This window comes from Mycobacteroides abscessus ATCC 19977, from assembly GCF_000069185.1.
Lineage (GTDB): Bacteria > Actinomycetota > Actinomycetes > Mycobacteriales > Mycobacteriaceae > Mycobacterium > Mycobacterium abscessus.
The window spans coordinates 3484646-3540528 of the sequence record NC_010397.1; the positions used below are offsets into that span (position 1 = coordinate 3484646).

Annotated in this window: 60 protein-coding genes, 2 tRNA genes and 1 other RNA gene (2 of these 63 running past the window's edge); 30 read left to right on the forward strand and 33 right to left on the reverse strand. The window is 63.2% G+C overall.

What is annotated here, in order from left to right; genetic code table 11:
• A protein-coding gene (locus tag MAB_RS17445) for an SDR family NAD(P)-dependent oxidoreductase (RefSeq protein ID WP_005081156.1) crosses the window boundary here: on the reverse strand, positions 1-338 show its start. Its footprint begins 586 nt before the window's first position; only the first 338 of its 924 coding nucleotides appear in the window; the start codon lies at positions 336-338; its stop codon lies beyond the left edge, outside the window.
• A gap of 171 nt (positions 339-509) precedes the next feature.
• Positions 510-1256 carry an SIR2 family NAD-dependent protein deacylase gene (locus MAB_RS17450; protein WP_005081153.1) on the reverse strand — a complete coding sequence of 249 codons (747 nt, stop codon included), beginning with the start codon at positions 1254-1256 and terminating at the stop codon, positions 510-512.
• Between the two features lie 105 nt (positions 1257-1361).
• On the opposite strand from MAB_RS17450, the gene MAB_RS17455 reads away from it, so the two are divergent.
• Together MAB_RS17455 and MAB_RS17460 are read left to right on the forward strand one after the other, a co-directional pair.
• Positions 1362-1730 (forward strand): SpoIIAA family protein, encoded by a 369-nt coding sequence (locus MAB_RS17455; protein WP_005081152.1) that lies wholly within the window; start codon positions 1362-1364, stop codon positions 1728-1730.
• A gap of 141 nt (positions 1731-1871) precedes the next feature.
• Entirely contained in the window at positions 1872-2396 is a 525-nt protein-coding gene (locus tag MAB_RS17460; RefSeq protein WP_005081150.1) for a hypothetical protein, read from the forward strand.
• A 127-nt stretch (positions 2397-2523) separates the two neighbouring features.
• Here MAB_RS17460 and MAB_RS17465 read toward each other — a convergent pair whose 3' ends face one another.
• The gene (locus tag MAB_RS17465; RefSeq protein WP_005081148.1) at positions 2524-3351 is read right to left on the reverse strand and encodes an N-acetylmuramoyl-L-alanine amidase-like domain-containing protein; all 828 of its coding nucleotides are present in this window, start codon (positions 3349-3351) and stop codon (positions 2524-2526) included.
• A 195-nt stretch (positions 3352-3546) separates the two neighbouring features.
• Positions 3547-3909 carry a DUF1036 domain-containing protein gene (locus MAB_RS17470; RefSeq protein ID WP_005081146.1) on the reverse strand — a complete coding sequence of 121 codons (363 nt, stop codon included), beginning with the start codon at positions 3907-3909 and terminating at the stop codon, positions 3547-3549.
• A gap of 544 nt (positions 3910-4453) precedes the next feature.
• Here MAB_RS17470 and MAB_RS17475 point away from each other — a divergent pair.
• On the forward strand, positions 4454-4756 hold the full coding sequence (locus MAB_RS17475) for a WhiB family transcriptional regulator (RefSeq protein ID WP_005081144.1): 303 nt from the start codon (positions 4454-4456) through the stop codon (positions 4754-4756).
• Positions 4757-4836: 80 nt separating this feature from the next.
• Here MAB_RS17475 and MAB_RS17480 read toward each other — a convergent pair whose 3' ends face one another.
• Positions 4837-5550 (reverse strand): alpha/beta hydrolase family protein, encoded by a 714-nt coding sequence (locus MAB_RS17480; protein WP_005115372.1) that lies wholly within the window; start codon positions 5548-5550, stop codon positions 4837-4839.
• 292 nt (positions 5551-5842) lie between these two features.
• On the opposite strand from MAB_RS17480, the gene MAB_RS17485 reads away from it, so the two are divergent.
• Complete coding sequence (locus tag MAB_RS17485) at positions 5843-6883, forward strand: acyltransferase family protein (protein ID WP_005081140.1); 1041 nt, start codon at positions 5843-5845, stop codon at positions 6881-6883.
• A 305-nt stretch (positions 6884-7188) separates the two neighbouring features.
• Here the strand turns inward: MAB_RS17485 and MAB_RS17490 are convergent.
• The 6 genes from MAB_RS17490 to MAB_RS17515 form a co-directional block, all read right to left on the reverse strand.
• A tRNA-Ala gene (locus tag MAB_RS17490) sits at positions 7189-7264 on the reverse strand.
• A 56-nt stretch (positions 7265-7320) separates the two neighbouring features.
• Complete coding sequence (locus MAB_RS17495; RefSeq protein ID WP_005081138.1) at positions 7321-8595, reverse strand: MFS transporter; 1275 nt, start codon at positions 8593-8595, stop codon at positions 7321-7323.
• Positions 8592-10223 (reverse strand): phosphoglucomutase (alpha-D-glucose-1,6-bisphosphate-dependent), encoded by a 1632-nt coding sequence (gene pgm / locus MAB_RS17500; protein ID WP_005081136.1) that lies wholly within the window; start codon positions 10221-10223, stop codon positions 8592-8594. Before pgm ends, MAB_RS17495 begins: the two co-directional genes overlap by 4 nt.
• Before the next feature lie 49 nt (positions 10224-10272).
• Positions 10273-10596 (reverse strand): YbjQ family protein, encoded by a 324-nt coding sequence (locus MAB_RS17505; RefSeq protein ID WP_005056510.1) that lies wholly within the window; start codon positions 10594-10596, stop codon positions 10273-10275.
• 27 nt (positions 10597-10623) lie between these two features.
• Positions 10624-12129: a carboxylesterase/lipase family protein gene (locus tag MAB_RS17510; protein ID WP_005081131.1), complete on the reverse strand. Its 1506-nt coding sequence runs from the start codon at positions 12127-12129 to the stop codon at positions 10624-10626.
• A gap of 44 nt (positions 12130-12173) precedes the next feature.
• The gene (locus MAB_RS17515; RefSeq protein ID WP_005115999.1) at positions 12174-13694 is read right to left on the reverse strand and encodes a carboxylesterase/lipase family protein; all 1521 of its coding nucleotides are present in this window, start codon (positions 13692-13694) and stop codon (positions 12174-12176) included.
• Positions 13695-13966: 272 nt separating this feature from the next.
• On the opposite strand from MAB_RS17515, the gene MAB_RS17520 reads away from it, so the two are divergent.
• Positions 13967-15433: a DUF4185 domain-containing protein gene (locus MAB_RS17520; protein WP_005111828.1), complete on the forward strand. Its 1467-nt coding sequence runs from the start codon at positions 13967-13969 to the stop codon at positions 15431-15433.
• Positions 15434-15450: 17 nt separating this feature from the next.
• Here MAB_RS17520 and MAB_RS17525 read toward each other — a convergent pair whose 3' ends face one another.
• A complete protein-coding gene (locus tag MAB_RS17525; RefSeq protein ID WP_005081124.1) occupies positions 15451-16644 on the reverse strand; it encodes a thiolase family protein in 1194 nt (397 codons plus the stop codon).
• A gap of 115 nt (positions 16645-16759) precedes the next feature.
• On the opposite strand from MAB_RS17525, the gene MAB_RS17530 reads away from it, so the two are divergent.
• Both MAB_RS17530 and MAB_RS17535 read left to right on the forward strand, forming a co-directional pair.
• A complete protein-coding gene (locus MAB_RS17530; protein WP_005111829.1) occupies positions 16760-17185 on the forward strand; it encodes a winged helix-turn-helix transcriptional regulator in 426 nt (141 codons plus the stop codon).
• Positions 17182-17697: a DUF1990 family protein gene (locus tag MAB_RS17535; protein WP_005081121.1), complete on the forward strand. Its 516-nt coding sequence runs from the start codon at positions 17182-17184 to the stop codon at positions 17695-17697. Before MAB_RS17530 ends, MAB_RS17535 begins: the two co-directional genes overlap by 4 nt.
• Here MAB_RS17535 and MAB_RS17540 read toward each other — a convergent pair.
• Positions 17694-18602 carry a LysR family transcriptional regulator gene (locus tag MAB_RS17540; RefSeq protein WP_005081119.1) on the reverse strand — a complete coding sequence of 303 codons (909 nt, stop codon included), beginning with the start codon at positions 18600-18602 and terminating at the stop codon, positions 17694-17696. The genes MAB_RS17535 and MAB_RS17540 overlap by 4 nt on opposite strands.
• 89 nt (positions 18603-18691) lie before the next feature.
• Between MAB_RS17540 and MAB_RS17545 the strand changes: the two genes are divergently transcribed.
• Complete coding sequence (locus tag MAB_RS17545; RefSeq protein WP_005081117.1) at positions 18692-19168, forward strand: nucleoside deaminase; 477 nt, start codon at positions 18692-18694, stop codon at positions 19166-19168.
• Positions 19169-19180: 12 nt separating this feature from the next.
• Here the strand turns inward: MAB_RS17545 and MAB_RS17550 are convergent, their stop codons facing one another.
• The 3 genes from MAB_RS17550 to MAB_RS17560 form a co-directional block, all read right to left on the reverse strand.
• Positions 19181-20761, reverse strand: coding sequence for an LCP family protein (locus MAB_RS17550; protein WP_005094182.1), 1581 nt, complete (start codon positions 20759-20761; stop codon positions 19181-19183).
• Between the two features lie 118 nt (positions 20762-20879).
• The gene (locus MAB_RS17555; protein ID WP_005081112.1) at positions 20880-21317 is read right to left on the reverse strand and encodes a nitroreductase family deazaflavin-dependent oxidoreductase; all 438 of its coding nucleotides are present in this window, start codon (positions 21315-21317) and stop codon (positions 20880-20882) included.
• 19 nt (positions 21318-21336) lie between these two features.
• Positions 21337-21954: a TetR/AcrR family transcriptional regulator gene (locus tag MAB_RS17560; RefSeq protein WP_005115373.1), complete on the reverse strand. Its 618-nt coding sequence runs from the start codon at positions 21952-21954 to the stop codon at positions 21337-21339.
• Positions 21955-22011: 57 nt separating this feature from the next.
• Here MAB_RS17560 and MAB_RS17565 point away from each other — a divergent pair, with 57 nt between their 5' ends.
• The 3 genes from MAB_RS17565 to MAB_RS17575 all read left to right on the forward strand — a co-directional run bounded on the left by MAB_RS17565 (position 22012) and on the right by MAB_RS17575 (position 23785).
• A complete protein-coding gene (locus tag MAB_RS17565) occupies positions 22012-22656 on the forward strand; it encodes an O-methyltransferase (protein ID WP_005081106.1) in 645 nt (214 codons plus the stop codon).
• A 98-nt stretch (positions 22657-22754) separates the two neighbouring features.
• Complete coding sequence (locus MAB_RS17570) at positions 22755-23111, forward strand: hypothetical protein (protein WP_005056481.1); 357 nt, start codon at positions 22755-22757, stop codon at positions 23109-23111.
• Between the two features lie 212 nt (positions 23112-23323).
• Positions 23324-23785, forward strand: coding sequence for an STAS domain-containing protein (locus tag MAB_RS17575; RefSeq protein WP_005081099.1), 462 nt, complete (start codon positions 23324-23326; stop codon positions 23783-23785).
• 10 nt (positions 23786-23795) lie between these two features.
• Here the strand turns inward: MAB_RS17575 and MAB_RS17580 are convergent, their stop codons facing one another.
• Positions 23796-23945: a hypothetical protein gene (locus tag MAB_RS17580; RefSeq protein ID WP_005056477.1), complete on the reverse strand. Its 150-nt coding sequence runs from the start codon at positions 23943-23945 to the stop codon at positions 23796-23798.
• 294 nt (positions 23946-24239) lie between these two features.
• Positions 24240-24692, reverse strand: coding sequence for an Hsp20/alpha crystallin family protein (locus MAB_RS17585; protein ID WP_005094204.1), 453 nt, complete (start codon positions 24690-24692; stop codon positions 24240-24242).
• 111 nt (positions 24693-24803) lie between these two features.
• On the opposite strand from MAB_RS17585, the gene MAB_RS17590 reads away from it, so the two are divergent.
• Both MAB_RS17590 and MAB_RS17595 read left to right on the forward strand, forming a co-directional pair.
• Positions 24804-25175: a MerR family transcriptional regulator gene (locus tag MAB_RS17590; protein WP_005097123.1), complete on the forward strand. Its 372-nt coding sequence runs from the start codon at positions 24804-24806 to the stop codon at positions 25173-25175.
• 95 nt (positions 25176-25270) lie between these two features.
• Positions 25271-25627, forward strand: a complete 357-nt coding sequence (locus MAB_RS17595) for an NUDIX hydrolase (RefSeq protein WP_225580818.1) — start codon at positions 25271-25273, stop codon at positions 25625-25627.
• Positions 25628-25659: 32 nt separating this feature from the next.
• On the opposite strand, the gene MAB_RS17600 is transcribed toward MAB_RS17595, so the two are convergent.
• Positions 25660-27303 (reverse strand): acetolactate synthase large subunit, encoded by a 1644-nt coding sequence (locus tag MAB_RS17600; protein ID WP_032668525.1) that lies wholly within the window; start codon positions 27301-27303, stop codon positions 25660-25662.
• A gap of 29 nt (positions 27304-27332) precedes the next feature.
• On the opposite strand from MAB_RS17600, the gene MAB_RS17605 reads away from it, so the two are divergent.
• Positions 27333-28706, forward strand: coding sequence for an NADP-dependent succinic semialdehyde dehydrogenase (locus tag MAB_RS17605; protein WP_005081095.1), 1374 nt, complete (start codon positions 27333-27335; stop codon positions 28704-28706).
• Between the two features lie 52 nt (positions 28707-28758).
• Here the strand turns inward: MAB_RS17605 and ssrA are convergent.
• Positions 28759-29127: a transfer-messenger RNA gene (ssrA, locus tag MAB_RS17610) on the reverse strand.
• A 123-nt stretch (positions 29128-29250) separates the two neighbouring features.
• On the opposite strand from ssrA, the gene MAB_RS17615 reads away from it, so the two are divergent.
• Positions 29251-29820 (forward strand): hypothetical protein, encoded by a 570-nt coding sequence (locus MAB_RS17615; protein ID WP_005090499.1) that lies wholly within the window; start codon positions 29251-29253, stop codon positions 29818-29820.
• An 85-nt stretch (positions 29821-29905) separates the two neighbouring features.
• Here MAB_RS17615 and smpB read toward each other — a convergent pair whose 3' ends face one another.
• Genes smpB through ftsE form a run of 3 tightly spaced genes read right to left on the reverse strand, consistent with a single transcriptional unit; the run spans position 29906 to position 31986 of the window.
• Complete coding sequence (gene smpB, locus MAB_RS17620) at positions 29906-30385, reverse strand: SsrA-binding protein SmpB (RefSeq protein ID WP_005056461.1); 480 nt, start codon at positions 30383-30385, stop codon at positions 29906-29908.
• Positions 30382-31284, reverse strand: coding sequence for a permease-like cell division protein FtsX (gene ftsX, locus MAB_RS17625; RefSeq protein ID WP_005056458.1), 903 nt, complete (start codon positions 31282-31284; stop codon positions 30382-30384). The genes smpB and ftsX overlap by 4 nt, the downstream gene beginning before the upstream one ends.
• Before the next feature lie 12 nt (positions 31285-31296).
• Complete coding sequence (ftsE, locus tag MAB_RS17630; RefSeq protein WP_005056454.1) at positions 31297-31986, reverse strand: cell division ATP-binding protein FtsE; 690 nt, start codon at positions 31984-31986, stop codon at positions 31297-31299.
• A 155-nt stretch (positions 31987-32141) separates the two neighbouring features.
• Between ftsE and MAB_RS17635 the strand changes: the two genes are divergently transcribed.
• A complete protein-coding gene (locus MAB_RS17635) occupies positions 32142-32381 on the forward strand; it encodes a hypothetical protein (RefSeq protein ID WP_005081065.1) in 240 nt (79 codons plus the stop codon).
• 124 nt (positions 32382-32505) lie between these two features.
• Here the strand turns inward: MAB_RS17635 and MAB_RS17640 are convergent, their stop codons facing one another.
• Genes MAB_RS17640 through MAB_RS17650 form a run of 3 tightly spaced genes read right to left on the reverse strand, consistent with a single transcriptional unit; the run spans position 32506 to position 35594 of the window.
• Positions 32506-33558, reverse strand: a complete 1053-nt coding sequence (locus MAB_RS17640; protein ID WP_005081063.1) for a mechanosensitive ion channel family protein — start codon at positions 33556-33558, stop codon at positions 32506-32508.
• Positions 33551-34654 (reverse strand): peptide chain release factor 2, encoded by a 1104-nt coding sequence (prfB, locus tag MAB_RS17645; protein WP_005056447.1) that lies wholly within the window; start codon positions 34652-34654, stop codon positions 33551-33553. The genes MAB_RS17640 and prfB overlap by 8 nt, the downstream gene beginning before the upstream one ends.
• Positions 34655-34703: 49 nt before the next feature.
• Positions 34704-35594 carry an IclR family transcriptional regulator gene (locus tag MAB_RS17650; RefSeq protein ID WP_005094214.1) on the reverse strand — a complete coding sequence of 297 codons (891 nt, stop codon included), beginning with the start codon at positions 35592-35594 and terminating at the stop codon, positions 34704-34706.
• Positions 35595-35707: 113 nt separating this feature from the next.
• Between MAB_RS17650 and MAB_RS17655 the strand changes: the two genes are divergently transcribed.
• From MAB_RS17655 to MAB_RS17670, 4 genes are all read left to right on the forward strand, one after another.
• Positions 35708-36373, forward strand: coding sequence for a Rossmann-fold NAD(P)-binding domain-containing protein (locus MAB_RS17655; protein ID WP_005081060.1), 666 nt, complete (start codon positions 35708-35710; stop codon positions 36371-36373).
• An 86-nt stretch (positions 36374-36459) separates the two neighbouring features.
• Positions 36460-38208 carry an acyl-CoA dehydrogenase family protein gene (locus tag MAB_RS17660; protein ID WP_005111838.1) on the forward strand — a complete coding sequence of 583 codons (1749 nt, stop codon included), beginning with the start codon at positions 36460-36462 and terminating at the stop codon, positions 38206-38208.
• Positions 38209-38353: 145 nt separating this feature from the next.
• Positions 38354-39715, forward strand: a complete 1362-nt coding sequence (locus tag MAB_RS17665) for an FAD-dependent oxidoreductase (RefSeq protein ID WP_005111840.1) — start codon at positions 38354-38356, stop codon at positions 39713-39715.
• 69 nt (positions 39716-39784) lie between these two features.
• On the forward strand, positions 39785-41266 hold the full coding sequence (locus MAB_RS17670; RefSeq protein ID WP_005090511.1) for an FAD-dependent monooxygenase: 1482 nt from the start codon (positions 39785-39787) through the stop codon (positions 41264-41266).
• Here MAB_RS17670 and MAB_RS17675 read toward each other — a convergent pair.
• Positions 41245-41745 carry a hypothetical protein gene (locus MAB_RS17675; RefSeq protein WP_005094216.1) on the reverse strand — a complete coding sequence of 167 codons (501 nt, stop codon included), beginning with the start codon at positions 41743-41745 and terminating at the stop codon, positions 41245-41247. The genes MAB_RS17670 and MAB_RS17675 overlap by 22 nt on opposite strands.
• A 23-nt stretch (positions 41746-41768) precedes the next feature.
• On the opposite strand from MAB_RS17675, the gene hisN reads away from it, so the two are divergent.
• From hisN to MAB_RS17700, 5 genes are all read left to right on the forward strand, one after another.
• Positions 41769-42560 (forward strand): histidinol-phosphatase, encoded by a 792-nt coding sequence (gene hisN / locus MAB_RS17680; protein WP_005081049.1) that lies wholly within the window; start codon positions 41769-41771, stop codon positions 42558-42560.
• A gap of 164 nt (positions 42561-42724) precedes the next feature.
• Positions 42725-44137, forward strand: a complete 1413-nt coding sequence (locus tag MAB_RS17685; RefSeq protein WP_005094221.1) for an acyl-CoA dehydrogenase family protein — start codon at positions 42725-42727, stop codon at positions 44135-44137.
• 42 nt (positions 44138-44179) lie between these two features.
• Positions 44180-45391, forward strand: coding sequence for an acyl-CoA dehydrogenase family protein (locus tag MAB_RS17690; RefSeq protein WP_005056417.1), 1212 nt, complete (start codon positions 44180-44182; stop codon positions 45389-45391).
• A gap of 146 nt (positions 45392-45537) precedes the next feature.
• Entirely contained in the window at positions 45538-46047 is a 510-nt protein-coding gene (locus tag MAB_RS17695) for a hypothetical protein (RefSeq protein WP_005094223.1), read from the forward strand.
• Between the two features lie 2 nt (positions 46048-46049).
• On the forward strand, positions 46050-46469 hold the full coding sequence (locus tag MAB_RS17700) for a TIGR03668 family PPOX class F420-dependent oxidoreductase (protein ID WP_005094225.1): 420 nt from the start codon (positions 46050-46052) through the stop codon (positions 46467-46469).
• On the opposite strand, the gene MAB_RS17705 is transcribed toward MAB_RS17700, so the two are convergent.
• Complete coding sequence (locus MAB_RS17705; protein ID WP_005094234.1) at positions 46456-48528, reverse strand: acyl-CoA synthetase; 2073 nt, start codon at positions 48526-48528, stop codon at positions 46456-46458. The two genes, MAB_RS17700 and MAB_RS17705, sit on opposite strands and share 14 nt — an antisense overlap.
• 344 nt (positions 48529-48872) lie before the next feature.
• On the reverse strand, positions 48873-49169 hold the full coding sequence (locus MAB_RS17710; protein WP_005077295.1) for a hypothetical protein: 297 nt from the start codon (positions 49167-49169) through the stop codon (positions 48873-48875).
• A gap of 21 nt (positions 49170-49190) precedes the next feature.
• Here MAB_RS17710 and MAB_RS17715 point away from each other — a divergent pair, with 21 nt between their 5' ends.
• Complete coding sequence (locus MAB_RS17715) at positions 49191-49667, forward strand: Clp protease N-terminal domain-containing protein (RefSeq protein ID WP_005114562.1); 477 nt, start codon at positions 49191-49193, stop codon at positions 49665-49667.
• Here MAB_RS17715 and MAB_RS17720 read toward each other — a convergent pair.
• Complete coding sequence (locus tag MAB_RS17720; protein WP_005116003.1) at positions 49664-50512, reverse strand: hypothetical protein; 849 nt, start codon at positions 50510-50512, stop codon at positions 49664-49666. The genes MAB_RS17715 and MAB_RS17720 overlap by 4 nt on opposite strands.
• A 269-nt stretch (positions 50513-50781) precedes the next feature.
• Between MAB_RS17720 and MAB_RS17725 the strand changes: the two genes are divergently transcribed.
• On the forward strand, positions 50782-51141 hold the full coding sequence (locus MAB_RS17725) for an MmpS family transport accessory protein (protein WP_005090522.1): 360 nt from the start codon (positions 50782-50784) through the stop codon (positions 51139-51141).
• 22 nt (positions 51142-51163) lie between these two features.
• On the opposite strand, the gene MAB_RS17730 is transcribed toward MAB_RS17725, so the two are convergent.
• Positions 51164-51493: a cupin domain-containing protein gene (locus MAB_RS17730; RefSeq protein ID WP_005094241.1), complete on the reverse strand. Its 330-nt coding sequence runs from the start codon at positions 51491-51493 to the stop codon at positions 51164-51166.
• A gap of 171 nt (positions 51494-51664) precedes the next feature.
• On the opposite strand from MAB_RS17730, the gene MAB_RS17735 reads away from it, so the two are divergent.
• From MAB_RS17735 to MAB_RS17745, 3 genes are all read left to right on the forward strand, one after another.
• A complete protein-coding gene (locus MAB_RS17735; protein WP_005056399.1) occupies positions 51665-52018 on the forward strand; it encodes a heme-binding protein in 354 nt (117 codons plus the stop codon).
• A gap of 25 nt (positions 52019-52043) precedes the next feature.
• Complete coding sequence (locus MAB_RS17740; RefSeq protein ID WP_005094242.1) at positions 52044-52340, forward strand: hypothetical protein; 297 nt, start codon at positions 52044-52046, stop codon at positions 52338-52340.
• Between the two features lie 107 nt (positions 52341-52447).
• On the forward strand, positions 52448-53161 hold the full coding sequence (locus MAB_RS17745) for a DUF4241 domain-containing protein (protein ID WP_005094243.1): 714 nt from the start codon (positions 52448-52450) through the stop codon (positions 53159-53161).
• Positions 53162-53353: 192 nt separating this feature from the next.
• On the opposite strand, the gene MAB_RS17750 is transcribed toward MAB_RS17745, so the two are convergent.
• Positions 53354-53427: transfer RNA gene (locus MAB_RS17750), tRNA-Met, on the reverse strand.
• Between the two features lie 132 nt (positions 53428-53559).
• Positions 53560-55883 carry the 3' portion of a UPF0182 family protein gene (locus MAB_RS17755; RefSeq protein ID WP_005111845.1) on the reverse strand. It continues 643 nt past the right edge of the window, so only the last 2324 of its 2967 coding nucleotides appear in the window; its start codon lies off the right edge, out of view; the stop codon is at positions 53560-53562.

The following is a 55883-nucleotide window of genomic DNA, read 5'->3' on the forward strand; positions in this document are numbered from 1 at the left end:
TTGATCGGCCCCACGATTCCCGCATTGTTGATGACGATGTCGACTCTCCCCCAGGCCGACAGCGCGGTGCCGACGATGGCGCGTCCACCTGCCCCGGTAGCGACGGTGTTCGTGTCTGCGATGGCGTCGCCGCCGAGGGCCTGAATCTCGGCAACCACCGAGTTTGCGGGTGCATCGGAGCTACCACCGCCCAGCAGCTCGTCGGACGATCCGATGTCGTTGACCACCACTTTGGCGCCACGGCTTGCCAACAGCAGAGCGTACTCGCGGCCGAGCCCACCGCCCGCTCCGGTGACAATGGCCACTCTTCCGTCGAACCGGACGTCAGTTCCAAACACACACGCCTCCAAGCAAATTCATCTCGACGTCGAGTTGAATCCCACCTCGGCAGATACGTTATCGCAAATAACGGATCAGGCGCAAGGATGGTCACGAGCCGGTGCAGGGAGGCACCTGGTGCCCGGCTATGAGCGACAAGCCCCATCAGCCATGGACCTGTGCGCGCAGGCTCAGAACGGTGCCAGCGCCTGGAGGAGCGCAGGCAGTGCCGTGGCCGCAGTGGATCTCCAAACCAGGTCCGCGCGATCGGACAGGTCGGTCTCCTGCGGGTTGATCTCGACCACGGTCGCGCCACGACTCAGAGCCAATTGCGGGAGCCCTGCCGCCGGATACACGATCCCGGAGGTGCCGATGAGCAACATCAGATCGCAATTCTGCGAATGCGCTACCGCATGACCGAACTCGACCTCGGGAAGCATCTCCCCGAACCACACGATGCTCGGGCGGACCTTTCCCCCGCAACCGCACTCCGGCGGGGCCACGCGCTCCGCTTCGGGGGCGGAAACCGTTGCCTCGAAATCACTGCGGCAGGTGTCGCAGTGCGATTTGAGCAGGCTGCCGTGAACGTGCGTGACATTCGAACTGCCGGCACGTTCGTGAAGATCATCGACGTTCTGGGTGACGATCCGAATGTCGCGATGAGATCCCCACTGCGCCAACGCCCGATGCCCGTCGTTGGGTTGTACCGCCAGCAGCTGGATGCGCCGATTCTGATACCACGCCCACACCAGCCCCGGGTCCTCTTGCCATGATTCCGGGGTGGCAAGGGTCATCGGGTCATACTTCGACCACAGCCCCGTCTGCGCATCGCGGAACGTGGGCAACCCGCTCTCGGCGGACATGCCGGCGCCAGTAAGCACGGTGACGGAACGTGCCTTCGACGCGGCGGCGATCAGCTCGTCGGGAACCTCGGTCATGAGTCTTTCTTACTACGGATTCGACCCGCGTTCGACCGACCTCAAGGCTCGCTCACCCCTCCCTACGATGGAATGAGACGTCAAAACTCCGGGCGAGGAGAAACCATGATCGAAGTACTGCCCGATGCGCCAGAGGGCGTGGTCGGATTCCGGGTGTCCGGCAGGTTGACCGGCAACGAGCTACGCGAGTTCACATCGACCATAAAAGAGGCACTAAACGGCGATGAGCTGCGGATCGTTGAGGTCATCGCAAGCGACTACGAGGGCTTTGGGCCCGGCGGGCTCGCCGAAGACTTGAAGCTGGGCTTGGGGATGCTCTTCCAGCATCATTCAGCCTTCAAGAAGATCGCGGTGGTGACGGACAAGGAGTGGGTGGCGCATACCCTGCATGCGCTCGCATGGATGGTGCCCGGCGAGATTTCGTTGTTCGGCCTTGACGAACTGGACCGGGCGAAAGTATGGGCCGCTAGCTAAGCCTGCGGTCCCAAGTCGGGTAGCACACTACTCGCGCTCACCGTTGCCTCCGGTCCATATCCTCGCACCACCAACGTTCGGCTGAGACCAACGGCCCTGCGCTGGAAGGATATTCATCCAGCCACGAAAGGCGCGTGCACCATGGTCCTCATCCCGAATATCGAGAGTCAATCGCACTTCTTCACCCCGGCCGCATTGGCGGTCAATGAGCAGCCGCCGTCATCAATTGCCGACCAGCGCTTCATCTTTCAGACAAACGGGGTAGCCATCGTCAACATGCCCGGCCAGACCACCGTCGATTGGTCACGCGACCAGGCATTGATCTCCCCCAACATGGGCGACGCCTTCAAAGCGATCACGACGCGACACAACATCCCGATACCCACCGGAACCTTCCCGTGGTTTCAGGTGGACAGTGTTATTCCCTTCGCGACGCTGAGTTCGATCTTCGACCGGCATCAGGCGATCGATGCGGGTTTCGCGGTTGATCGCTGGAGTTTCCGGACGCGGACAGGCACCGGACCACAGCCAGGCCAAACCTTCCGCAGCCTCTTCGACGGACTGCTCGTGGATCTGGCCGTGCGTGACAACGACGCCGTGATACACCGCATCAGTTACCACATCACGGTGCAGGGCAGGGTCCGCTTCGTCACGGGCCTGACGTGATCAACTCCTGGCGACTCCGGCATCCGCGTCAGCAGCCACAAAGGCCTGTTCAAGCAGCGTAAACAGCTCGCACCGCTGCGTCGCGCTCAAGGCAGACAACACTCGGCCCTCCGCGCCCTATGTCGCGTCATCGGATCGGCCGTAGCACGACAATGCCTGGGACCGTGTCGAGGTACTCCCGCAGGGGCGTATCCACGACTTGGTTGTTCGCGCGCAGTGACGAGGCGTTGCGTAGCACTGGCCCAGATGGCGTGTGCAGAAAGATTCCCACATGAGTGACGTCGAGTCCGCTGGCCGTGGCGTAAGCACCGAGGTAGTCGCCGTCGCGAAGGTTTGCGATAACACCATTGGAGACAAGAGCACTCGGTAGATAGAAGACCGTGCGTGAGCGCGGCGGCAGTCCCGGCAGGTAACTGTCGCCAGCATCCTTCAGATTGAGCATCTTGGTCACCTGCTCCGTTGGCGCACCCAGGCTTGCCGTCACATCGGTGGCATTAACGGGCGCATCGGCGGCCCAATCGGTAAAGAAGTGGCGGCGCTGCGTGAAGCTGACATCGCCTCCGCGATAACGAATCTGAGTCAGTTGAGCAAGGAAGCCGGCGCGGTCACTGGACCGCTTCAGCGCTTCGACATAGTCCGCGTACGTGAAGCAGTCCACGCGCGTCAGTTCCACGACCAACTGCTCAGGGACAGAGGCAGACCCGACAAGGGTGTTGGCGCCGTACGGCACATGCAGAAAGAGGGCCGATATTGCGGCGCTCAACTGCGCGGGATTCTGGGCCGCGAGGCGGTTCCGTTCGGCGACCAGCTCTTGGAGACGGCGTTCATTCGCCGGAGTGATCTGCACGGTATCGGCCGAAGCGGCGGGAGGCGCACACAGCACGCAGGCCAGCACAAGCACGGCGAACAGAATGTATCGAGGCCGTGCCGCAGCCCGTCGCGTCGTCGGGTTCATAGCCTGATGCCTTTCGCAGGGCCAGCTCTTACGAACTCGGCTGGTGGACTTCATCTCTGCAGATCGGTACAGGTCACATCCTCACACATATGGCACCGTGTCAGTGCGATACCCAGCCCTCCGACAGTCATGGTCGTGGGTCTTGGAACCGAACTCCTGTCTCGATTCCAAGACCCGACCGCGGCGCGCGCAGATTCAGGGATTCAAGTTCACCGTATGTGTATTGAACAGGAACGAGCCCACACCCACACGTCTCATCTTGACGACATCCCATGTCGACGTGCCGATGAGCAGACATGAATCGAATCGGTAGTAGGGATTGACATATACGCGAGGGCCGTTCACGTCGCCCCACCATGCGCCATTGCTGGCTTTGGCGTAGTAATACGCGGCGTCGTACTTCGTCCATATGGCAGTCTTCGACTCGCCCGGATTCAGATTCCACCAGCCGTGCGTGGCCCAACCGCCGTACTCGCCACCGCAAGCATCCGAGTCCACCTGCATGACTGCGACGGAGACCGGCAGGCTGTAGTTGCTATGAAACGCTAACCAAGGCATCGGACTAGCTCCCTTGCTTGATCAATGGTGCGGGCCGACTCGAGGCTTCACGGAAAGGTGCGGGCACAGCCGCGCCCTCATGCGATGGCGCTTCTGGACTATTGGCCCGATGATCTTCCGTGGTGTGAGATTCGATATCACGTATGGCAGGAGCCTCTGTTGAAGCAACAGGCTTGCCTGAGTGAGCAGTAGTCATGAATTTCACCCTTCTTCCAATGTGGATTCATCATGGAATTGCGGTGATCGCCGTCAAATAGACCCGCATTCGCGATTGTTGGATGACTACAACCACGGACTTGTGGGCCCAATATCTGCGGTCCCCCGCGCCGCAATTGTGGGCCCGGCGGTCGCGGCGATACCTGCGTAGTGGACTACTCGAAATCCGACAAACCGCCCGAATGACCCAAACATCCACTGGGCGAGCAGGCTGCGACTGAAGGTTGATTCCCTTGGCGCAACGCCCATTTCACATCATCGCAATCATCTTGTGTGAGGTTTTGGACAACACCACTCAAAGTGACGGACATCTGCGGGAAGGATATGCGTGGAGGATGCTCGGATAGCCGGGACCACGGCTCTCGTTCAAGATCTCGCATGGCAGCTACGCGGCGCATGCCGCAACGCCAACCATGATCTGTTCTACGCTAACGACGACGAAAGGCCTATCGAGCGAAGGCTCCGGGAACAGCACGCCAGAGACGTGTGCCGAAGCTGCGCGGTAGCAACGCGCTGCCTTGCCTACGCGCTGGAGATCGAAGAACCACATGGGATGTGGGGTGGCATGTCGGAGGCCGAACGCCACCGGATTCGCCTGCGCGTCACCGCTCGAAGCTCAATAGGCCAGTAACCGGCGCACCGGGACTCAGTATTGGCGGCGCAGCGGACTGCTTTCAAAACCTCCAGAAGTGTTGCGGCGCAGCACTACCGTTATATGAGCTGATACCGAATCCACTGCTTGGCCACACGCCATGCGGACGAGGACGGGTCGATCAGATCGAAATGATCCAGATTGGCGAACTCGAAGTAGTCGACAGGGGTACCTGATGCTCTAGCGGCGGACACGTAATGCTGGGAGTGCTCGACCGGGACATTGACATCACGCAAGCCATGTATGAGGACATGCTGCCGCCGGTGCCCGAGATTGCCGATCGGCGATGCCGTCCGAACCTCACGTGGTGAAGACCCCGCGACTCCAAGGAATTCTGCCGCGGCCCCACCGCCGAGGTTCTCCCGCAATGCTCTGTCGACGTCACTGACCGGGGCTAAGGCGACAGCGAAGTCGGCCAATCCCGCCGCGAGGGCCAGAAGTGACAGATGGCCACCGGCGGAGTGTCCAACCGCAAGTGAGCGAACAAGGTCTGGCTCGGCCTGCCGGACAGCTGCTATCGCCGCCTTCACATCTTCGAACGTTTCGGGCCATCCGCCTCCACCACCGACCCTGCGGTACTCGATGTTCGCAACCAGAAAGCCGTCGGTGCACAGGTCACGGGCTATTGGTGCGGTGAGTTCAGCACTCAGGGCTTCACGCCAGAAGCCACCATGGATGACATGGACAAGGGCCGCCGCCGGCTCATCCGGCTCGAGAATGTCGACGTATTGGCTCGGGTGATCCCCATAGGTCAGTCGTCTGTGCTGTGGCATGGCTTCGCCCTCCTGAATCAGGTTCATGCGTATACGCATTAGCCAGAGTATCGGGACCGCCAAGAAGTCAACGGCTCCAAGGAAACTCTGTACTCGACACGGTCGCGTGGGGCCGCCAAGACTACGGCCCTCTCCACCCCTGGTGCGGTGGAATCGCTGATCGCCAGCTAGGCCGAGGGCGCTAAATATTCATGCCAGATATTCATGCCAACTTGCGCCAACGCTCAGACTGTGAAAGGTCTGTAGTGATCTTGTTTAGGTGTGACGTCCGCGACAGGGGTTGGGAGGAGCGGTGCTGGGACGGGTATTTGATCCGCGTAACAACGCACTTAACGCATGGCGGCTCGTCCTGGCTACCTCGGTGATTCTCTGGCACACCTGGCCCCTGACCGGCCACGAGATTCCGCCGAGGCCTATCACTCAATTGCTTTCGCAGGTTGGGGTGGACGGATTCTTCGCCGTATCGGGGTTCCTGATCACTTCGAGTTGGATGCGAAACCCGCAGCCGCGCAGTTACTTCACATCAAGGGCCTTGAGGATCCTCCCGGGATTGTGGGTATGTGTATTCATCACCGCGTTCGTCATCGCTCCACTCGGCGTATTGATTCAACGCGGCTCCGTCAGCGAACTGATGAAGTCCGGGGCGCCCGCCGCGTACGTGTTGAACAACGGGCTGATGAATGTGCTGTTCTATCCCGGCATCGCCGGCACCCCGAAAAACATTCCATGGCCCGGAGTATGGAACGGCTCGTTGTGGACGCTGGCGTTCGAGACGGGCTGCTACATCGTCGTCGCGCTGCTCGGGATTTCGAGTCTACTAAAGCACCGGTGGACCATCCCCACCGCATTTGTGTTAACCCTCACCGCTACAGCAGTTTTCGGCTTCCCGGCTTTCGCAATGTCCACCATTCCCCAGATGATTGCCCGATTCGCAGTCATGTTCGCGGCCGGGGCGTTGATCTATCAATACCAGGACAAGATCCCCGCCAAATGGTCGCTGGTCGCCCTGTCGCTGGGACTGCTATTGCTATCCGGGCTACTGCCCAACTACCGCGTTCTGGGAGCAATCCCCTTGGCATATCTGGTGATTGCCTCCGGCGCGCTATTGAAACGCCTGAACCTGCGCAATGACCTGTCCTACGGGGTGTACATCTACGCCTTTCCCATCCAACAGCTACTCGTCATCATGGGACTCGCAACATTGCGGGTGTTCCCGTTCTTCATCGTGGCGACCCTGGTGACACTGCCCCTGGCAGCAATGAGCTGGTTCGTTGTCGAGAAACGCGCGTTGGCACTCAAGAAACGGCTGCGCGTCAAAGCGGGTGCGGGGTGACCATGCTGCTAGCCGTTGGACGGTCCTCGGATGGCTGTCGTGTCGGCCTGGCGCCGCGTGCGGGCCGCACTCACCGAATTGAACAAATGTGCCTGGCTCCCCGAACCGACAGCCGTAACCGGCAGACCGCTTCAGCGCGAGAAAACCGGCCGATCCAACGCGATCGCCCGCACTTCGGCGGTCCACCGCCGCTGACCGACGCCACCTGCCACGACGGGCCACTTCTGCGTCGCACCGATTGATATCCCCTCAGCCATTCCTGGTCCTCAGAGACAAAAAATCCCAGGTCGTCTGACCTGGGATTATGGTGGAGCTAAGGGGACTCGAACCCCTGACCCCCACACTGCCAGTGTGGTGCGCTACCAGCTGCGCCATAGCCCCATTGTTTAGTTGCGTGCTCGGAAGAAGTTACACCACGGCGACGGGCTCTCAAAATCTCAGCGCTCAGGGCCGCCGACATCCTCTGCTACTTCCTGCATACTCCTTACCTGCGGTGACGCAAGTCTCCCCAGCGTCTCGGGTGCGAACACCCATGCCACGGCCGCTATCAGCGGCATCGCCCCACCCACCACGAACGCCCACCCGTAGGACGTGTGCTCGGCGATCGCCCCGGCGACGACGGGTCCAACCACCAGCCCGATATCGGACGTCATCTGGAAAGTGGCCAGCGCCGTGCCTGCCCTGCCCCTGCTGCCCACCACATCGGCCACCGCGGCCTGCTGCGGGGACGCGTACAAACCTGCTCCGATCCCGCCTATCAGTGAGAGCACGACAAGCACCGGCAGCGATGACACGAACCCCATCGCCACCACGGTGGACCCACACACCACCAGCCCGGCGACCACCAGTGGCTTGCGACCGATGTCATCGGACCACGACCCGGCCAAAAAGGCCGTAGATACGTCGCCGGCGGCGAATGCGGCGAATACCAGCCCGGCCGCGCCAGGACGCTGATGCAGCGCCTCGACCACCAACAGCGGGAGCAGTGCGCCACGAATCCCGAAAATCGCCCATCCGGCACTGAAATTCGACATCAGTGCCGCCAGAAACGTCCGGTGACGCAGCGCCGAGGTCAACCTCACCGGAGTGCCGTGGTGCTCGTCGGCGACATCCAGCAGCGTGGAGCGCCGCAGTCCGAAATAGACCAGCATGACAACGATCACCAGCGCAGCCGCGTAGATGATAAAGGGCGCCGAAAGGCTCAGCCCCACAACAGCACTGCCCAGTGCAGGCCCGGCTACCATCCCCAGCAAGAAACTCGAACCGTACAACCCCTGGGCTCGTCCCCGAATCTCCTCCGGCGCAATGCGCACCAGCAGCGCCGCCGCGGACACGGTGAACATGGTCGAACCGACCCCGCCGACCGAGCGAAACACCAGCAGCTGCCAATAGCTATGCACGAAGGCGCAGATACCGGTAGATGCGGCGACGATCAGCAGTCCGCTCATGTAGACCCAGCGCTCCCCCAGCCGCTGCACCAGTGCGCCGGCCACGGGTGCGAACACCAGCCGGAAGGCCGCGAACGAACTCACCACCGCAGTCGCCGCGGTCACGCTCACCCCGAAGCTGCGGGCGTATTGGGGCAGCGCGGGCGCCACCACGCCGAACCCGAGCGCGATCACCAGGCTTGCGACGACCAGAACCCAGATCTCCCACGGCAGGCGTGGCTTTACCGTCGCGTTGTCTGCGTTTCCTTCGCGACAGCTACTCAACCGATGACCGCCGAGACAACCTCCCTCGCGGCATCTTGTACCTGGTTCAAGTGCTCGGCGCCCAGAAATGATTCTGCATAGATCTTGTATACATCCTCGGTGCCCGACGGCCGGGCCGCGAACCAGGCATTTTCGGTGACAACCTTCAGTCCGCCGATGGGTGCCCCGTTACCGGGCGCATTCGTCAGCTTGGCGACGATGGGTTCACCGGCCAACTCGGTGACGCTCACCTGCTCGGGTGCAAGCTTGCTCAGCACGGCCTTCTGCTCACGGCTCGCCGGTGCGTCGACGCGGGCATACGTTGGGGCGCCATACTTCTCGGTCAGCTGCACGTACCGCTGCGAGGGTGTCACTCCGGTCACCGCCAGGATCTCCGAGGCCAGCAGGGCGGCGATGATGCCGTCCTTGTCGGTGGTCCACACCGAGCCGTCACGGCGCAAGAAGGACGCCCCGGCGCTTTCCTCGCCACCGAAACCGATTGTCCCGTCGATCAACCCGTTCACGAACCATTTGAACCCGACCGGTACCTCGATCAGCGTCCGGCCCAGGCCCGCCACCACCCGATCGATGATCGAGGAACTGACCAACGTCTTACCGACCGCGGTCTGGGCAGCCCAGCCGCCGCGATGACTGAATAGGTAATCGATGGCTACGGCAAGGTAGTGATTGGGATTCATGAGCCCGGCATCGGGAGTCACGATGCCGTGCCGATCCGAGTCCGCATCGTTGCCCGTCGCGATCTGGTACTTATCCCGCGAGGCAACCAGCGAGGCCATCGCATCGGGCGAGGAGCAGTCCATCCGGATCTTGCCGTCGTGGTCCAGGGTCATGAACCGCCAGGTGGCGTCCACCAATGGGTTCACCACGGTCAGCTCCAGTGACCAGCGATCCGCGATCGCGGCCCAATAGTCGACGCTGGCTCCGCCCAGCGGATCGGCGCCGATCCGGATTCCGGCGCCCTTGATCGCGTCGAGATCGACCACGTTGATCAGATCGTCCACATATGCCTGCTGGAAGTCATAGCGCCGCACCGACTTCAGTGCCTGAGCCAGCGGTACCCGCTTCACCGAGCGCCAGCCGTCGCGCAGGATCTCGTTGGCACGTGCCGCAATTGCGCCCGTGGCATCGGTGTCGGCGGGGCCGCCGTGCGGCGGGTTGTATTTGAATCCGCCGTCGCGGGGCGGATTGTGCGACGGGGTGACGACGATCCCGTCCGCGCGGCCGGCCGGATTGCCGCGGTTGTGCCGCAGGATGGCGTGGCTCACCGCAGGGGTCGGCGTGTACCGATCGCGCGAATCAATGGCCACCACAACATTGTTGGCGACCAACACCTCTAGTGCGCTGGTCCATGCCGGCTCGGAGAGAGCATGGGTGTCGCGGCCGATGAACAACGGCCCACTAATACCTTGTGCATTCCGGTATTCGACGATCGCGGCGGTGGTGGCCACGATATGCGCCTCGTTGAAGGCAGCGTCGAGACTCGATCCACGATGTCCCGACGTCCCGAACGCGACCTGCTGGGCCACGTTCGCCGGGTCGGGCTCGATCGCGTAGTACGCGGTCACCACATGGGCGATGTCGATGAGGTCTTCCGGCTGGGCCGGCTGTCCGGCGCGCGCGTTGCTCACGCACCTGATTCTGCCCGCATCAGGTGAACCGTGTCTTACCGAACGGTCGCTATTGGATCGGCTGAATGCCGACGGCGGTGCCGTACGCACACACCTCGACGCCGGTATTGGCGTACTCGGTGGTCTCGAAACGGAACGCGACCACGGCATTGGCGCCACGGGCTTCGGCCTCGGCGGCCAGCCGGGCGAGTGCCTCACGACGGCTCTCGTGCAGCAACTGGGTAATGCCCTTGAGCTCGCCACCGGCGATGGACTTGAAGGAGGCCGCAAGATTGGAGCCGATGTGCCGCGACCGCACGGTGAGTCCGAAGACCTCGCCGAATACCGCGGCGATCTTGTAGCCGGGGATGTCGTTGCTCGTCACGATGATCATGAAGCCCAACGTACCGCCGCGTGTGGGCTAGACGATGGAGGTGACGTCCTGCCATAGCGGGCGGCGGTCCGCGTCGGGATCAGCCTCCAACCGAGACGGGTTGTCGATGATCAGCACCTGACGATCGGGCACCGTGTGGGCGGGCCAACCGTCACCGGGCACTCCGGTGTGCGCGAAAGCCAGCCAGCGCCTTTGCATCTCGTCACTCACGGAACGTGCCACGGCACGGTCTGCGCGCCCGGCGAGGAACGGCCCGGCAACTGTGCGGTACGTGCCGAATACCGCGAGCAGTTCGATGGCGTGGGTGGGGCCCAGCCCATAACGGCGCAGTGCCCGTGTCGTGTAGTCATACCGGTAGAAGTACGTCGGCGCGTACCGGCCGTGCGCCTCGGCCACCCGCCACGCTGCCGAACCAAATGCCAGGTCACCGGCCAGCTGCAGCAGCGCCTGCTGCGACGGATATCCGTCGTAGCCCTCGATGATGCGCCGTACGAAGTCGGGCCCGCCCTTGGACAAGGAATGCTCGAGTGCCTCCGGGGTAATCGGCAGGATCTTGAGCACCTTGGTGAACAGGGTGGCCTCTTCGGCGTTGTATCCGATGATGAGTGGAACACGATGTGACTCACCACGTTCCATAGCCTCGATCGGGTCCTGTGGCAACACATCTCCGTCGATACTCGGCCCGATCCGCAGCGATAGCCCCGGTACATGCTTGGCCGACCCGATAAGCCGGAACAGCGCCTTCACCAGATCCTTCGGCTTGGCCGCCAGCACGGTTGCCGCGGCGTTCGAGTCGCTGGCACCGAGGTACTTCGCGAACTGACGCGCATTCACCGCCGCGTCCTCGGCGCTGACCACCAGCCCACTGGCAGTGCTCTGGCAGATCGCCCGGTGGAACAAGCCCGCAGCCGACGGCACCGCGAGCAGTGTGTTCACCGCGTGCGATCCGGCACTCTCCCCGAAAATCGTCACGTTGTTGGGATCGCCGCCAAAGGCCCCGATGTTGTCGTGCACCCATTGCAGCGCGAGCACCAAATCGCGCAGGTACAGGTTGCTGTCAATGGTGTGCTTGTCATCGGACAACGAGGAAAGGTCAACGCAGCCAAGCCCACCCAGCCGATAGTTGACCGAGACGTACACGCATCCCCGCCGCGCCAGGCTCGCCCCGTCATAGAGCGGGGTGGCCGAGCTGCCCAGGAAGTAGCCACCGCCGTGGATGAAAAACATGACCGGCAAGGGTCCACTGACCGGCCCCTCGGGGGCAACGACATTGAGAGTAAGGCAGTCCTCGCTGAGCTTCTGCGGCTTGCCGGGCAAGATGATTGCGTAGCGATGCTGCTGAATGGACGCCGCTCCCCACGCACGACACGTGCGCACCCCCGTCCACGGCAGGGCCGGCCGGGGCGCACGCAGGCGCAACGGACCCACCGGCGGCTCGGCGTAGGGAATCCCACGGAAGCGGTGCACGCCGCCGCGGGTGAATCCTTCGACAGTGCCGTTGACGGTGTTGATGCGGATGGGCTTCTTTGCCATCGGCATATCCTAGGCAACCAACCAGTTGGGCCACAATGGCGGATTTAGAGAGTGAGACTGAAGCCTTCCCACGCCGCACGCCGAGCGGCTTCCGGGTCTAGTTCCACCCGGGTGGCGTGATCGAACACCATCACCGCACGATCCGGCGGCCCGTAGGTGGGCCATCCGTCACCGGGAACGCCACTGCGCGCGAAGGCAAGCCAACGGCGTTGCACGTCATTACTTACTCGCACGGCATCACGACGGCCCAAGGCTCCCGCCATCACAGTGCCCATGGCGCCGCGGTAACTATCGAACACCGCGAGCAATTCCGTGGCGTGCGTGGCACCCATGCCGGCAATACGCAACGCCCCGGGCGCGTAGTCGTAGCGGTAGAAGTACACCGGCGCATATCGATGGTGCGCCTCCGCCATTTGCCAGGCCGCGGTGGAGAAGTTCATGTCGCCGGCCAGCTTCACGCGGGCCGAACGCTCCGGGTACCCGGGATATGCCGCCACGATGCGGTCACGGTGCCCCGGCCCACCTCGCGCCAGCATTCCCTCCAGCGCCGACTCGGACAGCGGCATCATCTTCAAAACCCTGGTGAACAACTTGGCCTCATCGGCGTTGTGCCCGACGATCAGCGGAACCCGATGTGCCTCACCATGTTCCATAGCCTCGATGGGATGGCGCGGCAAGTAATGGCCGTCGATGCACGGACCGATCGCGAACGAGCCGCCCGGCATGTTGGTCACAATATCGGCGATCAGCATGTTGAGCGCCGCGCCAAGTTCGGCGGGGCTCGACCTGAGCACCGTTTCCGCCGCCGATTGCGTTGTGGCACCGAGAATCTGCGCGAATTTCTGGGCGTACATGGCAGCAGAGTCGGCTGGCACCGCCATCCCACTGGCGGTGCTCTGGCAGATGGCACGGTGGAACAGCCCCGCGGCGGCAGGCGTGGCCATCAGCGTCTCCACGCAATGTGCCCCCGCGCTCTCCCCGAAAATCGTCACATTGCCCGGGTCGCCACCGAATGTCCCGATATTGTCGTGCACCCACTGCAAAGCCAGCACCACATCGCGCAGGAACAGGTTCCCGTCGATGGTGTGATCGCGGTCGGACAGTGACGACAGATCCAGTGCCCCCAATGCCCCGACACGGTAATTCACCGACACATAGACACATCCGCGGCGAGCCAGAGCGGCGCCGTCATACAGGGGTGTGGCCGAGCTGCCCAGTAGATAACCGCCGCCGTAGATGAAGAACATGACCGGCAGCGGCTCATTGGACGGGCGATCGGGGGTCACCACGTTGACCGTCAGACAGTCTTCACTGGCCCGTTGGACGCGTCCCGGCCCCAGCACCCGATAGCGGCGCCGCTGGGGGGCGGCCGCGCCGAACTCCGTGCAGTCGCGCACCCCCTCCCATGGCAATGCGGGCTGCGGCGCACGCAGACGCAGCAATCCGATCGGCGGCCGCGCATAGGGAATAGACCGGAAGCGCCGCACCCCTCCCCGCACGAATCCCTCAACGATCCCGTTGGGGGTGGTTACCCGGACAGTGGGCGTCTTCGACCCTGAAGCCATGGGAGCCAAGATAGCTGTCTTCCACCGGATGACGTCACTCGTGCGCGGAAAATAAGAGGCAACCCGGGTAATTCGCCGCAGATGACCCGGCCAACACAAGATAACTGATCGCGACATCTAGAAATCGGCAGACCGCGCCACGGTCGGTTTCGGCCCGGTCACGGGAACATACCTATCCATGCACCAGTAGCCACATTGGCCCCACCTGCCACTATCGTCACGGGAGTCAATTACTGACGTCGGTGTGACGTCCTGCCCCGGGAAGGTCTGACATGTCGACGCGCCGCCGGATCTCCGTGGTCTTGATGACCTCGGCCGTTATCGGATCAAGCGTTGCGGTCGATGTTGCCCCCGTGGCATATGCCGATCCCTGCGCGGGCCCCGCCGCCGGGCTTCAGCCCCCGACTCCCGTCCCGGATGACGGCATACCCGGGCAGGCTCCACCGATCGGCCGCAGACCCGCCGGCGCCAATGACAAGGCACCCTTGCCGGAACTGGGCAAGCTGCCCCTTGCCATTCTCAAGCAGGTCCTCCCTCAACAATCGGCAAAGAAGAAGCCGGGATGGGCCCAGGAGCTGGCACGGCCGGCCCTACCCAATCCGCCGGAGCCCGGCTCGCCGAACAACCTGCAAGATCAGCAGGCCGCCGCCGTCGCTCCTGCTCCCCCTGCGCCGGCCGTCGGCCCGGCCGCCGACGCCGCCGTCTCCCCGACCACATCGGTTGTCGGCTGGGTAACCGGAGTGGATACCGGGGCCAATACGCTGCAGAAGTTCAGCATCTCCGGAACCGACCTCGGCATCATGTGGGACAACGGCGACAACGCCGGCCGTCAGGTGCTGATGGCCTTTGGCGATACCTATGGATACTGCGGAATGAAAAGTCAGCAGTGGCGCTACAACACCCTGCTGCGCACCCAGGACAAATCACTGTCGCGCGGTCTCGCAGTGGCGGAGGGATCCACGACCAACCCGTATGCCGGTTCGCCGCAGTCCCGTCCGGGTTACTCCAAGCAGATCATCCCGCCCATCAAGTGGGCTGCCCAGGAGCGCGGCATCATCCCCACAGCCGCCATTTCCGTCGGCCGCACCCAGTACATGAACTACATGTCCATCAAGAGCTGGGACAGCGCCGGCGAATGGACCACCAACTATTCGGCCACCGCGGTGTCCAACGACAACGGTCAGAACTGGAAGACGTTCCCGCAGAGCATCCGTCCGGCATCGCCCGACGCCATCAGCCAAGTCCCGTTTACCCCAGGAAACGAGAATTTCCAACAGGCCGCGTACGTCAAGGGCAACGACGGCTACATCTACATCTTCGGAACTCCTTCCGGGCGCAGCGGATCCGGCTTCGTGTCACGCGCGTTGCCCGGAAATCTGCCCGACGCCGCCAAGCACGAGTTCTGGAATACCGATCGCGGCACGTGGGTGCCCGGCGACCCGAACGCCGCCACCCCGATCCTCTCCGGCCCGGTGGGTGAGATGTCCGCGCAGTACAACACGTACCTCAAGAAGTACCTCGTGATGTACGGCGACAAGTCAGGCGATGTCCTGCTCTCGACATCCCCTGCACCCCAGGGACCGTGGAGTCCGCCGCAGATCATCGTCACCGAATCCCAGATGCCGGGCGGCCCCTACGCGCCGTACCTGCATCCGTGGACCACCGGCAAGGAGCTGTACTTCAACCTGTCACTGTGGTCGGCGTACAACGTGATGTTGATGCGCACCACTCTGCCGTAACCCGGCTGACAGCATTCCTAAAGCCGCTCAAGGATGGTGGCATTAGCCAAACCGCCTGCTTCACACATCGTTTGCAGGCCGTACCGTCCACCGCCCTGTTCCAGCACCGATACCAGCGTAGTCATCAGCCGTCCGCCACTGGCGCCGAGCGGGTGGCCGATCGCGGTGGCTCCCCCGTTGACGTTTACCTTGGACAGGTCCGCACCGGTCTCGGCCTGCCAAGCGAGCACCACCGACGCGAAAGCCTCGTTGACCTCGAAGGCATCGATGTCCGCCAACGATAACCCTGCTCTATCGAGTACTTTCGCGGTTGCCGGGATGATGCCGGTCAGCATGTATAACGGATCGTCGCCCACCACCGCCACCGAATGCACGCGAGCGCGCGGCGTCAGGCCGAGACGATGAGCGGTCTCACTGGATGTGATGAGCACAGCAGAGGCGCCATCGTTGATCGGCGACGAGTTGCCCGCGGTCACCTTCCAATCAAGCCCCGGGAAGCGCTGTTGCCAGAGTTCATTACGGAAGGCCGGCTTGAGTCCGGCGAGCACCTCAACCGTGGTCGACGGCCGCACGGACTCGTCGGTGGACACCTCGACCAGGTCACCGTTGACGTCGGGGGCCTTGATGGGCACCACATCGCGGGCAAATCTGCCCTCCGACCACGCTTGTGCAGCACGACGGTGACTCTCTGCGGCAAACGTATCCAGCTGCTCCCGTGACAGGTTCCATTTCGCGGCGATCAGCTCGGCGCTGATGCCCTGCGGGACAAGCCCTTCCGGGTATCGTCGCGCTACTTCGGAACCGAAGAAGTCCTTACCCAAACTTTGACTTCCCATGGGCACTCGGCTCATCGATTCGATACCCGAGGCGATCACGACGTCATAGGCTCCTGCGATTACACCTTGCGCGGCAAAGTGGATGGCCTGCTGACTACTGCCACATTGACGGTCGACGGTCACCGCCGGAACCGTCTCGGGCAGTCCCGCGGCCAGCGCCGCCCAGCGCGCCGTATTGGAGCTCTGCTCACCCACCTGCCCCACCGCGCCGCTGATCACGTCGTCGATTAGTGCCGGATCAATACCGGCGCGTTCAACGAGTTCACGAATCGCATGCGCGTGCAGATCAACCGGATGCACACCCGAGAGCGACCCCCCTGGCTTGCCCTTGCCGACCGGTGTCCGCACCGCGTCGATGATCACCGCATCCCTCATGACCTACCTCCTGGATTCGCCGTTGAACTCCCTCATCTCGGTATACGCCCAGTAAGTTGGAAATCACAACTAACTGTGATCAACCACATAACGTGCTACGTTGGATTTCACGACCATGAGAAATTGTTCGATAAGCAATGCCCTCGACGTCATCGGGGAACGCTGGACCCTGGTGGCCCTGCGCGAGATCATGCTGGGCAACCGCCGCTTCGAGACGATCGTTCGCAACACCGGAGCCAGTCGCGACATTCTGGCGACTCGGCTTCGCAAGCTCGTGGACGCCGGGGTACTGGAGAAGCGCCGGTACGAAGACCGCCCGCCCCGCTACGAGTACCTGTTGACCCAGTCCGGCCAGGCCCTTCGGCCCGTGCTGTTCGCACTGATGGAGTGGGGAGACAAATTCGTCACGAAAGGGCCTCCGCCCAGCATCTGGGAGCACCAATGCGGCTCAGTACTGCATATCCAGCCCACATGCGAAAGTTGCGGCGAGGCAGTGACCTTCGACGATCTCACCCCACGGCGACTCGGACGAGTTCGGTGAACCCCAGGGCGTTGACGTACGAAGCCGCGGGCGCGACATCACCCTGTGAAAGCATCTGGTCCGCTGCGCCAGCGGGGCTACGGCGGTTTGAGCAGACCATCTCGATCGGGCACGGAGCAGACCTCTGGGATGCGGCCGCACACGCCGTGGCCAACTGGGAAGTTAAACAGCGCAGTGGATTTCGCGTCCATCCGCAGAAGACCGTGAGCGAGGGCGCAGAGTTCGTCATCAGCTTCGGCTGGGGACCACTGGCGGTTCACGAACCCGTGCGCATTGTTGCCGTGGTAGACACCGACACTCGCCGCGGATTCGCCTACGGAACGCTACCCGGGCATCCAGTTTCGGGCGAAGAGGCGTTCATCGTGCATCGAGATGCCGACGGCGCCGTCTTTCTCACGTTACGCTCGCTGACACGGCCCGCGCCGTCGGGCCTCTGGCGCCGAATTTTTCCGGTGCTCCTGTTGGCACAGAAGGCCTTCCGCCGTCGATACCTGAGGTCGCTGCTGCCCTAATCAACCAACGCAGCAATATCCACCAATGCCCGCGCCGCCCCCGTCGGCGGGGCCCCCGGCCGCCAAACCGCACGGAACTGGCGGGTGAACACGGTGCCGTCGGCGGGCTTCACCTCGACCAGAGTCCCCGCCGATAGCTCAGGCCCCGCAATGAGTCGACTAAGCACCGCGGGCGCCAATCCGGTTGCCGCAGCGGCCTTGATCGCGGCCGCGGAGCCCAGTTCAGCGGCCGGTGTGGCGGGCTGGCACACCTCGCTCAACACTTCCCACACCGTGTCGCGGGTGCCGGATCCCGGTTCGCGCATGAGCAAGGGTGTGATCGCAAGCTCACGGAGCGTGACCGGCTTGCGTCGATGAGCCCATTTGTGTCCTGGTCCGACCACGATGACCAGTTCGTCAGCGCCCAGCACTTCTCCACCGAGACCGGTCGGCGCATGAGGCCCCTCGATGAATCCGAGCGACGCACCGCCGGCCCGCACCAGCTCACAGACCTGCTGAGTGTTGCCGACCTCCAGCGATACCGCGACGTCTGCGTGTCTGGCCCGAAGCGCAGTGAGCCACAGTGGGATCCGATGGTCGGCGATGGTGCGCGAGGCGGCGACGACCAGGCGCGGCGCTTGATCGGAATGCAAAGCCGCCACCCCCGTGACGAATTCGTGCGCTGCGGCGAGCACCGGACTCGCGTAACCCACGACCGCAAGGCCCGCGTCTGTGAGTCGCGATCCCGTCGGACCGCGTTCCAGTAGCACCAATCGCAGGCGGCGTTCCAGCGCCCGGATACGCATGCTGGCGGCAGGCTGCGAAATACCGTGCTGACGTGCCGCCGCACCAAGGCTGCCCGTCTCAGCGACGGACACCAACAGGTCCAATACGCCGAGATCAGGAGTGCCCGGAGGAAGCGCCATAAGGACAGTTTATGAGTACGCGCTGAAATGCCTGATAGCGGGCTTGCCCACCGGCAACAGCCAACCCCTAAAGCTACGATAGGGCGACGATGGACGACAACGATATCCAACATCTGCGCCGCTGCGTTGAGCTTGCCACCGAGGCACTCGATGCCGGTGACGAGCCCTTCGGCTCGCTGCTCACCGGGCCCGATGGGGCCGTACTGGCCGAGGATCGCAATCGCGTTGGCGCAGGCGACCCGACGCGTCATCCCGAATTCGAACTCGCGCGATGGTCCGTGCGGAATCTGTCGCCCACCGACCGCGCACTGTCGACGGTGTATACCTCCGGAGAGCATTGCCCGATGTGCTCGGCGGCGCATGCATGGGTAGGCCTGGGACGCATCGTGTATGCCAGCTCCTCGGCCCAGCTCACGCAGTGGCTCACCGAGCTCGGCGCGCCACCCAGCCCCGTGGCCTCGCTGTCCATCAACGAGGTGGCTCCCGGTGTCCAGACCGACGGTCCCGCACCAGATCTCGCGGAAGATGTGCGCGCCCTGCATGTCCGATTCCTCGGGGATGCATGATCGGCACACAAGTCACTTGACGCAGGGAATGCCGTTCGCGGTGAGCTGACTCAGATCGGTGGGTGCCGGCGCTTGCACGCCGGTCCCCGTCGCCGCGACCGCGGTCATCTTGTCGGCGGGGTCGGCTTCCCCTGACGAGCCGCCCTTGGCACCACCGCTGTGATGCGCGATGTAGTTGTCCACGGGGAACTGCGATCCCACGGTCAGCTGCACGGTTCCGGGTGCAACCGCGCCGGATTCCGTCATGGGCAGGTGCAGCTGATCGGCAAGCGCCTGCGCACCCTCTTGCGCGTCCTCGCCGTACATGATGGAACTCTCGGTGGACTGGGTCTCCGCTGTCGATGCCCGACCACGCGTGAATCCTCTGGCGGTAAAAGCATCCTCGACTGCGGCAGCCAACCCGTCGCGCGATGTCGCGTTGACGACATTGAGCACCACGGGCGTGGACAGCGCTGGCGGCGCGGACGCCGCGGCGGCGCTCGGTGCCTCGGGTACGGGATCTGAGGAGAAACGGTCGTGGACAATCTGCCGGATCGTCGGCAGATCGACGATATTGACGTCCGAGCCGTTGGAATCGGCACCGAAGTCGGAGATGGGCAACGTGTAGAAAGATGTCGGCCGCTTGGTCAATTCCGAGGCACGCGCAGCGAAATCAACAATGTTCAGTCCGGAATCGATCGCGACGTTTTCATGCGCGACATTGAGGATGTTGCGTATCGCAGCGGGATTCGACATTGCTCCCCCCTGACGCACCGCGGCGAGCAGCGATACCAGAAATGCCTGCTGACGACGGGTGCGGTCCATATCGGTGAACGAACCGTCGTTTTCGTCCCGGCGCTGCCGGACGAAAGCCATCGCTTGCGATGCGTCGATCTGTTGAACACCTTCATGGAAGTTGGCGCCGGAGAACTCATCGATCGTGTCGTGGTTGAGGCAGACCGCGATCGGCTGCACGGTCTTGGCGATCTGAAAGAACGCGGCGAGCGTCACTTCGACGAAGTGATCGATCTGCACACCCAGGAATTCACTCACCGTGTCAATCTGGGCCTTGCGCCCCGCCTCCCGCGCCGCCTGTTCGCGGGCGGTCAGATCTTTGGCACCGGCAGCATCGGCGCTGCCGTTCGCCTGGGCGTCCAACGCCTGCTGGTAGGCAAATCCATAGGCCTGCTTGACCTTGCCCTTGCACACCGAGCCGGGGCAGCCGACAAGATTGACATAATCGTCTCGCGGGATCGACACCGCACTGATGGGGCCGCCGTTGCCGGGAATGTGGACCACGATCAACACATTCGCGTTGTAACCGCCCGATGTCTCATCACCGGCGTGCAATGCGTCGTACATATCCTGCGGCAACGGCTGCCCGTTCTGATCAAGCCTGCTATCTAGCCCCATGAGCAGAATGTTTTGGTCTTGCCCCACCGGAGTGAGCACACCCGGAAGCACATGCGAGGTGATGATCTGACCCACCGCCGTGTTGTATCCGGCCCAGCCAAAGCCCGTGATGGCCATGACAAACGCGGCGACCGCACCGACAACCATGCGGCCCTTCGACAGCACCCAGCGCTGTGACTGGCCAGAATCCGGTCTGCTCATAACAATTGACCATTGTTCTGTACCAGTCGACAAAAACCCGACAAGCTGGCACCGCAATTTCCGGCGCGTCCTGCTAGCCGCGGCTGTGAAGTCCTTGTGAATCCAGCTGTCGCACCCGCTAATCCACGCGCGTCAGGCCCAGCACCGGGATCACTCGAGTCGTCTTACGTTCGTACTCCGCGAAATTTTCGAACTTGCCCGCCTGCCGCGCATAGATTCGGTCTCGCTCCTGCCCCACCACGTCACGAACTGACACCCGGAAGCGATCGTCGCCGATCTCGACTTCGACTCGATCCGGATGGGCAAGTGCGTTGTAGTACCAGGCAGAGCTCGTATCCCGCCCGTTGTTGGAGGCGAAGACATAGAATTCGCCGCCTTCTCCTCCCGGCTGGTAGGCCATGGGGTTTTGACGCGGCTGGCCCGACTTTGCACCGACGGTATGCAGAATCAACATGTCGAACTGGGCAAAGAATCCACTGGCTCTGCCCGTTTCACGGATCTCCGACATGACATTGGCATGGAAATCATGGGGGTCTGTCTCGGTCATAATCACCATAATGTCAATCGAGCTGACATTATTCCCGGCGGCGCAAGAAATCCTCGACAATCCTGTCAACAAACGCGGCGTCGACCGTCTCCCCCGTGACGATCACGCGGTAATACAACGGTGCCACCAGCTGCTCGGCCACATGAGCGACATCCACGTCAGCCGGCAATTCTCCGCGCGCCACCGCGCGCGCAATCGGAATCTGATCTCGGGCCTGCTGCTCGCGCAGGTATCGCCCACGGAAGTCGTCCGCGAGCTGCCCATCGTGCTGCGACTGGCCAATCAGGGCCCGGAACACCGCACCGGCATCGTCGGCCGCCAGAAACTGCGCAGTCGCACTCAGGTGGTGCCGCAGGTCCGCCTCAAGCCCACCGAGGTCGGGTGGATCCAATTGACACGCGGCATCTTCGAGGAAGACATCCATCAGGACATCCACCTTCGAACTCCACCAGCGATAGACGGTCTGCTTGGCGACACCGGCCGCCTTCGCAATCCCTTCCATGGTGACTCCGGCATAACCCCTGGCTACCAGCAGGTCGTCGGCCGCGTGCAGGACCGCTTCACGCGCGGCCTCGCTGCGGCCATGCCGGTTTCCGAAATGACGGCGTGGCGTGTCGACCTCACCAGGTCCGACCGTCTCATTCATAGGGTGCATCGAATCACCACCCTAGATTAGACGAGACGTTGCGTCTATTCTAGGCTCATGACCGCAACACTCCATGAACCCAAATTCGCCGCCATCATCGATCGGCTCTTCCGAAACGCCGCGAATGACCCCATCCCCACGGACCGCGACACCTTCCACAAGAAATCCGTCGAGGAGCGCATCGAGCTGTTCGAGAACATCTACGTACCTGTAGCACCCGACGCGGGGCGGCTGCTCTACAGCTTGGTCCGTGCGATCAAGCCGAGGACCATCGTCGAATACGGTCTGTCCTACGGAATCTCTACCTTGCATTCGGCCGCCGCCGTTCGAGACAACGGTTTTGGCCGCATCATCACCACCGAGATGAACACGGCAAAAATCGCCGCGTCGCGAGCGACCTTCGCCGAGGCTGGGGTGTCGGACCTGATCACCATCCTGGAGGGCGACGCGAGGGAGACCCTAAAAACCATTGACAGCCCGATAGACTTTCTACTGTTGGACGGCTGGCCCGACCTGGACCTGACGATCCTGAATATTGTGGAAGACAAGCTTGCTCCGGGGGCGCTCGTCATTGCCGATAACGTCGGATTCGAAAGCAGCAAGCCATATTTGGAGTACGTCCGTAACCCAGAAAACGGCTATGTGAGCGTGGCTTCTCCGATCGGGGAATGTATGGAGCTCAGCACCAGTTGCAAAAAATGACCTATATCCGACGAATGTGAACACAGCACTGGCGGCGGTCGTCTCGCCAAAGTCTCCCGCCGCCAGTGCCTTCAGAACCACTCCAAGGAAGGTGTGGCATGTCTAAATCTACCCTCGGACTATCGGCGGCGGCGTGTACTTCGGTTGCGTTGCTGTGTGCGGCACCTGCGGTAGCAGGCCCCAAATCGCCCCAAACCCCCAGCGAGCTCGGTGCCGAGTTCCAATCGCAAGGCTATAAGGTTCAGTACGAGCGAATTGGTAACTGCGCCTTGGATAGCGGATCGGTGGTCGGCACACGGATCGGACCTGCCGTGTGGGCAGATACCACTACACAGACCAAGGCAGGCGGCGGTGTGGGCGACGGCGCCGGTACCCGCGGGGGTGTCACGTGGTCCCACGACATCGATCACCAGATCGCCTACATCACGGTGGCATGCAAACGCCCGGCGAAATGAGCGGCGTGCCCGCTCACTAGTCAGCAGGGCTTGCCTAAATTCGTTGCGCGCATGGCCCTGTCGAGCTAAATTCGTGTTGGTTGAGTTCACAGCCACACGGGGTCGTCAGCACTCAGTGAAGCGCCGAGCTTGACGATGACAGGTTCATACCGCGCAGGCGACCCCGGAAATCGGAAAGCAAGTATTGGTTTTCGGATGATGGAGCTAGCAAAATGTGTGTGGAATCTGATCCGCGTCGCGGCATATCCTTCTCGCTCGTGCCGTACGCCAGCTCAACAGGGCGATTCACGACGCAATGGCATCGGGACCAGGTGGTGGCCATCGCCGCCTGCGGCGATCTCGACGCGACCAACGCGGGGTGCTTTGTTGAGTACGCACTACGCCACATCGATGAAAAACACGCCTTGGTTCTGGATCTGCGTAAGCTGGAATTTCTTGGTACAGAGGGCTTCTTGGCGCTAAAGACCGTGTGGAGCTACGCACACCAAAGAGCAATCGATTGCACGGTGCTCCCTAGTGCGGCGGTCGACCGGCTACTGGAAATAGGCGATCCCGAGTGCACTGTTTCCACGGCGGACTCACTCAGGGAAGTGCTGAATCGCCTGGCCCTTCCCCCGACCAGCAACAGCGACAATTATGAATCCGCGATGGGACCACCGCGGCTAGCCGGCTAAGGCCGGCATTTCATGACGACCGTCGCGATGATCCGAAGTCCGTTCCGTACGCCTCCGACAACACGTCGGCGAGTTCATCGATCGCCGGCTGTTCGATGGGCGAGCGTTCGGTTTGAGACGACGTCATCGGCTCGCGCGGCCTGCCCTCAGGAATTGCCATTGCCCGCTCCTTGGCCACCCCATCCGCCACTCGAATGGTTAGGACGCAAGTACCCACGGCGCGCGCGGATAAACGCCGTACGGCCACTCGGCCATTCCACACCCGTCGGCGGTCGCCGGTCCACGTAGCACCTGCACTCGGCTACGCGGACCGGCGACATACCAACCGGGCCACCGGGCCGCTCGGTGTTCCGTACATCCGATGCCCCGGGTCGCCGGGCCGTGGCATCCGCTGGGCACGCTCCAGAATCCGCCCGGATCCTAGTTGGCCGAGCCGGAGACCGTGGCCGGCCAATCAGGCACTGATTTTCCCTCTTGCGGAATCGTTTTCGCCCTCGATCACCACGGCATCGGCTGGACGATCCACCACGATCTTGCGCGGCTTGGCTTTCTCCGCCACCGGGATACGCAGCCGCAGGACGCCGTTTCGGTAATCCGCGGCTATCTTCTCCGTATCCAAGTTGTCCCCGAGCACAAGTTGACGCGAGAACACCCCACGAGCGCGTTCACTGGCGAGCATTTCTCTCCCCGGGTCCACCGGCGCGCGCTCGGCGCGCACCGTGACCACGTTGTGTTCGATGTCGAGATCAAGCGACTCGCCTGAAATCCCGGGCAGATCGAACTCGACAATGAACTCGTTGCCGTCTCGCCACGCGTCCATAGGCATGAGCGCAGGGCGAGCCGCAGTACCCAACACCTGTTGCGTGAAACGGTCCAGATCCCGGAACGGATCGGTACGCATCAGCATGGTGGCCACCTCCACACATCCTTTCGTCAGTATCTGAACGTCAGCCGCCTGATAATCTATGTCAGACGACACAGATATTTATATAACACCGAGAGAGATTAAGATCAAGCAGTGGTGCCAGAAGACGTCTTGTACCCCAGCGGCAGCCCCGTTCCCCGGCTGGAGGGACCTCGGCCGCCGGAGTTGCCTGCGCCGGAAAAGGGCGTGTACGGCATTTCCGTCGCCGCCGAGCTTTCCGGAGCTGCCACCCAGTCTCTGCGGCTATGGGAGCGTCATGGGCTGCTGGCGCCCTCACGGACTGAGGGCGGTACACGCCGCTACAGCCCGGAAGATCTCATCCGTATCCGCCGCATAACTACCCTCGTGGCGGCAGGCGTCAACATCGCCGGCATCGCATTCATCCTCGAGCTGGAGGACGACAACACGGCCCTACGCGCCGCCGTCTACGACCAACAGCGCCGACACAGCGACACCGATAGATAGGTTCACACGGCTTCTATGCTGACGGCGTGAGCACGAGCGAAACCATGCCGACGATCCGGGTCAGTGCCGTAGTCCTACGGGACGACCGCGGTGCGGTGCTGACCGTACGGAAGCGCGGCAGTACCAGGTTCATGCTGCCCGGTGGCAAGCCTGATCGCGGCGAAAACGCCGCACAGACCGCCGTGCGCGAAGTTTGCGAGGAGCTCTCGGTACATCTGGAACCATCGGCCCTGCGACCGCTGGGAGTCTTCCGGGCCGCGGCGGCAAACGAACCCGGATTCGAGGTCGAGTCAACGGTCTTCGAGCATCCGTCCGTAACGGTCAGCCAACCGGCCGCCGAGATCGAAGAACTCCGCTGGCAGTCGCTCGACGAGCCCTATCCCACAGACCTGGCGCCGCTGCTGGCCGAACACGTGCTTCCCATCCTGTCTGGAAACCGGCCGCGGCCATAGCCGCACGGGATTCGGGTGATCGCAAGCAGCTGCTACAAAGTCGCGTCCAGTTGCCCCAGCCGATCGGTGAGCCTCAGATTCTCCGAGTAGTCGACCGGGCAGGCGATCAGCGAGACACCGCCATCGTCAAGCGCCGCTTGCAGCGTCGGCAGCAATTGGTCGGCCGCGGTGATGCGATAGCCCTTGGCTCCGAAGCTCTCGGCGTAGGACACGATGTCGGGATTGGTGAACGACACGTGGTGGTGTTCCCCGAGTTCGAGGTCCATCTTCCACTCGATGAGCCCGTAGCCGCCGTCCTCCCAGATCAAAACCACCAGCGGGATGCGCTCTCGTACGGCAGTCTCGATCTCCTGTGAGTTCATCAGGAAGGCGCCATCGCCGGCGACCGCCAACACCTTCGTATCGGGGCGGGCCAACTTGACGCCCAGCGCTCCAGGCAGTGCGAAACCCATGGTGGACAGCCCATTAGAGACAAGGCAGGTATTGGGCTCATAGGTCGGGTAAAGACGCGCCATCCACATCTTGGTGGCACCGGTATCGACAAGCACGACGTCGCTGCGGCCCAGCGCTGCCCGGATGTCGGCCACGATCCGCTGCGGCGCCATGGGGAAACGTGAATCCTGTTGTCCCCGAGTAAATTCCTCGGCGAGCAGAGCGGATCCCGGAGCTGCGGCGCAGTCGAAACGATGCCCAGCGAGGGCATCGGTGAGCGCGTTCACCGAAGCGCTGATATCACCGATGATTCCCACCGACACCGAATAGTGGGCGTCGACTTCGGCCGGGAACCTATGGAGATGGATGATCTGCTTGTCGCCATGCGGGTTGATCCGCACCGGGTCGAACTCTTGCAGCTCATACCCCACCGCAACAATCACGTCGGCGTGCTCAAAGCCGAAATTGGCGTAGTCACGCCGCATAAAGCCGACCGTCCCCATGCTGTTCGGATGGTCATCGGGCATCGCACCCTTACCGTGGAAGGTGTTGGCCACCGGCACACCGAGCTCCTCGGAGAACCGAATCAATGCCGCCGTCGCACCTCCACGAGCGGCGCCGTGACCGGCAAGTAGCACCGGCCGATGCGCCCTCCGCAGGATGTCAACCGCGCGCTGTACTTGACCGGCCATCGGCGCTTCGGGGTGTACCACATTACGCGGCAATGGGTTCAGCTCATAGTTCGCACCGTCTGCGTCGATGTTCTCGGGCACTGCCAGAAATACGGCCGCCGGCCGTTCGGTCTCGGCAAGCTTGAAGGCCTTGCGGAACATCTCCGGGATGGCCCGGGCGGTAGGAACGCCATCCGCCCACCGGGTGATCGGACGGAACATGGCCACCAGGTCCACGTATTGATGCGATTCTTTGTAAGCCCGATCCTGGCCGACCTGGGCGGCGATCGCGACCAAAGGTGTGCTGTTCGTCGACGCGTCGGCGACTCCCAGCTGTAGGTTGATCGCCCCAGGACCCAACGTGGCGGACACCACCCCGGCACGCCCGGTGACCCGGCCATACATTTCCGCCATGAACGCCGCGCCCTGCTCGTGACGGGTCAGAATGTAGCGGATGTCCGATGCCGCGAGCGCCTGGATAAACCGGATGTTCTCTTCCCCCGGTATTCCGAAGACCACAGAAACGCCCTCGTTCTCCAAACACTTCACCATTAATTGGGCAGCTGTGCTCATCTTTCCTACGGTAGTGGCACGCTGGAGACATGCCTATCGCAACGATCAACCCGGCCACCGGAGAGACGATCAAGACTTTTACAGCGGCGTCCGACGCGGAAATCGACGCGGCCATCGGACGCGCACATGACCGCTTCAGGCAGTACCGCACAACGAGTTTCTCCGACAGAGCCGCCTGGGCGCTATCCACCGCCGATCTCTTAGAGGCAGAGGCCGATGATGTCGCCGCCCTGATGACGCTGGAAATGGGTAAGACCTTGGCCTCGGCCAAGGCCGAGGTCCTCAAGTGCGCCAAGGGATTCCGATTCTATGCCGAGAACGCCGAGGCCATGCTCGCCCCGGAACCGGCCGATGCATCTGCTGTGAACGCGTCACAGGCCTATGCCCAGTACCAGCCCCTTGGGGTGGTACTGGCGGTGATGCCGTGGAATTTCCCCTTGTGGCAGGCGGTGAGGTTTGCGGCGCCCGCACTCATGGCAGGCAACGTAGGCCTGCTCAAGCACGCGTCGAACGTCCCACAGTCCGCCTTGTACCTCGCCGACGTGATCGCTCGCGGAGGCTTCCCCGAGGGCTGCTTCCAGACGCTGCTGGTGCCCTCGAGTGCGGTCGAACGGATTCTGCGTGACCCACGAGTAGCGGCCGCCACACTCACCGGAAGCGAGCCGGCGGGTCGATCCGTGGCCGCGATTGCCGGTGATGAGGTGAAACCCACCGTCCTGGAGCTCGGTGGTAGCGACCCGTTTATCGTGATGCCCTCGGCGGACCTTGAGCAGGCCGTCTCGACCGCGGTCACCGCCAGAGTCCAAAACAACGGTCAATCCTGCATCGCCGCGAAGAGATTCATCGCCCATCGCGATATCTACGACGATTTTCTATCCAGGTTTGTCGAGAAAATGGCCGCCCTACGCGTCGGCGACCCCACGGACCCGGCCACCGATGTCGGACCGCTGGCCACCGAGCAGGGCCGTGACGAGGTCGACAAGCAGGTCCAGCAGGCCGTCGCGGCCGGTGCCAGCATCCGCTGCGGCGGTACCCGACCGGACGGCCCGGGGTGGTACTACCCGCCGACCGTCATCACCGATATCACCAAGAACATGCCGATATTCGGTGAAGAGGTGTTCGGCCCGGTTGCCTCGGTATACCGCGCAACCGACATCGAGGAAGCAATAGAGGTTGCCAACGCCACGTCGTTCGGACTTGGCGCCAATGCCTGGACACGCGAGACAGCAGAGCAACAACGGTTCATCAATGAGCTCGATGCCGGCCAGGTCTTCATCAACGGCATGACGGTGTCCTATCCGGAAGTCCCGTTCGGCGGCATCAAACGCTCCGGATACGGCCGCGAGCTCTCGGCCCACGGCATCCGTGAGTTCTGCAATATCAAGACGGTCTGGATCGCCTGAATCGGCAGGCGGCGCAACAGAAGACCCCCCGAACATTCGGGGGGTCTTCTTATTGTGGAGCTGCCGGGAATTGAACCCGGGTCCAACGGCCCTTCATTAAGGCTTCTCCGTGCGCAGTTCGCTATGCCTCTACTTGGATCTCTCGGTCCCGCGAACAAGCCGAGATGACGATCCCAGCCGCTGTTTGATGTCCCGGTGGCCTCCGCGGCCGAAGCCACCGGTTGATCCCGCTAGCTGATGCCAGGGTCCGGGCCGCGGGAGGTCCCGGTCTGACAGACACGCAGTCGCTTAGGCAGCGAGTGCGTAGTCGCGCTGATGAGAATCGGCGCTTAATTGGTTGCAATGACGCTTACGGTGGTCTCTTGCCTGCACCGGCACGCTTCCCTTAAGTCGAGACTCGCTGTCGAAACCGTTCAGCCCCGTCACCCCACCGACCTTCGGTGGGACACTCCATCCTACCGCCAGATATCGATGAAGCCACCGAATTACCTACCCGTGCCACGGTAGCGTCAGCCAGACGTCGCCAAACTTCGGGAGTAATCACATGCGCATGCTGCTGATCACCTGTGTAGCCGTTGCGGCGGGTGCCACCACCTTCGCTGGTCAGGCGGCCGCGGACCCGCCGCCGCCCAACCTTGACGGCTACACCGCGGTCGAGGCCACCGCCTTTGAGACCTACTCCGCCTATGCCACCTCCGGTGTGCAGTTCCTCACCCCCGACGGTCTGCACTGCCGCATCACGGCCAACTCCCGTGCCACCGGCGTCGACGGCGCGTGCTGGGGCAAGCTCCCCGGCGTCTCGGGAGACGAGAACCTCGCCACGGTGTCGCTGACCACCTCGACCGCCAGCCTTACCCATATGCCCGACCTGGGCCAGCAGGAAATCGTCGCCCGGCCCGACGCATCACCGGCCGGCCCCGCGGCCATCGACCCCAGCATGTATCGGCCGCTCTCACCGGGGCAGAAGATCACCTACGGCCTCAAGGCCACCGACAAGGTGATCACCTGCGCCGTCGGTGAACAGCGCGAGACAACGTGCATATTGCCCAACAACTTCACCGGTGACGGTCCACACGGATTCGTGCTGTCCCCCACCGGCAGTCGCGCCTTCTAGCTAGCGCCGAAACCGACGTTGTGACGGAAACGTGCGAGACGAAACCGCTAAAGGTTGCTTTCGACGAGTGCCCGCGTAAACCGGGTCACATGCCTTTGGCGCGGCGTCCCAGCTCACGGGTGATCTCACGCGAAGCGTCCCGTTTGGCGATGTCCTGACGCTTGTCGTGAGCCTGCTTACCCCGCGCCAGCGCCAACTCCACCTTGACCTTGCCGTCCAGGAAGTACAGCGACAGCGGTACCAGGGTCAGATTGCCGTCGCGGGTCTTGCCGACCAGCATGTCGATCTGCGCCCTGTGCAACAACAGTTTCCGGTTCCGCAGCGGAGCGTGATTGGTCCAGGTGCCGTGGTCGTATTGCGGGATATGCACGCCGCGCAACCACACCTCGCCGTCATCGACGGTGGCGAAGGCATCGACCAGCGATGCCTTGCCCTCGCGCAGTGTCTTGACCTCGGTGCCCACCAACTGCACCCCGGCCTCATACACATCGATGATCGAATAGTTGTGTCGTGCCTTGCGATTGGTCGCGATGACTTTTCGTCCGTCGGCCGGTTTCTTACTCATCGCCGCACATACAGACGCAAAGTCACGTAGGCGGTCACACCGGCCAGCAGGATGCCCAGCGCCGCCATCTGTATGGCCGCGAGGAACACATCGCCGTAGGTGATGGGCGCTACCAAGTTGGCCTGAATGAACTGCTGCAGCGCTCCATTGAGGATGGTCACCCGCGCGATGATCAGGCCGATGACGGCCAGCGCCACACCGGCGAGAGCCGCGATGACCGCCTCCAAAAGGAACGGCAATTGCGTGTACCAGCGCGTGGCGCCCACCAGACGCATGATGCCGACTTCGGTACGCCGGGTATACGCGGCCACCTGAACCATGTTGGCAATCAACAGGACCGCACCCACCGCCTGAATCAGCGCGATCATGAACGCCGCATCCCGCAAGCTGTCCAGGACCGCGAACAGCCGGTCGATGAGGTCCTTCTGGTTGAGCACGCCCCGGACGCCGGGCTTGCCCACAAAGGCCTCATCGAAATCGGCATGCTTTTCGGGGTCTTTGAGCTTGACGATGAAGGAGGCCGGGAACGCGTCCTTGCTCACGTCCTTCATCAGATCCTGGAACTGCGGCAGCCGCCGGCCGGCGTCCGCGTAGGCATCCTCGCGGTTCACGAAACGCACCGACTTGATATCGGAACGCTTTTCGATCTCGTCGCGCAGACCCTTACAGATGTCGCTGCTGCAAGTGGTGTCGGTGGCCGACAGATCTTCGGTGAGGAAGATCTGGGTCTCGACGCGGTCCAGGTAGATGGCCTTCGAGTTCTTGGCCAGTGATATGACCAACAGGCCACCACCGAACAGGCCGATGGCGATGGCGGTGGTGATGATCATCGCCACCGTCATCGTCACATTACGACGCAGGCCGGTGACGACCTCGTTGAACAGAAATCCAAAACGCATGTTCTATTCCACTTACCTATCTACCCCGTAGACACCGCGCTGCTCGTCGCGGATCAGTTTGCCCAGTTCCAGCTCGATCACGCGCTGACGCATCGAATCGACGATGTGATGGTCGTGCGTTGCCATCAGCACGGTGGTACCGGTGCGGTTGATCCGCTCCAGCAGCGCCATGATGTCCTCACTGGTTTCGGGGTCCAGGTTTCCGGTCGGCTCGTCGGCCAGCAGCACCAGCGGACGGTTGACGAACGCGCGCGCGATACCGACGCGCTGCTGCTCACCACCGGACAGCTCCGACGGCAACCGGCTGGCCTTTCCGGTCAGGTTCACCATCTCCAACACCTCCGGAACGACCCGGTTGATGATGTCGGTCTGCTTGCCGATCACCTCAAGCGCGAAGGCGACGTTTTCATACACCGTCTTCTGCTGTAGCAACCGGAAGTCCTGGAAAACACAGCCGATCGTCTGGCGCAGATGCGGGATTTCCCGGCCTCGCAGCTTGTTGACGTGGAACTTGGAGACCTGAACGTCCCCCTTGGTGGGCAGCTCCTCGGCCAGCAGCAGCCGCATGAACGTCGACTTCCCCGAACCCGAAGGCCCGATGAGGAACACAAACTCGCCCTTGTCGATCTCGAGGCTCACGTTGTCCAACGCGGGCCGAGCCGACGATTTATAGAGCTTGGTTACCTTGTCGAGGCTGATCACGGCACGCCAGTCTAGCCGGGAAAGCCGTGATAACCGTGAGGGCGCACTACGGCGCGGGGTTCTGTCCGGGCGGAGGAGGCGCGCCCGGCATCGGCGGCAGTTGCGGAAGCTGCGGCGGAACCAACCACGGCGGCACTATCCCCGGTGGCGCAGGTGTGGTCGTGGTCGGGGGTGTCGGCGCCGTACCGCTCGGGGTCAAGGTCGGGAACGTGGTGACGATCGTGTTCGTCTGCTCGGTCGTCGTCGTGGTCGTGGTGGGCGGCGTGGTCGTCGTCCGGCGCCGCGTTGTGGTCGGCACGGGCTGTTGCGTCGTCGTCGTGACACTGGGCTTCGGCACCCAGGTGTACCCCGGCGGCGGCTGCGGCGGTGCAGGCTCCGGCCGGGTGATGTCGTAAAGCCAGCTCGTCGCGATGAAGGCGAGGACAAGGACGACGGTCGACGTCCTGAACCGGATTTTTTTGCGAAGTTTCTTGGCGCGGGACAGGGCCATCTCCCAGAACGGCTCGTGGCGAGGTTCACTCATGTGAGCTCCTCTGCCTGCACGATCGGCTGTGGCTTGGTGTCGACGCCTTCCTCTTCACGTTTAACTTCATCGCGTTTGGCGTCTTCGCGCTTGCCCTCCCGTTTGAGCTCGCCGGAACCCGACGACGACATGGTCCGCACCGTCGGTCGACTGTCCCCGACCAACGCGACACCCGCCTTCGCCAGCGCGGCGATCACCTTGGCACGCAGGCGGCGGCCCACCTCAAACTGCTTGCCGGGCAGGGTGCGCGCCACCATGCGCACATTGACGCGGTCCACCTCGATGCTCTCCACGCCCATCAGTGACGGGGCGTCAAGCAGCAGCTGCGAGAGATCACGATCCACCAGCGCCTGCTGGCAGACGTCGTACAGCACGTCGTTGACCCGGGCCAGATCCACGCTCGTCGGCACCGGGATGTCCACCACCGCACGGGCCCAGTCCTTGGACAGGTTGACCGCCTTGACGATGAGCCCGTTGGGGATTGTGATCACCTCACCATCACCTGAACGCAGCTTGGTGACACGCAGGGTGACTTCCTCGACGGTTCCCCGGGATTCGGTGGTTTGGCCCTGCACATACAACTCCACCAGATCACCAAAGCCGTACTGCTTTTCGGTGATGAGAAAGAATCCGCTCAACAAATCCTGGACCACGCGCTGCGCGCCGAAACCGAGCGCACCACCGAGCACCGCGGCCGGACCCGCCAATCCGCCCACCGAAATCCCCAGCACCCCAACGACATGCACGGTGGTAAGAACGACCACCAGCACCACGATGATCCAGGAAATTACCGAGGCCAGCGCCTGCCGGTGCTTACTGGCCTCCGAACGCACCAGCGCGTCGCTCTGCGTAAACGAGCGATCCAACCGGCGGGTGATCTTCTGCGCGCCCCAGTTGATGAAGCGGACCAGGATCATCGCACCCAAAATCGCGATGACGATCTGCAAACCGTTATCGAGCAGCCAACGACCAATCTGGCTGGACCAGAAGGAGTTCCAGCGTTCGGCCAGCCGCAGCCCGCCCGCGCTGAATTCGGCCGCTCTAATCATCGCGCCTGTTGCGCCACCGGATCCCCGCCTCGATGAATCCGTCGATGTCCCCGTCGAGCACCGCCGCGGGATTACCCACCTCGTACTCGGTGCGAAGGTCCTTGACCATCTGGTACGGCTGCAACACATAGGAGCGCATCTGCGTGCCCCATGAGCTACCGCCGTCCCCCTTCAGCGCATCCATCTCGGCGCGCTCCTCCTGCCGCTTGCGTTCCAGCAGCCGGGCCTGCAGCACGCGCATCGCGGCCACCTTGTTCTGCAACTGCGACTTCTCGTTCTGGCAGGTGACGACGATGCCGGTCGGGATGTGCGTAAGACGAACCGCCGAGTCGGTGGTGTTCACCGACTGGCCGCCCGGCCCACTCGATCGATAGACGTCAACGCGCAGATCGCCTTCGGGAATGTCGATGTGGTCGGTCGTCTCCACCACGGGAAGCACCTCGACATCGGCAAACGAGGTCTGCCGCCGGCTTTGGTTGTCGAACGGGCTGATGCGTACCAGGCGGTGCGTGCCCTGCTCCACCGACAGTGTGCCGTAGGCAAAGGGAGCGTGCACGGCGAAGGTCGCGCTCTTGATGCCCGCCTCTTCGGCATAGGAGGTGTCGAAGACCTCGACCGGGTACTTGTGCGCCTCGGCCCAGCGGATGTACATCCGCATGAGCATTTCGGCCCAGTCGGCGGCGTCGACACCGCCGGCGCCCGAGCGGATGGTGACCACGGCCTCGCGCTCGTCGTACTCCCCGGACAGCAGCGTCCGGACCTCCATGGCTTCGATGTCCTCGCGCAGCTTGACGCGTTCGGCATCCGCCTCGGCCACCACCGAGTTGTCTTCGCTTTCTTCGGCAAGCTCGTAAAGCACCGGCAGATCGTCGAGGCGACTCCGCAGCTCCTCGACCCGGCGCAGCTCACCCTGCGCGTGGGAGAGCTGACTCGTCACCTGCTGGCCGCGGGCCTGGTCGTCCCACAGGTTGGGGTCGGCGGCGGCCTCCTCCAGCGTCTTGATCCGGGCACGCAGGCCGTCGACGTCGAGCACCCGCTCCACCGTGGTGAGGGTCGTGTCGAGGTCAGCGATGTCGGCTTGGCAGTCCAGATCCACAACAGTTCAGGTTACCGGTCATACGCCCGGTCCCATGTCCACCTGACGGCTATGTGCCGGAGCCCTGCCTGCCATGGGTGATCGAGGTGATGTGATCGGCACAGAATCGCAGCTGATTGCCCGCATGCGCGACCTCGGCTTCGGTGAGCCGATTCGGCGTCCCCAGCACGCTGAGCATCACCGAAACCTCGCCATTGCCATCGAAGACGGGTGCCCCCAGGAAGCCGATGCGCCGCGGCTCGCTGAAGTCGATGGGTTCGCCCATACGGGCCAACAAAGTGGCCAGCATCGACTGGATGGTGTCGAGCCGCTCGTGAACGGTCCCGTGAGCGGCCGTATCGCCCAGCTGCATATAGAACTTGTCCACACGATCGCTCTGCACGGACGCGAAGTAGCCCTGCCGCCGAATGTCGGCCAGCATGGCCTGCATCCCGTCCCACAGCTCGTCGGTGATCACCGGTGTCGCTCGCAGCAACCAGCGCCGCACACCGTCGTCCGGTGCCCAGGCCATGAACACCAGGCCGGCAGGCGCGCTGAGCCTGATTCGCTGCCCCACCTGATAGCTGGCGCCGGTCGGCGAGCGGCCGTGTGAGGCGATGACGGCGACGTCCTCGCCCGCGATCATCGATGCCGTGCAGGCCGTCCCGAATTGAGATGCCAGCCGCTGCACTTCGGCGTTCACCACATCGGCGACCTCAAATCGCATTCGCGCGGCATGGCCGGTGATCAGCATGGCCGGACCGATCGAATATGTCTTGTGCCGGGGATGCCGGACGATATACCCCGCTTCGGTGAGCGCCTGAAGTATCGCCAGAGTGGACGCGGGATTGACACCGACGGCCTCGGCGATTTCGGTCATCGACAGCGGCAGAGTAGGGCGTCCCGCCAGATGATCGAGGATCTGCGCCGCACGCACGACGGCAGGCGCGGGCTTGGTCATTTACCCCCCGATCCGACCGCCTGGCTGCTAATATTCCGTCGAATTTGATATATCGAATTTCAACAAGAAATACAATAGCCGACTACCTAGCTACCCTGGGGGTCCCGCCCGACATGTATTCCTTTGGCAAGCAGCTAGCCGCGCTACCACGATCACAGTACGGCCCCTGGGCGGTCATCGCCGCCGGGGACACTGACACCGCAACCGCATTCGCGCGCCATATCGCCGCGAACGGAATCAACATCGTCCTGGCAGCACACGGCGGACGGGCCGACGCGTACACGCTGACCATGACCGCCGGCGTGAGCGTCCGCACCACGTCACCCGACGTCTTCAACGGCGAACTCGCCGCAGCAACCGACGATATCGAGGTAGGCCTGCTGGTGTGCATCACCGACGAAGATGCCGGCGGCAGCCGCTTCGGCGAATCCGACCTCAATCGATTGCGAACGCTCTATTTGACCCACCGCTTCGGGCAGCGAATCGCCAGCCGCGGCGAGGGTGCGGTGATCATGGTTAAATCGCTTGCTGCACAATCTATTTCGAACAGCTCTCTGACAGGCAATGCCGATTCGGCCTTTACGACGGGCATCCACGATGGGCTACATCAGCAGGGCGTCGAGGTGGTCCTGCTGGACGACTTTGTTCCACACCGCCCCGCCATGGATGCCGACGATCTCTCCCTCATGGCCCTTGCCCGGCTCGGGCGCCGGCGCCACCGCCACTGTTCCCACGAAAATGAATTGACCACTCCCCCGCCCGTACTCAGGGCCAACTGACTGCCAGCACCGGCCCCTCTTGTGCATGCGGTGTTCAAATCCCCGTCCCTCCCTATCCAAACTGACGCGGTGGTAGGTTCCTGACCGTGAGTCAGGATACGAACGCCGCCCCCAAGACCGAACTGCTTCACCCCACTGCCGACGACTTCGCCGAATTCGATGGCGAAACGCGTCGGCTCCTCAAGGCAACCGTCGATTGGTTTGAGGAGCGCGGAAAGACGCGACTCCTCCAGGACTACGTCGACAAGGTCTTCTACCAGGACTTCTTGGACTTCGCGGGGCGCGAAAAGCTGTTCGCGACATTCCTGACCCCCGCCGCCGACGGCGCTGGCAACACCGAAAAGCGCTGGGACACCGCGCGGGTGGCCAAGCTCTCGGAAATCCTCGGCTTCTACGGCCTGAACTACTGGTACCCGTGGCAGGTCACCGTGCTGGGTCTGGGCCCGGTGTGGCAGAGCGCCAACACCGATCCGCGCAAGCGCGCCGCCGACTTACTCGACGGCGGAGCGGTCGCAGCGTTCGGCCTGTCGGAACAGGCCCACGGCGCCGATATCTACTCGTCCGACTTGGTGCTGACCCCCGTAGACAGCAGCGAAGGTGGCGGCTACAAGGCATCGGGCCGCAAGTACTACATCGGCAACGGCAACTGCGCCCGCATCGTTTCGGTGTTCGGCCGGGTGCAGGGCCGCGATGGACTCGATCAGTACGTGTTCTTCCTCGCCGATAGTGAGCACCCCAACTACCGGGTGATCAAGAACGTGGTGCCCTCGCAGATGTACGTCGCCGAGTTCGAACTCGATGAGTACCCGGTCAGCGAGGACGACATCTTGCACGTCGGTGCCGACGCCTTCAGCGCCGCATTGAACACCGTCAACATCGGCAAGTTCAACCTGTGCTTCGGCGGCATCGGCCTGTCCACACACGCCTTCTACGAATCAATCACCCACGCCCACAACAGGATTCTGTACGGCAATCCGGTGACCAAGTTCGACCATGTGCGCCGTGAATTCGTCGACGCGTATGCCCGCCTGCTGGCGATGAAGCTCTTCAGCGAGCGCGCAGTGGACTACTTCCGCACCGCAAGCGCCGACGATCGCCGCTACCTGCTGTTCAACCCCGTCACCAAGATGAAGGCCACCACGGAGGCCGAGAAGGTGCTGGCGCTGCTGGCCGACGTGATGTCGGCGAAGGCATTCGAGGCCGAGAGCTACACGACCGCCGCGCGCATTGACGTGGCCGGGCTGCCCAAGCTTGAAGGCACCGTCGCGGTGAACCTGGCGCTGATCCTCAAGTTCATGCCCGCCTATCTGCATGATGCCCAGGACCTTCCGGTGCCCGGAGTCCAACTGCAGCCCGGCGACGACGAGTTCCTGTTCGATCAGGGTCCGGCCAGTGGCCTGGGCAAGGTCCGCTTCCACGACTGGCGCAAGCCGTTCGCGGACAACGCCGACATCCCCAACGTCGCCGCCTTCACCCAGCGCGCCGAGGCATTGGCGACCCTCGTGGCCAACGAGCGGGACGCGATCAAGAACGCCGGCCTGGACCTTCAGCTGAGCATCGGCGAGCTGTTCACCCTGGTGGTGTACGGCGGCCTGATCCTGGAGCAGGCGCAACTGCGCGGCACCGACTCCGCACTGATCGACCAGATCTTCGAGTTCCTCAACCGGGACTTCTCTGTCTACGCGGTCGACCTGTTGGGCAAGCGGGAGGCCACGGCCAGCCAGCGCCAGTGGGCAAAGGCAGTCATTTCAGAACCGGTATTCAATTCCGAACGCTTCGACGAGATTTGGAACCGGGTCGAGGCGCTGTCCGGCGCATACGAAATGCGGGCCTAGTCCGCAGGTCTACCCGCGCACCCTCGGATCCGTCGCTAGCATCGGTGGGGTAACCCGCCCGTACAGGACCGCGGCCAGCCCCCTGTCGGCCAGCCCATAGCCGACGACAGCCGCCGCCCTGGCGGGCAGATAAGGATGTACGAGGGTGCGCGCCGTTCACGTCGCCATCGTCGGTGCTGGCCCCTCGGGGTTCTTCGCCGCCGGATCGCTGCTCAAACACACCGATTTCGACGTCCACGTGGACATGCTCGAAATGCTGCCCACCCCTTGGGGTTTAGTTCGATCCGGGGTAGCGCCGGATCACCCCAAGATCAAGTCGGTCAGCGCGGTATTCGAGAAGACAGCCGCGCACCCGCGTTTCCGATTCTTCGGAAACATCGAGGTGGGAGCGAAGATTACCGCCGAGGAACTGGCGTCGCGTTACGACGCCGTGATCTACGCGGTCGGCGCCCAATCCGACAAGCCCCTGGGCATCCCGGGCGACCAATTGTCCGGATGCATCGCGGCCGTCGACGTGGTGGGTTGGTACAACGCGAACCCCACCTACCAGAAGGTGTCGGTGGACCTGTCCGGAGAGCGGGCCGTGGTTGTCGGTAATGGCAATGTGGCACTGGACGTGGCGCGCATCCTCGGTATGGATCCAGAATCACTGCATACCACCGACATCGCCGATCGTGCACTGGATTCCTTGGACCACAATGCGATCCGCGAGGTTGTGATCATCGGGCGGCGTGGACCGCTGCAGGCGACCTTCACCCCGCTGGAGCTGCGCGAGATGGGCGAACTGCCCGGCGTCGACGTCGTGGTAGATCCCGAGGATCTGGCCGATATCACCGACGAACAGCTGGCCGCCGCGCCCAAGCCCACCCGCACCAACATCGAGACCTTGCGCAAGTTCTCGGAGCGGCCACACACAGAGGGCCATCGCAGAGTGGTGTTCCGATTCCGCACCTCCCCCATCGAGCTGCACAGCGACAGCGCCGGCGTGGGCGTGGTCGAGTCAATCACTGTGGGCCGCAACAAATTAGTCGAGGAAGACGGATACGTCGTCGCCCATGACACCGGCGAAAGGCAGACACTGCCCACACACCTGGTGGTACGCGCCATCGGGTATCGGGGGGTCCCGGTACCCGGATTGCCGTTCGACTCCCGGCGCGGGGTAATCCTCAACGAGGCCGGGCGCATACAGGGCCGGGACAACGAGTACGTGGTGGGCTGGATCAAGCGTGGGCCGGTCGGCGTCATCGGGACCAACAAGAGCGACTCGCAGGAGACTGTTGACACCCTGCTCGCCGATCTGGCAACTGCCGAATTGCGAGACGCACCCGATGTCGCGGCCCTAGAAGAATGGCTCCTGGGGCACGAGCCCCACATCGTGTCCCAGTCCGACTGGCTGACCATCGATTCCCATGAGCGCGCCACCGGTGAACCACAGGGACGTCCCCGCGTAAAACTCGAAACGGTCCCCGACCTGCTTGCCGCGACCGGACGGCACGGCGAGCCGTGAGGCGCATCCTTCCTTAGTATTTCCTTATAGATCTCTTAATTTACTTATTTTTCGGGTAGCGTCGTCCCCATGACCGAGCATGCGGTGGTTATTGCCGGAGGCGGGCCAACGGGACTGATGCTGGCCGGCGAGCTGGCGCTGGCGGGCGCCGATGTCGCGATCGTCGAGCGGCGCACCACGCACGAACTGGACGGCTCGCGCGCCGCCGGCATGACCTCACGCACCCTGGAAGTACTTGATCAACGGGGCATCCTCGACCGCTTCACACCCCAAGGATTCTCGGCACCGGTAGCGCATTTTTCCGCGCTGCTCTTGGACATGACGGATCAGCCGACGAGACACACCTTCGGGCTGGCGTTGTTGCAGTACCGCATTGAACGCACCCTGTCCGAATGGGTCGGCGAGCATGGAGTGCCCATCTATCGCGGTCGTGAGGTCACCGGATTCACCTCGTCCGATGACGCCGTTCGCGTCGAGCTCTCCGACGGTTCCACGCTACGGGCGCAGTATCTGGTTGGCTGCGACGGTGGACGCAGCCTGACGCGGAAGATCGCCGGGATCGACTTCCCCGGCTGGGATCCATCAACCAGCTGCCTGGTCGCCGATGTCCAGATGACCGAGGAGCCCGAATGGGGCATCCACCGACAGGGCGCGCTGCATTCCATCTTCAAATTCGAGGAAGACGGCCCGGTCCGGGTCTTGGTCACCGAGGCGCAACTCGGCCGAAGGGAGGAGCCGACACTGCGCGATCTCAGCGAGGCATTACTATCCGCGCGCGGCACTGACTACGGAATACACAGTCCCACATGGATTTCCCGATTCACCGACGTGACCCGGCAGGCCGCGACATACCGCAAGGGGCGAGTACTGCTTGCCGGTGACGCAGCCCATGTGCACTTCCCAATCGGCGGGCAAGGGCTGAACACCGGCATGCAGGACGCCGTGAACCTGGGCTGGAAGCTTGCCCAAGTCGTCAACGGGACATCACCGGAAAACTTGCTGGACACCTATCACGCCGAGCGTCACCCGGTGGCCGCACGAGTGCTCCACAACACCATGGCGCAAACAGCGTTGATCCGCCCGGGCGAGCGGGTTGATGCGTTGCGCGACATCATGTCTGACTTGTTGACCCTGGACATGCCGCGGCGCCGGATCGCGGCGATGATGAGCGGACTGGACATCCACTACGACTTGGGACCCGGACACCCCCTTCTCGGACGGCGGATGCCTGATCTCGAGGTGCGCACTGCGCAGGGGCCCCGTTGTGTCTTCACACTGCTGCGCGAAGGCCGTGGGGTGCTGCTAAACCTGGGTACACCCATCACCGGCGCCTCCGGCTGGTCGCATCGGGTCGATGTCGTCGAGGCCGAATACCTGGACGCCGAGGGCACTTTCGAGCTTCCGGTGATCGGGATGGTCGAGGCTCCGCATGCGGTGCTCATCCGGCCGGACGGCTACGTCGCCTGGGTCGGCAACGGCACAACTGCCGGGCTCAACGGCGCACTGCAGAGGTGGTTCGGGCCTCCCCGTTACAGCGGCGGCGGCTCGTAGTACCGCGGCGGCGGCTCATGCTTCTTGGCCGGATCCCCGGTTGAGGGCGGCCCTTCGACAGGTCCTGGCGGTGGGGGCGGTGGGGGCGGCGACGGGTCGATATTTTCCATGGGAGGGGGCCCACTCGGGTATTGCGGGGGCGTCGGGCCCGGCAACGGCGCCAGCAGTATGTTCCACCGGTCGGGATTCTTCGGTGGATACAGCACCGGGATCAGATCGCCGATGCGCGGCCAATCGTTGACATCGCGCACGATCTGCCGGTAGGTGATGTATTCGGCGACCGTCGGGCCATTGAGCGCACCCGTGATCGTGACCAGTTGCTCGCCGGTCACCCCTTCCGGACGGGGGCTGACTCCGGTCACCAACAGGGTTCCCTGCACCGCATTCATACCCGGTTGAGCTTGTCGGCCACGCCGCATCTGCATGATGAGGAGAGCGAGCGAGCCGCCGATCAGCAGTAGCACCAAGAATTCCCACACAGTGTCATGGTAGGACTGCACACATGACGCCCACCGTGTCCTTGCGTGAAGATCGTCGACTCGCACTCGAATTGGCCGACGCGGCCGACGAAATCACCACGTCCCGGTTCGGCGCCCTTGACCTTCGGGTGGATACCAAACCGGATCTCACTCCGGTGACCGACGCCGACACCTCGGTAGAAACCGTCCTGCGCTCGTTGCTGCATCGATCACGTCCGGCCGATTCGGTGCTGGGCGAGGAGTACGGCGGCGAGGCCACGTTCACGGGCCGGCAATGGGTCATCGATCCCATCGACGGCACCAAGAACTTCGCGCGCGGCGTCCCCATCTGGGCCACCCTCATCGCATTGCTCCAAGACGGCGTTCCCGTCGTCGGCGTTGTCAGCGCCCCGGCACTGTCTCGCCGGTGGTGGGCAGCCGAAGGCCTCGGCGCACATAGCCGCGTGGGATCCGAAGAGGAACGATCGATACATGTTTCCGCGGTCGATCAGCTGTCGTCGGCAAGTCTGTCGTTCTCCAGCCTGTCCGGCTGGGCGGACCGCGGGAAGCGCGACCGGTTCATCGATCTGACCGACGAGATCTGGCGCGTTCGCGGGTTCGGTGACTTCTTCTCCTACTGCTTGGTGGCAGAGGGGGCGGTCGATATCGCCGCAGAGCCCGAGGTCTCGCTGTGGGATCTGGCCCCGCTGGACATCCTCGTGCGCGAAGCGGGCGGCCGGTTCACAAATCTGGCCGGCGAGCCCGGCCCCCACGGCGGCAGTGCGGTGGCAACCAATGGGTTGCTGCACGAGGAGGTGCTCAAGGCCCTGTCCTAGCCGACTTCTCCCGCGTTACCCGCGAGCAGACGGATCAGCGGGTGTGACATGCGCCTCGTTTCCTGAGGATCTTACCGCTTAGTAAGATACGGTTCTTACTTCGGAGTAAGGTAACGACCAGATACTCCGGCAGAACCCCTTTGACCCCAGAAACGGCTGGTGACATGACCAACACGTTGACCCCGCGCGACGAGAAAAAGGCCGCCAAGAGCAAGAGCCTGGCGAAGCACGAGACCGGCGTCGGCCTCCAGAAGCACAAGCGTGGCGCGATCGACATCCTCATCGCGGTGCTGACCCCGATCGCGGGCTCTGAGCTGCTGGACAAGTACAACCTGCGCGGAGCCTTCAATAAGGGCATCTTCGAGAGCACGAAGGGCCTGTTCACCACCCTCGGCGTTGCCAACCGCACCTTCAAGAAGGTGACCGGCAGCAAGGGCGGACCCAAGCGCCTCGACAAGGCGAACGCCGACTACTTCGACCTCAACCCCGAGGACGAGCAGAAGATGATCGCCGACACGGTGAAGGAATTCGCCGTCGAGGTCATCCGCCCGGCCGCCTACGAGTCGGACAAGAACAAGACCTACCCCGCCGACCTGCTGGGTAAGGTCGCCGAGCTGGGCGTCACCGCCATCAACATCCCCGAGGATTTCGACGGCATCGCCTCGCAGCGCTCCACCGTCACCAACTCACTTGTCGCCGAGGCGCTTTCGTACGGTGACATGGGCCTGGCCCTGCCGATCCTGGCTCCCTCGGGTGTGGCCAGCGCGCTGACCAACTGGGGCAGTGCCGACCAGCAGGCCACCTACCTCAAGGAGTTCGCGGGCGAGAACGTGCCGCAGGCCTCGGTCGTGATCGCCGAGCCGCAGGCCCTCTTCGATCCGTTCAGCCTCAAGACCACGGCCACCCGCACCCCCAGCGGATTCCGCCTCAACGGCACCAAGTCGCTGGTCCCGGCCGCCGCGCAGGCCGAGCTGTTCATTGTGGCCGCCAACTACAACGGCCGCCCGACGCTGTTCATCGTCGAGTCCGGCACCGAGGGCATCACCGTCGAGGAGGACCCGAGCATGGGCATCCGCGGCGCGGCACTGGGCCGGTTGAACCTCAACAATGTCGCGGTTCCCGCCGCCAACATCCTCGGCGAAGAAGAAGGCAGCGACACGGCGCTCGCTAACTACTCCGAAGCCGTTGCCCTCGCCCGGCTGGGTTGGGCATCGCTCGCGGTCGGCACCGGCCAGGCCGTGCTCGACTACGTGATCCCCTACGTGAAGCAGCGTGAGGCGTTCGGTGAGCCCATCGCCCGCCGCCAGGCCGTTGCCTTCATGTGTGCCAACATCGCGATCGAGCTCGACGGCCTGCGCCTGGTCACCCTCCGCGGCGCCTCGCGCGCCGAGCAGGGCCTGCCCTTCGTCCGCGAGGCCGCACTGGCCCGCAAGCTGGCCACCGACAAGGGCATGCAGATCGGCCTGGACGGTGTGCAGCTGCTCGGCGGCCACGGCTTCACCAAGGAGCACCCGGTGGAGCGCTGGTACCGCAACCTGCGCGCCATCGGTGTCGCCGAAGGCGTCGTTGTCCTGTAGCCATCCACTCCCCGGTCTTATCTACTAAACGAAAGTCTTTCCATGGCAATCAATTTGGAACTCCCCAAGAAGTTGCAGGCCATCGTCGAGAAGGGGCATCAGGGCGCTGCGGAGCTGGTGCGGCCCATCTCTCGCAAGTATGACCTGGCCGAGCACGCCTACCCCGTCGAACTGGAGACCCTGGAGACGCTATTCGCGGGCGTCACCGCGGCCGGCACCTTCGCCTTCGCCGGCGCCGAGGCCTTCCGCGCCGAAGAGAACACCGCTAAGCAAAACGTCAACGGCGCCAACATGTCCGCGCTGCTCAATGCCCTCGAAATGAGCTGGGGCGATGTCGGTCTGCTGCTGACGGTGCCCTACCAGGGCCTGGGCAACGCCGCCGTATCGAGCGTCACCAGCAAGGAAGACGGTGACCGCTTCGGCAAGATCTGGGCGGCCATGGCCATCACCGAGCCCGGCTTCGGCTCGGACTCGGCAGCCGTCTCGACCACCGCCAAGCTCGACGGTGACGAGTACGTCATCAACGGCGAAAAGATCTTCGTCACCGCCGGCTCCCGCGCCACCCACATCGTGGTCTGGGCGACGCTGGACAAGACCAAGGGCCGCCCCGCCATCAAGTCCTTCCTGGTGCCGCGTGAACACCCTGGCGTGACGATCGAGCGCCTCGAAGAGAAGCTGGGCATCAAGGCCTCGGACACCGCCGTCATCCGCTTCGACAACGCCCGGATCCCCAAGGATTACATCCTGTCCGATCCGGAGATCAACACCGAAAAGGGTTTCGGCGGTGTGATGAGCACCTTCGACAACACCCGCCCGATCGTGGCCGCCATGGCCGTGGGTGTCTCCCGGGCCTCGCTGGAGGAGCTGCGCAAGATCCTCGAGGACGCAGGCATCGAGATCTCCTATGACCGGCCGGCGCATGCGCAGCACGCGGCTGCTGCCGAGTTCCTGCGGATGGAGGCCGACTGGGAGTCGTCGTACCTGCTGACGCTGCGTAGCGCATGGCAGGCCGACAACAACGTGCCCAACTCGATGGAGGCCTCGATGGCCAAGGCCAAAGCCGGCCGCGTCGGCAGCGACATCACCCTCAAGGCCGTCGAGATGGCCGGAACCACCGGCTATTCCGAGCGCACCCTGTTGGAGAAGTGGGGCCGCGACTCCAAGATCCTGGACATCTTCGAGGGCACCCAGCAGATTCAGCAGCTGGTGGTGGCGCGCCGCCTGCTGGGGCTGAGCTCCGCAGAACTCAAGTGACGCACTGATCAAGATCCATTGCGGCCCTTCCGGGGAACTCTCCGGAGGGGCCGCACCCTTTTCGTCGAGCCCATTGAGCACGAAGCAACAAATACAGCTAAGCTGCCGTTTCGATCGATGCAGCGCATCACTTCAAGGGAGGACATATGTGGGTTCGGTCCGGTCTGCTCACTCGGCTTGTGCTGGCGAGCTGTGCCCTCGTTCCGCTCGGAGCCGGCGTTCCGGTTGCCAATGCGGATGAGTCGACCTGTGCCGCCATTGATCAGATGTCGAAGGTGGTGGACGACCCGGCCAACAACGGCCCGGTTGTCACCGAGGCCCTGATGTATCTACGTGCCGATAATCCCGCCTACTCGGGCCTGGACCGTCAGGTCGAGGTCATCAGCGAGGCACGAGACATGTGGGGACGCAACAACGACGCCGTGCGAGCCAATCTGGACGGTGTCACCGAGCCGGGCGCGCGCCAGCAGCTCACCGCCTACGCCGACGGCCTCAGCGGCGCCTACGACCTGGCGGGAGCGTGGCTGGCGGCCACCCCCGAGGTGCGCTCCTCCCCCGAGATCATCGATCGCGGGGGCGCGGTCGGCGGCCTATTGTTCGACGGTACCAACAACTTCCACGTGCTGGCGAACATCTGCAACGGAGGCCGGCGCTAGGCGTGCGCCTGGAACCCGCCGACGCACGCGACCGCTTCCGGGCGGCGGCGGTGGCACGGTTGGCGACGGTCAACAAATCCGGTGCACCGCACCTGGTTCCGGTTACCTTTGCCGTCGACGGCGACGTGATCTGCTGGGCAGTAGATCACAAGCCCAAGTCACGCAATGACTTACAGCGTGTGCGAAACATCGCCGCGAATCCCGCGGTGAGCTTTCTGGCAGATCATTACGACGAAGAGTGGACCACATTGTGGTGGGTCCGCGCCGACGGCTTCGCACACATTCTCGACACTCCCGATCCGAGATGGATCGCGTTGCTGGCCAACAAATACCGTCAGTATCGCCAGGCTCCGCCGTCCGGCCCCATGGTGTTAACCCGCGTCGCCCGCTGGAGCGGGTGGGCGGCAGCTACTGGGGCCTGACCCCGTCACGCTCGCAGTCCGCGAGCAGCAACCGCTTGATGACCTTGCCGGTAGAGGTGCGCGGCAGTGCTTCGACGAAATACACGTCACGCGGCACATGGAACTTGCTGAGTCGGTTTTTGATGAAGGCGCGCACCATGTCTCCGTCGAGACCCGCGTCCTTGTTCAGCACGACGAATGCAGAGAGCCGCTGACCGAAACTATCGTCGGAGGTCCCAACAACCGCGACGTCGGATACCTGCGGCAGGAAGGCCAACGCGTCTTCCACCGGCCTGGGAAACACGTTTTCGCCACCGGAGATGATCATCTCGTCGTCGCGGCCGTCGATGTACAGACGTCCGTCGGCATCCAGATGGCCCAGGTCGCCGGTATCGAGCAGACCATTTACCGACGCCGGTGACGGGTCCGCCACGTACCCCTCGAACAACATCTCGTTACCCACGAAGATCCGGCCCGTGACACCACGCGGCACCGGGCGCCGATCGGCGTCGAGAATCGCGATGGTGGTACCCAGCGGCGGACGGCCCACGGTGGTGGGTGCTATCGCAAGGTCTTCCGGATCGGCGATGGTGGCCCAGGAAACCTCGGTGGATCCGTAGAAGTTATAGAGCACCTCCCCAAATGCCTCGGTAAACCGTTGTACCAGTGAGGCGTTCAGCGGTGAACCACTGCACGCGACCAGCCGCAGGCTCGAAGTGTCGTACTTCTGCCGTACCTTGGCGGGCAGGTCGACGATGCGCTGCAACATGACGGGCACGGCGATCATCGTGGTCACCTTGCGCGTGGCGATGGCACGCAGGCACTCCTCTGGGTCGAACTTCTCCTGCAGTATCACCGTGGCTCGCAGGGGTGTGCTGATCTGGAGGCAGCCCAGCCCCCAGGCATGGAAGATGGGGGCCGAGATGAGCATGGTCTCGTTCATCTTCATCGGCATCCGCGAAAGCATCGCCGCGATCACGGCGAACCCGCGCGGCGTGGGCCGCAACGCGCCTTTGGGCGTCCCAGAGGTTCCAGACGTTTGCACCACCTGATGGCCGGGGCGGGTGGGTGGCAACACTCCGGGCTTGTCGGCTACCACGAAGTCATCCAGCCCCCGGCGCCCATTGATGGCACTGCGCCGACCGGTGCTGACGAGTTCGACCTCCCACGGCACATACCTGACGAGCTCGTCGAGGTCGTCGTCGACGAATACCTTGGTAAGACCGTTGCGGGCTACAGCAATCTGAATCTGAGTTGCTGCGAGTGCGTTGTTGAGCAGCATCACGTCCACACCGAGCATGCCGAAGGCAATCAGACACTCGACCATGGCAATGTTGTTGCGGGCCAGCAGGCCGATTTTCGACGTCTCAGTGATGCCGGCGCGCATCAAACCGGTGGCCAGCCCCTCGGCGCGACGATCAAGTTGCTCGAAGGTCAGTTGCCCGGCATCGTCGGCAATCGCGAGTTGCTTGGGGGCACGCGCCGCCGCAGCCGCATAACCACCCTGCAGGGTGAATCCCCACCTCGCCAGTGAACTCAACTGGCGAAGTCCGCGGTCGGGGCGCGGGATGCGCACCACACCCACGCTCACCATCAGCTTGGCGATGCTGACTTGAAGATTTCCGTTGTCACCCGAGTTGGACACGGTGGAAGTAGGCGCGCCGGACAGGTAGTCATCGATTCTGTCCAGCCCATCCATCAACCATTGGTTGACGGCCGCACTCGGCTTCTTGATTCCCGCGGGCAGAACCGATGCCGCCCGCAACACCGTGATTCGGACGCGGGTCTGCGCGGACCGCTCCTCGAACAAACGCACGGAGATCAGTCCGTCGTTGTCGACGCCCTCGATCGCGAGGCTCTCCTTGGTGTTGCTGAGAATCAGCCGAACACGCGCCTTGACTTTGGCCGACAACACCACATATTCGGGGTCGGGCCCGGCCTCGGTGCTCTCGATCAGAGTCTCGCAGGAACCGACGCCGGTAAAAAACATCGGGTACATGTCAGGTGAGCTGATCAGCTCCCACACCAACCCGCGTGGGTGCCTGAGCAACTTGTCGCAACTAATTACATCAGCGACCATAATGGTAGTCCTACCTGGGGTTTTCGGTCATGCACCGCGCGAGCGTACCCGATGACACGGATCACTGCCCAGGATCTAATGTGGCTCTTGTCACTGGCGTGATCAGATAGCCGAGAACAGCCCGGACGAGTTGCCCGCAACCTTGACAGGGCACCGCTGAGTGGCAAATCTTCCGCCGCCGGGCACAGCTACCGAGCCATGTCACCGAGACAGGATCTCGGCGTGTGATGAAACCGACCACCGCGGGCACGAGTGGCGCCACGGCAAACGGGATCCCCGCCTATTAGCTTTGCGCCCAGGATAATTGGGGCAATCGGAACGGTGGGGAGCCCACCGGTTGATCCCTAGATGTGAGGGGCTTCGCGAATCTTGCTGTTGTCGTTCCCCAGCGTCTTGCAGTACATCGTGACCGCAGTCCTGGTCGCCGAGATCTCCAGGTTCGACGCGTCGCGCCCGCGCTCGTCCTTGACCATCTTGCTCACCGCATCGTTCTGCTTCTGTTCCTCGGCGGCGATAAAGTCCTTGCACTTGGTGTCGCCGCCCAGATTGACGACACCCGAGCAGCCCGCCAGCAGCGCGACTGCCGCGAAACCTGTTCCAGCCAACACCTTCAGAGCGGTCATGCCGTGACAGTAGCTCATCGCCGCATCCGCTCGGGCAAGATGTACGTCGAGGCGGCGATAGGGAGGGTCATGTTCCATCTGTTCAACGAGCGCTCTCGGCAGGTCATCGTGATCGCACAGGAAGAAGCGCGCGAACGGCAGCACAACTACCTCGGAGCAGAGCACCTCCTGTTGGGTCTGGTGGGCGAAGGGACCGGGCTCGGCGCCCGTCTGCTTGCCACCGCGGGCGTCCGGTTCGAAAACGGGGCACGGGTGATTCAGCAACTCGTCCCGCTGGGCCAGGAACCACCCGCAGAGAAGATGTCGTTCACGCCAGGCGCGCAACGCACACTTGAACTGGCCGTGACCGCCTCGGAGAGCAGGCGGCACACGGAGATCTGCACCGGGCACCTACTTCTGGGCCTCGTCGACGCCGCGGATCCCACCATCATCCAGATATGGGAGCGGCTCAGCGTCGATGTTCTCGACCTGTGGGACAACGTCCGGGCACACCTGGACGAGAACCTCGGCGACTAGGTGCGCACAGGTCGCGACTGCGCGATGCTTCGTTCGCCGGCGCTCGCGGCCCGTCGCAGCGCCCCGTATTCACCGATATACCCAGCCACACTGCCCACCGCGGGCAGCATGCCCAGGTACCGGAAGATCGGCTTGGGTTGTGGGCGTTTTTCCAGCTCGTCGCCGATCGCCCGCAGAATGCCCGCGAGGTGCCACAGCGTGCGGGCCAGTGCGAACGGCGACCAATTGCGCGGCGTCTCCGGGGCCTGATCGTCGGCGCCCACCAGCGCCTCATCGCCGAGCGTGCGATTGCACAACACCTTCGCCAACAGGCGGACCTGCTCGCGATGATCGTTGATTCCTAGCTCACGGGCGATGGCGACCAGCACGATGGCCTGGTTGGAGAAACCGAGGAGGTCCTGCACCGGCAGCCGCGCCGCGAGCGCGCCGAAAATCCCTGGGAAGGCTACGAATACAGTGTTGACCGCACCGACGCGCTGCACCCACCAATGAGTCTTCCCCCGGGTGTCCAGCTTGTCCCACGCCTTTGTGCCCGGAGTGGTAGCGGTATTCAGCGCGCAGGCCAGAGCGTCCAGCGCCTTGTCGACAACACCTTCTCCGGCGCCCAGTTCGTAGGTGCGTTCCTTGAGGCCGAATGGGTCGGACTGCGCCAGCACCGTAAGCACAGGGTTGATCACCCGGACTGCCCGGCTCAGGGCGTCGGCGATATCGGCGTCGGACAGCACGGCAGTAGGCAGCGAGATGAGACCCATGAACAAATCATCGCCCAGCCGCCGGCAGAGCGCGAGGGCACGCACGGTGCACACCGATCCGGCGGACTTCACGCGCTCCACTGTCGACTTCACAACCCGCCCCCGACTCGCGGCCAAACTCCGTGAAGGGCCGCAACCGGGCATCGGCTGGCGCCTTTGCTTCCACATTCGTGAACACGGCGTTCGGAAATGCGGCCAGGCGTGGCCCGTGGTCACGACGAGGAGGGATTCCGCACCAGAAGATCCACCAAAACACCACGAAGAGAGGCTGATTCGACGTACCGTTTGCCCAGCACAACAAGAAAAAAGGATGGGCAATGAAGCTCACGGTTTCGATCCAACAGAGTTGCGAGGGCTGACCGATGGCACTCACAGCAACTCTGATGACCGCTTGCACCGCCGCCGTCGGTGCCACTGCATTCGGCGCTTCACTCGCCATCACCCCACAGCCCCCGGACACTGTCCTCTACGTCATCAGCTCGGATCGGCCGATCACGGCGATCACCTGGAGAGACAGTCTTGGCCACATGCGCGATCAGCCGGTTGACGGCGCCCAGCGCACTTGGACCTGGACCTTTACCAGCGACGTGGCGAACCCGCCGTACTTCGTCAGCGCTCAATCCGCTGGCGCCACCGTGACGTGCCGCTTGATCGTCAACGGCAAGGTCAAGGTCGAGGACACCACCACCGGCCACGCCTCGACGGCCACCTGCCACGGCTAGATCGCGGCGCTAGCCGTCAGTGCTAGCCACGGCGCTTGGCCACGGTGAGCAGGACCGCCGAGTCGGTCAGAGCCTGCAGCGAGTGTCGGGCATCGGGAATCTCGATCAGATCACCCGCACGACCGTCCCAATGTTCGGCGCCTGCCACCAGACGCACCGAACCTCGGATGACGTAGATGGTGGCCTCGCCCGGGCTCTCGTGCTCACCCAGTTCGGCGCCTTCACGCAGGGCAATCACCGTCTGGCGCAGTATCCGTTCATGCCCGCCGACAACCGTGTCCGCGGCGTTGTGGCCGTTGTCGGCACGCTCGAACAGCTGACGTATCACTGCGTCGATCGAGCGTTTCTGCATCACTCCATTTCATGCCCCGGCGGCAGGCCCGTCAACCCTCCCGAACAACGCAGTCCGGGCTGTCCGATCGGCACCCTGCCGCGCACTGCCATACCCTGGCACCGTATGGCAATGTGGCCAACAGCGATGTAAACCAAATGCAGGGTCTGTTACTCACGAATAGGAGTCGGCATGTCGTCCATACCAGGATTTGTGACCTATACAGGGATTGCCCTCGCTGCCCTGGGTGTGTCCACCTTTGGTGCGCCGTTGGCCGCGGCGGAAGACCCGCCCAACTGCACACCGGCAGATCTGCTGGGCGTGACCTCCGGTGTGGCGGCCTCCGAATCGGTCTACCTGCACACACACCCCGAGGTGAATGATTTCTTCAACGGCTTCAAGGGCAAATCGAGAAGCGAAATACGTTCGGCGATTGACGGATACATGGCCGCCAACCCCGACGTTAAGGCAGACCTCGACGGCATCCGCCAGCCGGTGACCGACTTCAAGGAACGTTGCGGTGTCGCGGTAAGTCCCATCAATTGAATTTAGGAAGTGGGGTGCAATCCCAATGAGCACACAGTCCGCCTTCGCGCGGTTACTGATATTCGCCTTCCTGGGTGTGACCGCCGCCGTTGGTGTGGACCTTATGGACGGCACAAACATCCAGGGCGGCAAGGAGCCTGCCGTCACCTACAGCGCGGACCCCTGGGACGACGAGGTCGAGTTCCTCACCGGAAACGACGCGATGAACATCTACACGCCGGACTCCCGACAGATCAACGGTCAGCCGCAGAACATCGGCGGTGCCCGCAACAGCAACGGGATCGGAAAATCCTGCAACAACCCTGGGGTGCGGTGCCGGTAGCTTCGACCTAATCGCCTCACGGGCACGGGCCAGAGACTGAATTGTCTCTGGCCCGTGATGATTGGGGGCTTCGGCCTATGTCACGATTACCGACGAATCAAAGGATTGTGGAGGCCGAGGACATCACCTACCTCGGTGCGAGCAGTGGAGGGGCCCGGCCGATGTCTCTTGTTGACCCATCCCGGTTCGCGCCCTGGCACTGCCCACCTCCCCTGTTCCGGAACGTCGAGCTGGGTCGGGTCGAGGTTTCCTCTGGCCGGCTGGCGATTCGGGACGTCTACGACCGCGATCATCCACAAGTAGTTCTGAACGTGGCACCCGGAAACTACCGCGTGTGGTCCACCGAGCTCGATCTGCGGACAAACCCCAGGGGCCCGTTGTTTCGGCCGGCGTATCTCTCGATCCAACTCTCTGACGCGCCGCCTAGACGAATCGACTTCCCCGAAGACCTGTATGGAACACCTGCTCCCCCATACGGAATCGGTGTCTCGACCGACCTAGGCATGATTCTGCTCCACGACGCCGAAGCGCTCTCCCCTCATGAGTTCGAGGCTTTGGACCGCAGCTGGGAGCGTGCGTGGGAAAGCGATCGGGACTATTCGGATGTCTATACCGCGAGCGGTGCCACGGTCATCACCTGTAAAACGGTGATCGACAAGGCCCGTCACCCGATTGTGGCCAGTTACGATGCCAAGAACCAGCCCGTCGGAATCCACGTCGACTTCGGTGTGCTCGGTGCTTCCCAAGCCGCACTGCGGAATTCGCGCGGTCGTCTCCGGCGTTGGGGCGCCGCCGCCGGACGGTTGTTGCGCCGCAAGTAGAGCGGGCTCAGCCTCGGCACGGATATCGGCGATCACAAGCGGACCGGACGCGGGCGCCGACGCACGATGCCGCATCTCCAGTCCGCATCAGGGAGCACACCCCGGTGCCCTGTCTGCTCCGAGTGAGCCGCCTCAGGTCCAAAAAATGACGTAGGCCAGAGACTGACAGTAGTCTCCGGCCTACGTACCTAGTAGCGGGGACAGGATTTGAACCTGCGACCTCTGGGTTATGAGCCCAGCGAGCTACCGAGCTGCTCCACCCCGCGGCGGTGAACACGAGGTTACCGGGCGCAGTGCGCTAGCGCCAAATCGTTTACCTGGCCTGCATGTTCTCGGCGCCCGGCGGTGGCTTTGTCCCTGCCACTTGCGCTTTCACACGGTGGCAGGGACCGGCCCTTCTACCTCGCTTGTGTGAACTTCGTCATGGCGTCGTCCAGCCCCTTGAGGGCCTGCCCGTACCGCGCGAAGTCTCCGCTCTTCTGAGCTTCCTTCACCTCGCCAATGGCCCGCTGAACCTCCTGCAGCGCCGCTGCCTTCGCCGAGGACAGCTCGGCGGACCCTGTGGGCGGTGGCGTCACCGGCGGCACCACGGGGACGTTCTGGCCACCCGGGGGAGCCGGCGGCATGGCGCCGGGCTCCACAGCCGGAGCGGTCGCCGTCGCACCCGCACCGGGGCCGAACACCATGTCGAGCGCGTCCCTGACGGTGGTCGCATAGCCGACCTTGCCGTTGTAGTACATGCCCACCCGGATCAGGCGCGGGTACGAGGACTGATCGCCCTGACCCGGCGATGCATACAGCGGTTCGACGAACAGTAGCCCGCCGTTGGCCACCGGCAGCGTCAACAAGTTGCCCCATTTGAGGATGTTCTGGTTCTTGATGATGCCGACATGCGAGGACACCTGGTTGTCGGTGGTGATCGCGTTGTTCACCAGCTTGGGTCCCTGTACGGTCCCCGGCACGGTGAGCACCGTGATCTTGCCGTAGGTCTCGGGGTCTGAGCTGGCGCTGACGTAAGCGGCCAGGAAGTCACGCTGGAACCTGTTGAGCGCGCTGGTCAACTGGAACGACGCGGAATTATCGTTCTTCGTAATGTCCTTCGCCACAATGTAGTACGGCGGCTGCGACCCGGTAGGTGCGTTCGGATCATCAGGCACCTGCCAGAAATCACTGGTCGAGAAGAACGTCACCGGATCGTTGACGTGATAGCGGGCCAACAACGTCCGCTGCACCTTGAACAGATCCTCCGGGTAGCGCAGGTGGCGCTTGAGGTCATCCGAGATATCGGCCTTGGGCTTCACCGTTCCCGGGAAGATCTTCATCCATGCCTTGAGCACGGGGTCCTTCTCGTCCTGCTGATACAGGGTCACCGTGCCGTCATAGGCATCCACCGTCGCCTTCACCGAGTTCCTGATGTACGAGACCTGCTGGTTGGGCAGCGCTCCCCCGGTCCTGCCGACCTGGCTGTCAAAAGTGGCTTCCGACAACGACGTCTGCTGCGAATACGGGTAGTTGTCCAGCGTGGTATAGCCGTCGACAATCCACACCAGCCGCTTGTCGACGATCGCCGGATAGGTGCCACTGTCGACGGTGAGCCACGGAGCCACCGCTTCCACCCGACGACTCGGGTCACGGTTGAACAGGATCTTGCTGTTATCCCCAATCACGTTGGAGAACAGGAAGTTCCGTTCGGCGTATTTAAGACCGAAGACCGTGCGCGCCAGCGCACCGCCAACGGGAACACCGCCACTGCCGGTGTAGGTGCTGTTCTTGGTCCCGGCATTGTTCTCGTAGTCGTACTCACGATCATTGCCGTTCTTTCCGACGATCGCGTAGTCGTTGGTGTCGCTGGCGATGATCGGGCCGTAGTAGACGCGGGGCTGAGCCAGCGGCGCCGGGCCGTCGGAGAGCACCTTGCCGTTGTCGTCGACGGCGTTCACCAAGAACTCTGGGTAACCGCCGTTCTCGTCCGGCTTGTCGGCCACTCCCCGGACGGTGTTGGCCGGAGCCGCGATGAATCCGTTGCCGTGGGTGTACACGGTGTGCCGGTTGATCCAGTCCCGCTGGTTGTCACGAAGTTTCGCCGGATCCAGCTCGCGCGCCGCGACCACATAGTCGCGCAGCGATCCGTTCTTGTCCTGATAGCGGTCGATCGACAACGCATCCGGGAAGGCGTAGAAGTTCTTACCCTGCTGCAGCTGAGTAAAGGCCGGGCTGATGATGTTCGGATCCAGCACCCGGATATTGGCGATCGTGGACCGGTCGGCCGCGACCTGCTTGGCCAACTGCTGGCTGCCTGCGGGCGACGAGGCCGTGCCGCTGTAGTCGCGGTAGGTCACCACGTCATCGGTCAGACCGTACGCGTCCCGCGTCGCCTTGATGCTGCGCGCGATGTACTCGCTCTCCTTCTGCGCCGCATTGGGTTTGACACTGAACTGCTCAACGATGAGCGGCCACCCGGCACCGACCACCAGCGATGACAGCAGCAACAGTGCCAGGCCGATCGCGGGAATCCGCAGATCCTTCAACACCAGCGCCGAGAACACGGCGACCGCGCAGATCACGGCGATGGCCAGCAGGATCAGCTTGGCCGGCAGCACCGCGTTGATGTCGGTGTAGCCGGCACCGGTGAACGGCTTACCGGCACGCGTGTGCGACAGCAACTCGTAGCGGTCGAGCCAGTACGCGGCCACCTTGAGTAGCACCAGGATTCCGGCGAAGG

Bases quoted from the DNA above. Each gene is read 5' to 3' on its own strand.
- MAB_RS17550 (WP_005094182.1), bottom strand. From the start codon at position 20,761: ATGAGCAGACCGGATTCTGGCCAGTCACAGCGCTGGGTGCTGTCGAAG.
- MAB_RS17470 (WP_005081146.1), bottom strand. From the start codon at position 3,909: ATGCCTTGGTTAGCGTTTCATAGCAACTACAGCCTGCCGGTCTCCGTC.
- MAB_RS17575 (WP_005081099.1), top strand. From the start codon at position 23,324: ATGTGTGTGGAATCTGATCCGCGTCGCGGCATATCCTTCTCGCTCGTG.
- MAB_RS17525 (WP_005081124.1), bottom strand. From the start codon at position 16,644: ATGAGGGATGCGGTGATCATCGACGCGGTGCGGACACCGGTCGGCAAG.
- ftsX (WP_005056458.1), bottom strand. From the start codon at position 31,284: ATGCGTTTTGGATTTCTGTTCAACGAGGTCGTCACCGGCCTGCGTCGT.
- MAB_RS17515 (WP_005115999.1), bottom strand. From the start codon at position 13,694: ATGGCTTCAGGGTCGAAGACGCCCACTGTCCGGGTAACCACCCCCAAC.
- MAB_RS17450 (WP_005081153.1), bottom strand. From the start codon at position 1,256: ATGACCGAGGTTCCCGACGAGCTGATCGCCGCCGCGTCGAAGGCACGT.
- MAB_RS17690 (WP_005056417.1), top strand. From the start codon at position 44,180: ATGGCAATCAATTTGGAACTCCCCAAGAAGTTGCAGGCCATCGTCGAG.
- MAB_RS17605 (WP_005081095.1), top strand. From the start codon at position 27,333: ATGCCTATCGCAACGATCAACCCGGCCACCGGAGAGACGATCAAGACT.
- MAB_RS17545 (WP_005081117.1), top strand. From the start codon at position 18,692: ATGGACGACAACGATATCCAACATCTGCGCCGCTGCGTTGAGCTTGCC.
- MAB_RS17530 (WP_005111829.1), top strand. From the start codon at position 16,760: ATGAGAAATTGTTCGATAAGCAATGCCCTCGACGTCATCGGGGAACGC.
- MAB_RS17695 (WP_005094223.1), top strand. From the start codon at position 45,538: ATGTGGGTTCGGTCCGGTCTGCTCACTCGGCTTGTGCTGGCGAGCTGT.
- MAB_RS17555 (WP_005081112.1), bottom strand. From the start codon at position 21,317: ATGGTGATTATGACCGAGACAGACCCCCATGATTTCCATGCCAATGTC.
- smpB (WP_005056461.1), bottom strand. From the start codon at position 30,385: ATGAGTAAGAAACCGGCCGACGGACGAAAAGTCATCGCGACCAATCGC.
- MAB_RS17615 (WP_005090499.1), top strand. From the start codon at position 29,251: ATGCGCATGCTGCTGATCACCTGTGTAGCCGTTGCGGCGGGTGCCACC.
- MAB_RS17510 (WP_005081131.1), bottom strand. From the start codon at position 12,129: ATGGCAAAGAAGCCCATCCGCATCAACACCGTCAACGGCACTGTCGAA.
- MAB_RS17455 (WP_005081152.1), top strand. From the start codon at position 1,362: ATGATCGAAGTACTGCCCGATGCGCCAGAGGGCGTGGTCGGATTCCGG.
- MAB_RS17740 (WP_005094242.1), top strand. From the start codon at position 52,044: ATGAGCACACAGTCCGCCTTCGCGCGGTTACTGATATTCGCCTTCCTG.
- MAB_RS17650 (WP_005094214.1), bottom strand. From the start codon at position 35,594: ATGACCAAGCCCGCGCCTGCCGTCGTGCGTGCGGCGCAGATCCTCGAT.
- MAB_RS17460 (WP_005081150.1), top strand. From the start codon at position 1,872: ATGGTCCTCATCCCGAATATCGAGAGTCAATCGCACTTCTTCACCCCG.
- MAB_RS17560 (WP_005115373.1), bottom strand. From the start codon at position 21,954: ATGAATGAGACGGTCGGACCTGGTGAGGTCGACACGCCACGCCGTCAT.
- MAB_RS17465 (WP_005081148.1), bottom strand. From the start codon at position 3,351: ATGAACCCGACGACGCGACGGGCTGCGGCACGGCCTCGATACATTCTG.
- MAB_RS17715 (WP_005114562.1), top strand. From the start codon at position 49,191: ATGTACGTCGAGGCGGCGATAGGGAGGGTCATGTTCCATCTGTTCAAC.
- MAB_RS17655 (WP_005081060.1), top strand. From the start codon at position 35,708: ATGTATTCCTTTGGCAAGCAGCTAGCCGCGCTACCACGATCACAGTAC.
- MAB_RS17505 (WP_005056510.1), bottom strand. From the start codon at position 10,596: ATGATCATCGTGACGAGCAACGACATCCCCGGCTACAAGATCGCCGCG.
- MAB_RS17480 (WP_005115372.1), bottom strand. From the start codon at position 5,550: ATGCCACAGCACAGACGACTGACCTATGGGGATCACCCGAGCCAATAC.
- MAB_RS17710 (WP_005077295.1), bottom strand. From the start codon at position 49,169: ATGAGCTACTGTCACGGCATGACCGCTCTGAAGGTGTTGGCTGGAACA.
- hisN (WP_005081049.1), top strand. From the start codon at position 41,769: ATGACGCCCACCGTGTCCTTGCGTGAAGATCGTCGACTCGCACTCGAA.
- MAB_RS17640 (WP_005081063.1), bottom strand. From the start codon at position 33,558: ATGATTAGAGCGGCCGAATTCAGCGCGGGCGGGCTGCGGCTGGCCGAA.
- MAB_RS17600 (WP_032668525.1), bottom strand. From the start codon at position 27,303: ATGAGCACAGCTGCCCAATTAATGGTGAAGTGTTTGGAGAACGAGGGC.
- MAB_RS17570 (WP_005056481.1), top strand. From the start codon at position 22,755: ATGTCTAAATCTACCCTCGGACTATCGGCGGCGGCGTGTACTTCGGTT.
- MAB_RS17735 (WP_005056399.1), top strand. From the start codon at position 51,665: ATGTCGTCCATACCAGGATTTGTGACCTATACAGGGATTGCCCTCGCT.
- MAB_RS17580 (WP_005056477.1), bottom strand. From the start codon at position 23,945: ATGGCAATTCCTGAGGGCAGGCCGCGCGAGCCGATGACGTCGTCTCAA.
- MAB_RS17585 (WP_005094204.1), bottom strand. From the start codon at position 24,692: ATGCTGATGCGTACCGATCCGTTCCGGGATCTGGACCGTTTCACGCAA.
- MAB_RS17670 (WP_005090511.1), top strand. From the start codon at position 39,785: ATGACCGAGCATGCGGTGGTTATTGCCGGAGGCGGGCCAACGGGACTG.
- MAB_RS17730 (WP_005094241.1), bottom strand. From the start codon at position 51,493: ATGCAGAAACGCTCGATCGACGCAGTGATACGTCAGCTGTTCGAGCGT.
- MAB_RS17705 (WP_005094234.1), bottom strand. From the start codon at position 48,528: ATGGTCGCTGATGTAATTAGTTGCGACAAGTTGCTCAGGCACCCACGC.
- MAB_RS17565 (WP_005081106.1), top strand. From the start codon at position 22,012: ATGACCGCAACACTCCATGAACCCAAATTCGCCGCCATCATCGATCGG.
- MAB_RS17685 (WP_005094221.1), top strand. From the start codon at position 42,725: ATGACCAACACGTTGACCCCGCGCGACGAGAAAAAGGCCGCCAAGAGC.
- MAB_RS17725 (WP_005090522.1), top strand. From the start codon at position 50,782: ATGGCACTCACAGCAACTCTGATGACCGCTTGCACCGCCGCCGTCGGT.
- MAB_RS17520 (WP_005111828.1), top strand. From the start codon at position 13,967: ATGTCGACGCGCCGCCGGATCTCCGTGGTCTTGATGACCTCGGCCGTT.
- MAB_RS17540 (WP_005081119.1), bottom strand. From the start codon at position 18,602: ATGGCGCTTCCTCCGGGCACTCCTGATCTCGGCGTATTGGACCTGTTG.